57 protein-coding genes (2 of these 57 only partly in view) are annotated in these 57,064 nt (G+C 51.8%); 22 read left to right on the top strand and 35 right to left on the bottom strand.

All coding sequences use genetic code 11. The annotated features are described in order from the left end of the window. Positions 1-380 carry the 5' end (the start) of a citrate synthase gene (gene citZ / locus HPT30_RS26425; RefSeq protein ID WP_175374265.1) on the bottom strand. It extends 733 nt beyond the left edge of the window, so 380 of the gene's 1,113 nt are visible here — the first part of the coding sequence; the start codon lies at positions 378-380; its stop codon lies beyond the left edge, outside the window. A 399-nt stretch (positions 381-779) separates the two neighbouring features. Between citZ and ytvI the strand changes: the two genes are divergently transcribed. Further along, a complete protein-coding gene (ytvI, locus tag HPT30_RS26420) occupies positions 780-1,895 on the top strand; it encodes a sporulation integral membrane protein YtvI (protein WP_175374264.1) in 1,116 nt (371 codons plus the stop codon). Positions 1,896-2,098: 203 nt separating this feature from the next. Further along, complete coding sequence (locus HPT30_RS26415) at positions 2,099-2,296, top strand: hypothetical protein (protein WP_175374263.1); 198 nt, start codon at positions 2,099-2,101, stop codon at positions 2,294-2,296. Positions 2,297-3,255: 959 nt separating this feature from the next. On the opposite strand, the gene HPT30_RS26410 is transcribed toward HPT30_RS26415, so the two are convergent. Genes HPT30_RS26410 through HPT30_RS26400 form a run of 3 tightly spaced genes read right to left on the bottom strand, consistent with a single transcriptional unit; the run spans position 3,256 to position 5,405 of the window. After that, a complete protein-coding gene (locus HPT30_RS26410) occupies positions 3,256-3,654 on the bottom strand; it encodes an FxsA family protein (protein WP_175374262.1) in 399 nt (132 codons plus the stop codon). After that, positions 3,651-4,187, bottom strand: a complete 537-nt coding sequence (locus tag HPT30_RS26405; protein WP_175374261.1) for an acyl-CoA thioesterase — start codon at positions 4,185-4,187, stop codon at positions 3,651-3,653. The genes HPT30_RS26410 and HPT30_RS26405 overlap by 4 nt, the downstream gene beginning before the upstream one ends. Before the next feature lie 42 nt (positions 4,188-4,229). Next, complete coding sequence (locus HPT30_RS26400) at positions 4,230-5,405, bottom strand: MFS transporter (protein WP_175374260.1); 1,176 nt, start codon at positions 5,403-5,405, stop codon at positions 4,230-4,232. Positions 5,406-5,506: 101 nt separating this feature from the next. Between HPT30_RS26400 and HPT30_RS26395 the strand changes: the two genes are divergently transcribed. Further along, complete coding sequence (locus HPT30_RS26395; RefSeq protein ID WP_175374259.1) at positions 5,507-6,271, top strand: G1 family glutamic endopeptidase; 765 nt, start codon at positions 5,507-5,509, stop codon at positions 6,269-6,271. Positions 6,272-6,413: 142 nt separating this feature from the next. On the opposite strand, the gene pyk is transcribed toward HPT30_RS26395, so the two are convergent. The 6 genes from pyk to HPT30_RS26365 all read right to left on the bottom strand — a co-directional run bounded on the left by pyk (position 6,414) and on the right by HPT30_RS26365 (position 14,719). Beyond that, entirely contained in the window at positions 6,414-7,835 is a 1,422-nt protein-coding gene (gene pyk / locus HPT30_RS26390; RefSeq protein WP_175374258.1) for a pyruvate kinase, read from the bottom strand. 330 nt (positions 7,836-8,165) lie between these two features. After that, the gene (locus tag HPT30_RS26385) at positions 8,166-9,167 is read right to left on the bottom strand and encodes an acetyl-CoA carboxylase carboxyltransferase subunit alpha (RefSeq protein ID WP_175374257.1); all 1,002 of its coding nucleotides are present in this window, start codon (positions 9,165-9,167) and stop codon (positions 8,166-8,168) included. Further along, positions 9,168-10,061 (bottom strand): acetyl-CoA carboxylase, carboxyltransferase subunit beta, encoded by an 894-nt coding sequence (gene accD / locus HPT30_RS26380; protein WP_175374256.1) that lies wholly within the window; start codon positions 10,059-10,061, stop codon positions 9,168-9,170. It lies immediately after the preceding gene. Positions 10,062-10,134: 73 nt separating this feature from the next. Then, positions 10,135-10,323: a glutamate decarboxylase gene (locus HPT30_RS26375; protein WP_175374313.1), complete on the bottom strand. Its 189-nt coding sequence runs from the start codon at positions 10,321-10,323 to the stop codon at positions 10,135-10,137. Between the two features lie 146 nt (positions 10,324-10,469). Then, entirely contained in the window at positions 10,470-10,976 is a 507-nt protein-coding gene (locus HPT30_RS26370; protein ID WP_175374255.1) for a phosphatidylglycerophosphatase A family protein, read from the bottom strand. A gap of 74 nt (positions 10,977-11,050) precedes the next feature. Further along, the gene (locus HPT30_RS26365) at positions 11,051-14,719 is read right to left on the bottom strand and encodes a DNA polymerase III subunit alpha (protein ID WP_175374254.1); all 3,669 of its coding nucleotides are present in this window, start codon (positions 14,717-14,719) and stop codon (positions 11,051-11,053) included. Positions 14,720-14,862: 143 nt separating this feature from the next. Here HPT30_RS26365 and HPT30_RS26360 point away from each other — a divergent pair, with 143 nt between their 5' ends. From HPT30_RS26360 to HPT30_RS26350, 3 genes are all read left to right on the top strand, one after another. After that, positions 14,863-15,189, top strand: a complete 327-nt coding sequence (locus tag HPT30_RS26360) for a YtrH family sporulation protein (RefSeq protein ID WP_066374406.1) — start codon at positions 14,863-14,865, stop codon at positions 15,187-15,189. A gap of 1 nt (position 15,190) precedes the next feature. Further along, on the top strand, positions 15,191-15,694 hold the full coding sequence (locus HPT30_RS26355) for a sporulation membrane protein YtrI (protein WP_175374253.1): 504 nt from the start codon (positions 15,191-15,193) through the stop codon (positions 15,692-15,694). A gap of 93 nt (positions 15,695-15,787) precedes the next feature. Then, positions 15,788-16,129 carry a YtpI family protein gene (locus tag HPT30_RS26350; RefSeq protein WP_175374252.1) on the top strand — a complete coding sequence of 114 codons (342 nt, stop codon included), beginning with the start codon at positions 15,788-15,790 and terminating at the stop codon, positions 16,127-16,129. A gap of 700 nt (positions 16,130-16,829) precedes the next feature. Here HPT30_RS26350 and HPT30_RS26345 read toward each other — a convergent pair. Next, positions 16,830-18,164 carry a DRTGG domain-containing protein gene (locus tag HPT30_RS26345; protein WP_175374251.1) on the bottom strand — a complete coding sequence of 445 codons (1,335 nt, stop codon included), beginning with the start codon at positions 18,162-18,164 and terminating at the stop codon, positions 16,830-16,832. Positions 18,165-18,343: 179 nt separating this feature from the next. Then, on the bottom strand, positions 18,344-18,622 hold the full coding sequence (locus HPT30_RS26340) for a hypothetical protein (RefSeq protein WP_175374250.1): 279 nt from the start codon (positions 18,620-18,622) through the stop codon (positions 18,344-18,346). 210 nt (positions 18,623-18,832) lie between these two features. Between HPT30_RS26340 and HPT30_RS26335 the strand changes: the two genes are divergently transcribed. After that, the gene (locus HPT30_RS26335) at positions 18,833-19,408 is read left to right on the top strand and encodes an LURP-one-related family protein (RefSeq protein ID WP_175374249.1); all 576 of its coding nucleotides are present in this window, start codon (positions 18,833-18,835) and stop codon (positions 19,406-19,408) included. A gap of 657 nt (positions 19,409-20,065) precedes the next feature. On the opposite strand, the gene HPT30_RS26330 is transcribed toward HPT30_RS26335, so the two are convergent. Next, on the bottom strand, positions 20,066-20,410 hold the full coding sequence (locus tag HPT30_RS26330) for a YlbF/YmcA family competence regulator (protein WP_175374248.1): 345 nt from the start codon (positions 20,408-20,410) through the stop codon (positions 20,066-20,068). A 132-nt stretch (positions 20,411-20,542) separates the two neighbouring features. Between HPT30_RS26330 and HPT30_RS26325 the strand changes: the two genes are divergently transcribed. From HPT30_RS26325 to HPT30_RS26300, 6 genes are read left to right on the top strand one after another with little or no spacing between them, the layout of a single operon-like run. Continuing rightward, positions 20,543-21,910, top strand: coding sequence for a YheC/YheD family endospore coat-associated protein (locus HPT30_RS26325; RefSeq protein ID WP_175374247.1), 1,368 nt, complete (start codon positions 20,543-20,545; stop codon positions 21,908-21,910). Between the two features lie 10 nt (positions 21,911-21,920). After that, a complete protein-coding gene (locus HPT30_RS26320) occupies positions 21,921-23,093 on the top strand; it encodes a YheC/YheD family endospore coat-associated protein (RefSeq protein WP_175374246.1) in 1,173 nt (390 codons plus the stop codon). Next, a complete protein-coding gene (locus HPT30_RS26315) occupies positions 23,094-24,467 on the top strand; it encodes a YheC/YheD family endospore coat-associated protein (protein ID WP_175374245.1) in 1,374 nt (457 codons plus the stop codon). It abuts the gene before it with no gap. Continuing rightward, a complete protein-coding gene (locus HPT30_RS26310; RefSeq protein ID WP_175374244.1) occupies positions 24,464-25,576 on the top strand; it encodes a YheC/YheD family endospore coat-associated protein in 1,113 nt (370 codons plus the stop codon). The genes HPT30_RS26315 and HPT30_RS26310 overlap by 4 nt, the downstream gene beginning before the upstream one ends. A 26-nt stretch (positions 25,577-25,602) precedes the next feature. Further along, the gene (locus HPT30_RS26305) at positions 25,603-26,121 is read left to right on the top strand and encodes a GNAT family N-acetyltransferase (protein ID WP_175374243.1); all 519 of its coding nucleotides are present in this window, start codon (positions 25,603-25,605) and stop codon (positions 26,119-26,121) included. After that, positions 26,103-27,233: a YheC/YheD family endospore coat-associated protein gene (locus tag HPT30_RS26300; protein ID WP_175374242.1), complete on the top strand. Its 1,131-nt coding sequence runs from the start codon at positions 26,103-26,105 to the stop codon at positions 27,231-27,233. Before HPT30_RS26305 ends, HPT30_RS26300 begins: the two co-directional genes overlap by 19 nt. Positions 27,234-27,516: 283 nt before the next feature. Here the strand turns inward: HPT30_RS26300 and HPT30_RS26295 are convergent, their stop codons facing one another. From HPT30_RS26295 to HPT30_RS26285, 3 genes are all read right to left on the bottom strand, one after another. Beyond that, positions 27,517-28,233: an HAD family hydrolase gene (locus HPT30_RS26295; RefSeq protein WP_175374241.1), complete on the bottom strand. Its 717-nt coding sequence runs from the start codon at positions 28,231-28,233 to the stop codon at positions 27,517-27,519. Between the two features lie 307 nt (positions 28,234-28,540). Further along, a complete protein-coding gene (locus tag HPT30_RS26290) occupies positions 28,541-28,753 on the bottom strand; it encodes a hypothetical protein (protein ID WP_175374240.1) in 213 nt (70 codons plus the stop codon). 146 nt (positions 28,754-28,899) lie between these two features. Beyond that, positions 28,900-29,154 (bottom strand): AbrB/MazE/SpoVT family DNA-binding domain-containing protein, encoded by a 255-nt coding sequence (locus HPT30_RS26285; protein ID WP_066374154.1) that lies wholly within the window; start codon positions 29,152-29,154, stop codon positions 28,900-28,902. A 439-nt stretch (positions 29,155-29,593) separates the two neighbouring features. Here HPT30_RS26285 and HPT30_RS26280 point away from each other — a divergent pair, with 439 nt between their 5' ends. Then, the gene (locus HPT30_RS26280; protein WP_175374239.1) at positions 29,594-30,157 is read left to right on the top strand and encodes a nitroreductase family protein; all 564 of its coding nucleotides are present in this window, start codon (positions 29,594-29,596) and stop codon (positions 30,155-30,157) included. Positions 30,158-30,277: 120 nt separating this feature from the next. Here HPT30_RS26280 and HPT30_RS26275 read toward each other — a convergent pair whose 3' ends face one another. The 4 genes from HPT30_RS26275 to HPT30_RS26260 form a co-directional block, all read right to left on the bottom strand. After that, positions 30,278-31,282, bottom strand: coding sequence for a CapA family protein (locus HPT30_RS26275; RefSeq protein ID WP_175374312.1), 1,005 nt, complete (start codon positions 31,280-31,282; stop codon positions 30,278-30,280). Positions 31,283-31,446: 164 nt separating this feature from the next. After that, positions 31,447-32,106, bottom strand: a complete 660-nt coding sequence (locus HPT30_RS26270) for a class I SAM-dependent methyltransferase (protein ID WP_175374238.1) — start codon at positions 32,104-32,106, stop codon at positions 31,447-31,449. Positions 32,107-32,342: 236 nt separating this feature from the next. After that, a complete protein-coding gene (locus HPT30_RS26265; RefSeq protein ID WP_175374237.1) occupies positions 32,343-33,365 on the bottom strand; it encodes an SDR family oxidoreductase in 1,023 nt (340 codons plus the stop codon). An 84-nt stretch (positions 33,366-33,449) separates the two neighbouring features. After that, positions 33,450-34,472, bottom strand: a complete 1,023-nt coding sequence (locus HPT30_RS26260; protein ID WP_175374236.1) for a S66 family peptidase — start codon at positions 34,470-34,472, stop codon at positions 33,450-33,452. Between the two features lie 146 nt (positions 34,473-34,618). On the opposite strand from HPT30_RS26260, the gene HPT30_RS26255 reads away from it, so the two are divergent. After that, on the top strand, positions 34,619-35,503 hold the full coding sequence (locus HPT30_RS26255) for a glycosyltransferase family 2 protein (protein WP_175374235.1): 885 nt from the start codon (positions 34,619-34,621) through the stop codon (positions 35,501-35,503). A 120-nt stretch (positions 35,504-35,623) separates the two neighbouring features. Here HPT30_RS26255 and HPT30_RS26250 read toward each other — a convergent pair whose 3' ends face one another. The 3 genes from HPT30_RS26250 to HPT30_RS26240 form a co-directional block, all read right to left on the bottom strand. Next, positions 35,624-35,812, bottom strand: a complete 189-nt coding sequence (locus tag HPT30_RS26250; protein ID WP_175374234.1) for a hypothetical protein — start codon at positions 35,810-35,812, stop codon at positions 35,624-35,626. Continuing rightward, on the bottom strand, positions 35,809-36,294 hold the full coding sequence (locus HPT30_RS26245) for a hypothetical protein (RefSeq protein ID WP_175374233.1): 486 nt from the start codon (positions 36,292-36,294) through the stop codon (positions 35,809-35,811). The genes HPT30_RS26250 and HPT30_RS26245 overlap by 4 nt, the downstream gene beginning before the upstream one ends. Positions 36,295-36,432: 138 nt before the next feature. Next, a complete protein-coding gene (locus tag HPT30_RS26240) occupies positions 36,433-36,912 on the bottom strand; it encodes a hypothetical protein (RefSeq protein ID WP_175374232.1) in 480 nt (159 codons plus the stop codon). A 206-nt stretch (positions 36,913-37,118) separates the two neighbouring features. Here HPT30_RS26240 and rfbG point away from each other — a divergent pair, with 206 nt between their 5' ends. From rfbG to HPT30_RS26215, 5 genes are read left to right on the top strand one after another with little or no spacing between them, the layout of a single operon-like run. After that, positions 37,119-38,225 (top strand): CDP-glucose 4,6-dehydratase, encoded by a 1,107-nt coding sequence (gene rfbG / locus HPT30_RS26235; protein ID WP_246317458.1) that lies wholly within the window; start codon positions 37,119-37,121, stop codon positions 38,223-38,225. Further along, entirely contained in the window at positions 38,222-38,776 is a 555-nt protein-coding gene (gene rfbC, locus HPT30_RS26230; RefSeq protein WP_175374231.1) for a dTDP-4-dehydrorhamnose 3,5-epimerase, read from the top strand. The genes rfbG and rfbC overlap by 4 nt, the downstream gene beginning before the upstream one ends. A gap of 16 nt (positions 38,777-38,792) precedes the next feature. Continuing rightward, positions 38,793-39,563, top strand: coding sequence for a glycosyltransferase family 2 protein (locus HPT30_RS26225; RefSeq protein ID WP_175374230.1), 771 nt, complete (start codon positions 38,793-38,795; stop codon positions 39,561-39,563). Between the two features lie 21 nt (positions 39,564-39,584). Beyond that, positions 39,585-40,265 (top strand): GNAT family N-acetyltransferase, encoded by a 681-nt coding sequence (locus tag HPT30_RS26220; protein WP_175374229.1) that lies wholly within the window; start codon positions 39,585-39,587, stop codon positions 40,263-40,265. A 12-nt stretch (positions 40,266-40,277) separates the two neighbouring features. Then, a complete protein-coding gene (locus tag HPT30_RS26215) occupies positions 40,278-41,405 on the top strand; it encodes a DegT/DnrJ/EryC1/StrS family aminotransferase (protein ID WP_175374228.1) in 1,128 nt (375 codons plus the stop codon). Between the two features lie 224 nt (positions 41,406-41,629). On the opposite strand, the gene HPT30_RS26210 is transcribed toward HPT30_RS26215, so the two are convergent. The 3 genes from HPT30_RS26210 to HPT30_RS26200 form a co-directional block, all read right to left on the bottom strand. Further along, positions 41,630-42,610 (bottom strand): glycosyltransferase family 2 protein, encoded by a 981-nt coding sequence (locus HPT30_RS26210; protein WP_175374227.1) that lies wholly within the window; start codon positions 42,608-42,610, stop codon positions 41,630-41,632. A 5-nt stretch (positions 42,611-42,615) separates the two neighbouring features. Then, positions 42,616-43,386: a glucose-1-phosphate cytidylyltransferase gene (gene rfbF, locus HPT30_RS26205; RefSeq protein WP_175374226.1), complete on the bottom strand. Its 771-nt coding sequence runs from the start codon at positions 43,384-43,386 to the stop codon at positions 42,616-42,618. 531 nt (positions 43,387-43,917) lie between these two features. After that, positions 43,918-44,433 (bottom strand): MFS transporter, encoded by a 516-nt coding sequence (locus HPT30_RS26200; RefSeq protein WP_175374225.1) that lies wholly within the window; start codon positions 44,431-44,433, stop codon positions 43,918-43,920. Positions 44,434-44,495: 62 nt separating this feature from the next. On the opposite strand from HPT30_RS26200, the gene HPT30_RS26195 reads away from it, so the two are divergent. Together HPT30_RS26195 and HPT30_RS26190 are read left to right on the top strand one after the other, a co-directional pair. Beyond that, complete coding sequence (locus HPT30_RS26195) at positions 44,496-44,831, top strand: TetR family transcriptional regulator C-terminal domain-containing protein (protein ID WP_175374224.1); 336 nt, start codon at positions 44,496-44,498, stop codon at positions 44,829-44,831. 161 nt (positions 44,832-44,992) lie between these two features. Then, positions 44,993-45,328, top strand: coding sequence for a potassium channel family protein (locus tag HPT30_RS26190; RefSeq protein ID WP_066374119.1), 336 nt, complete (start codon positions 44,993-44,995; stop codon positions 45,326-45,328). Between the two features lie 154 nt (positions 45,329-45,482). Here HPT30_RS26190 and HPT30_RS26185 read toward each other — a convergent pair whose 3' ends face one another. From HPT30_RS26185 to HPT30_RS26145, 9 genes are all read right to left on the bottom strand, one after another. Then, entirely contained in the window at positions 45,483-47,222 is a 1,740-nt protein-coding gene (locus HPT30_RS26185) for a hydantoinase B/oxoprolinase family protein (protein WP_175374223.1), read from the bottom strand. Next, on the bottom strand, positions 47,219-49,270 hold the full coding sequence (locus HPT30_RS26180; protein WP_175374222.1) for a hydantoinase/oxoprolinase family protein: 2,052 nt from the start codon (positions 49,268-49,270) through the stop codon (positions 47,219-47,221). The genes HPT30_RS26185 and HPT30_RS26180 overlap by 4 nt, the downstream gene beginning before the upstream one ends. A gap of 166 nt (positions 49,271-49,436) precedes the next feature. After that, positions 49,437-50,396: an ABC transporter ATP-binding protein gene (locus HPT30_RS26175; protein ID WP_175374221.1), complete on the bottom strand. Its 960-nt coding sequence runs from the start codon at positions 50,394-50,396 to the stop codon at positions 49,437-49,439. A gap of 7 nt (positions 50,397-50,403) precedes the next feature. After that, a complete protein-coding gene (locus HPT30_RS26170) occupies positions 50,404-51,384 on the bottom strand; it encodes an ABC transporter ATP-binding protein (RefSeq protein WP_175374220.1) in 981 nt (326 codons plus the stop codon). A gap of 15 nt (positions 51,385-51,399) precedes the next feature. Continuing rightward, the gene (locus HPT30_RS26165; RefSeq protein ID WP_066374110.1) at positions 51,400-52,314 is read right to left on the bottom strand and encodes an ABC transporter permease; all 915 of its coding nucleotides are present in this window, start codon (positions 52,312-52,314) and stop codon (positions 51,400-51,402) included. Positions 52,315-52,355: 41 nt separating this feature from the next. Next, entirely contained in the window at positions 52,356-53,381 is a 1,026-nt protein-coding gene (locus tag HPT30_RS26160; RefSeq protein WP_066374109.1) for an ABC transporter permease, read from the bottom strand. 4 nt (positions 53,382-53,385) lie between these two features. Further along, positions 53,386-55,017 (bottom strand): ABC transporter substrate-binding protein, encoded by a 1,632-nt coding sequence (locus HPT30_RS26155; protein WP_175374219.1) that lies wholly within the window; start codon positions 55,015-55,017, stop codon positions 53,386-53,388. Positions 55,018-55,059: 42 nt separating this feature from the next. Further along, the gene (locus HPT30_RS26150) at positions 55,060-56,616 is read right to left on the bottom strand and encodes a hydantoinase/oxoprolinase N-terminal domain-containing protein (RefSeq protein ID WP_175374218.1); all 1,557 of its coding nucleotides are present in this window, start codon (positions 56,614-56,616) and stop codon (positions 55,060-55,062) included. Beyond that, positions 56,613-57,064: the 3' end of an S-methyl thiohydantoin desulfurase family protein gene (locus HPT30_RS26145; RefSeq protein WP_175374217.1), read on the bottom strand. The gene runs 646 nt beyond the window's last position; the window shows 452 of its 1,098 coding nt (coding positions 647-1,098); the start codon falls outside the window, past its right edge — the gene reads right to left on this strand; it ends in the stop codon at positions 56,613-56,615. The genes HPT30_RS26150 and HPT30_RS26145 overlap by 4 nt, the downstream gene beginning before the upstream one ends.

The following is a 57,064-nucleotide window of genomic DNA, read 5'->3' as shown; positions in this document are numbered from 1 at the left end:
GGAATTTGTGCCTGCAGCTTCACCGCCTTGATTCGGTTAGCTTCACGGCTCATATCGTCTGCCGACTCATCATAAAGGGCGAGGCTTGAGACCGCAGAACGCAGTGCAGCCATTGTGCTGGCATCTTTGGGATACAGCTTCATTTGGGCAATAACCTGCTCCGGAACCGGTGCGAATGCACTAAGATCACGCTGCAACACCTGCAGCTCAGCGGCTGTCGGTAGCTTGCCAAACCATAGCAAAAAAGCGGTTTCTTCAAAAGTAGCATGTTCCGCAAGATCGTCAATATCGTACCCGCGGTACGTGAGCACACCATCCACAATCGAGCTGATGGAAGAAGTGGTTGCGACGATGCCTTCCAGGCCTTTGATAGCTGTCATAGTACATCTCTCCTTTGCCAACAAGGGTATAAACGCCATTAGGGTTCATGAAAACATTTACAATTTGAAGGATTAAAACATTAGGTAATAAAGGCATTAAAAACGGTCGTATGCGGAGAAAGAAACGCCTCGAAGTACATCATATAATCATCATAACGGATTTTGACGGTTATGTGAACAACGTGGAAGCTTACCCGCGCATCAAATGATTTTATCGGAGAGATAGAAAAATAAATATGAAACACTGTTTCATGATTACGCTTTCAGTGTATAGGGGCGATTTTTTCATCCTTTTCATCTGCTGTTTTTAGTCTTTATCGTTGCTCCATGAATATACATAGTACGAGCATTCCCATCCTGCAAGGTTACCCTTGCGCCAGAGAAAAGGAGGTACCACATATGGACCGACTGGTGCTAAAAAGAGTCCTGCGCGGCCTGTGGGTAGTTCTGGCTGCCGTCATCTTGGTGCTGGCCACCTATGTATTGCTCCCCCTCCTCTACCCTCTGCTGCTGGCCTGGCTGCTCGCCTATATCATGCACCCGCTGGTACTTCTGCTTAAGGATCTAAAGCTTCCCGGGTGGCTCGCCGTCTCGCTGTCGCTGCTATTTTATATTGGAGGTACCGCTCTGGTACTGACCGCACTGATTACACGGCTCGTCAAGGAGCTGATCGTGCTGCTGCAGACCTTCAATTTACATACTGACCAGTGGCGGGAACTGTTACTATCCTGGAGCCGCAACGCCAGTATTCAGAATATTATCAACCAAATCAACCAGTTCTATCAGGACAATCCCGGCTATCACGCCACCATCGACAGCAATATTAGCCGTACCACCGAAACGGTCGGTTACGCTGTGACCCAACTCGTGACAGGGTTCTTCAACATCATTCTGAAACTGATCTCCGCCCTGCCCAGCGTCGGCACCATTACCGTTGTGGTCGTCCTGGCTGCATTCTTCCTCAGCACCAGTTGGGAGCGTCATAACGGTCGAATAACCAAATGGTTGCCTGCGCCGCTGCTCAAGCCCGTCTCGGATATTTGGCAGGATCTGCGCAAGGCATTGTTCGGTTACATCCGGGCACAGTTTATCCTGATCTCTATCACCGCAGTCATTGTCATTGCCGGTTTAGTGGTGCTGGGTGTGAAGTCAGCGTTTGCTATCGGGCTCATGATCGGTATTGTCGATCTGCTTCCCTATCTTGGGGTGGGCATCGTTATGATTCCCTGGTTAGTCTATTCCTACATGACCGGCAATCTGGCACTTGGTATCGGCCTGTCGGTGCTCTACGGGATCATTCTCATTACCCGCCAGGTACTGGAGCCGAAGGTCCTCGCCAGCAGCGTCGGGCTTGATCCGCTCGCCATGCTGATCGGCATGTTCGCCGGCCTTCAACTGTTTGGGATGCTGGGACTGATACTCGGCCCTGTCCTCCTTGTGATGTTAAATGCTTTCAATCGGGCCGGTGTTTTCCACGTGTTGCACAACTACATTGTCAGCGGTCGGCTCCGATAAATACCAGTTGTTGCAGGCTGATGCCCAGCACATGTGAACCATAGTCATGGGCTCGCTCCGGTGAACGCAAATTGTTGCAGGCTAATGCCCAGCACATGCGAACCATGGTCACGGACTGGTTCCAATGAAGGTAAGCAGTCTCAGAGCGTGCAAAGTAAATGATAGGATGAAAATGAAGATGGGAGTATGGATGGAAAGAAACGATGAGAAAAGTGTGGGATGCTCAGGAGTGCGGGGTAGCTCAGAAACGCGGGGTAGCTCAGAAACGCGGAGTAGCTCAGAAACGCGGAGTAGCTCAGATACGCGGGGTAGCTCAGATACGCGGGGTAGCTCAGATACGCGGGGTAGCTCAGAAACGCGGGGTAGCTCAGATACGCGGGGTAGCTCAAAACGCGGGGTAGCTCAGATACGCGGGGTAGCTCAGATACGCGGGGTAGCTAAAACGCGGGGTAGCTCAGATACGCGGGGTATGCTCAGGAGTGCGGGGTATGCCCAGGAACGTGGGGTATGCCCCGGAACGTGGGGTATGCTGCGGTAAGCGGGAATACTGCGGAAAGATGGATGATGCATAGATCGGGGGTGAAGATCGGAGATTGAGAATAGTAATCGGAAACTGTGTGAGCGAAAGCGTTCGCCTGAAAGCTTTCTATAGGGAATCCAGCCGCAAACATAGTTTTCTCTAGATTTAAACCACTACAAGCAGTAAAATATAAGAAATCTAAAGGCAAGTGCAACCAAAAGTGCTATCCTCACCGGAGCGACATCGATTCTTAGGCTAGGCGAAGAATTATAATGTTACCGAAATGTAATTAAGGACATTTTTGCACCTTAAATCTTTTGCAGCTATGGGTTAGGTGGAGATTAAAGGCAATATTGTACCTTAATTCTTCCACAATAGCCCCTTTCAGCATGATTTTTCGTAAATAAGATACAATAATGCCCTTATTTCCCTCATTTACTTATTTTTTCGAAAAATAAGGTACAAAAATGCTCTTATTTGGGAGGATAGACCATTTTTCGCTGTTAAAAATAGAGGTGCAGGTACTAGGAAGCTTGCATCCTAAATCCTAACTTCACCAAAAAAACACGCGGTCTTCTGTTTGAATATTAATTTCACTTTAATTATCTCGTAATCTGCTCTTAGCAAGAGCACGGACTCTGAACAAAAGGCCCCTGTTCTTCCACAATTCTGGAGGATGGGGGCCTTTTGCACGCGCGAAAATTCATTTTATGAGTGGTACAAAATTACAACTAATCCCTATTGCTTCTATCGTTTCTTCTTCTCCTGCTTCATTCACAACGAATGATCAGACTTACGGACTATGCGTTCTTCTCCGCACAGCCCGTCAGGCCAAGCCGATTATCGGCGGTAATACGTGAAGGTGCCGTTCTTCATTTTTTTCTCAATCCATCGCAGGAGAAAGGTCCGATATAACGGCCGTGTCAATGGAAACACCAGTGTAAATCCAATGATATCGGTGATGAAGCCCGGCAGAATCAACATCAGCCCGCCGAAAAAAATACATAAGCCGTCCAGCATGGTGCGGCCGGGGACACGCCCCTCCTCCACATGCCGTTTGCTGTCCTGCAGCACTTTCTTTCCTTCAAATCGCATCATCACAAGGCCGATCACTGAGGTTGTCAGCATCAGCAGCAATGTTTTGGGTGCGCCGAGAAAATCTGCAACATAGATAAACCCGAATAATTCCACGGCCGGGATAATAAATAATGCAGCCCACAGCCATTTGTTCCTCATCATACTGATCCCCCCTTTTCCCGCAGCGTCCCTGTAATCGCGTGAAACAGCTCCGGAAGGGCTCTGTCCAGCCTTGTAGGCTTCCATTCCCGGTTCAGCCAGACATGGCTTGTAGAGCCTGTAACCAGCAGTTCACCGGGGTGATTACCCGCATAAAGCGGCGCCTTCATCCCTACATAAAAGTCAGGATCACCGACAGAATTACTCCCTTCCTTAGGCAGCCGCCGAATTTCATATTCGTAAACGACTCTCAGCTGTGAAAAGGTCGTCAGGCGTGCGCACACGAGAATAAGATCATCATAGCGCGCCGGACTTTTAAATTGCAAATCTGCAGAGGTGACAGGAAGAAGTACCCCTCTATCTTCAAGATCCCGGTACGTAAAGCCAAGCTGGCGAAACATCTCCGTACGGCCGGTCTCGAACCAGTTCAAGTAATTGGCATGGTAGACCACGCGCATTTGATCAGTTTCCTGATAACGGACACGGAAAACTGTTCCGTACCAAGGGCTGGATGTTCCCAGATCACGTGAAGCCATAAGGAAATGCTCCTCTCTCTATTTAATAAAAATACGCTGACGTCAGGCACTAAGCCCTTTTGCGGGTATATTGATTTTCCGCCGCGCACTCCTTGATACATAAATAAGCAAAACTGCGCCTGCCGCTGAGCTTACCATGCACGCTACATTCATCGCCATAACCCCACCCTGATTCAACAGAAATCCGTTCAGCAGGTTGCCGACGATCCCGGCAAATCCGGAGAAAACCATACTGAACACACTTTGCCCTGTAGCCTGCATGTCTGCCGAAGTAATCTGTGATACATATTCCACCGCTGAAATATAGAACAGACCAAACGACAACCCATGCAGCACCTGTACCCCGATCATAACTGACGGATACGGAAATGCCACTTGAATGCCCCAGCGCAGCACATATATTAGCGCCCCGATCAGCAGTGTGCGTTCCCGGCCCAATCTGCGGATCACCTTGGAGGCGTACAGCATGGATGGCACATTAGTGACAGAGGCAATAAACAAAGCAATACCGGCAGAGCTGGTGGAGCCGCCGACTGTTTTGAAAGCAAGCACGAAATAGGTTCCGAACGCAGCCATCGTCTGATTGACAAGAAAACTGCCGCCAAGAAAGGCTAGAAACACCCGGTTGCCGAGCAACTTGCGCACTCCTTGGGAGAAGGACTGGCTCATCATATGATTTTCATCAGCTTGCTTAGGCAACGTCAAGGCAATCAGGACCGCAACCAGATTGAACAGCATAAACGGCAGCCAAATCGTCGACACAGAGAACGCAGTGATGTATCTGCCACCCAGATACCCGCCTACAGCTGCTCCTATACTCAACATGAGGCGAATGCTGCCATAGCTTGATCCCACCCTATTCGCTGCCGCAATGGCGTAAGAATCGGCGATAGGGGCCTGTGTGGAGGAGAATATCGTGGCAATGGTATATACCAGGAGCAGTACGAAGAAGTATTCGGACTGATAAAAAACAGCCAACACAGCCGGTACAGCTACACTTAGGATAAGCACAAGCCGTGTCTGGTTATACCGGTCGGAAATAATGCCCCACATCGGCTGGATCACAATAGCGATCAAGGTGCCAGTGGCCATCAGCATGCCAATCTGGCTGCTGTCAAGCCCGTTGTGGACGAGCAGCAGCGTGAGATACGAGCCGAATGAGCCGCCAGCCAGCCCCAGAAAGAGATAGAAGCTGCGCAGCTTCAGAAGTTTTTCCATGTATGCCAAAAGTCCTCTCCATCCTATTTTTAACGGAACACCCATGCCTCGTATTTCTTTGGTGCATTAGATACAACAGAACCAATGAAGGTGGTGAATCTATGAATCATAGCATTTCTGTCAAGCGCCATCAGCCCTGTATTAAAGATAAAAAATATATATCACAGGCTCGCAACAAAGGGTTCGGCTGGTCCTCCAGTAACTGGAGCGGATATGCGATCAGGGGTAAAAAAGGAGCCTATCATCGAATTTCCGGCGAATGGCATGTTCCCTTCGTCAAGCCCTCCGCCCGTGCAGCCTATTCGTCTGCCTGGATTGGCATTGACGGCTTCGGGAACAGCAACCTGATTCAGACGGGGACAGGTCATACCTTCGAGAACGGAAAAGCGCATTATTATGCCTGGTGGGAAATCCTACCGGCATTTGAGACTATTATTCCACTACCGGTATCACCCGGTGATTCCATGCAGGCCAGCATCATCAAGATCAGCCGTACTAAATGGTGCATCACGCTCCGTAATCTGACCCGGAAATGGATCTTTCGAACTCACCAGTGCTACACCGGACCGCAAAGCTCCGCCGAATGGATTTTGGAAGCCCCAAAGGTTAGCGGACGAATTACGGCGCTCGCCCGTGTAAGCCAAGTTCCCTTCAATCGGTGCCGGATCAACGGCAAACGAGTGAAGCTCACACCGGCACAGGGCGGAATTATGCTCCAGAACAAGATCACGATTGCTATACCTTCTTGTCCCAGCGCCTGTGGCGATGCTTTTACCGTCAGAAGAATCTACCGGCACAAAAGACCGTCCCCCTGTATGGGTAGCTCCGTTCGATCTCGCTCCATTCCTAGACATCGGCCCCACTAGGATACCACAAATCATAGCAATCCGGACGTGAAAATAACCCCATGCATATGGGGCTATACTTTGAAAAAAAAGCAATGGTGCATGCACCATTGCTTTTTGACATGGATCAACCTGCGGTAGGGGCAAGCCCCATACAGCCTTATTAGTTAGGAATTTGGCTCACTTTAACCAGGTTTGTGGAACCGGAACGGCCCAGTGGAATACCTGCAGTAATCACGACGAGATCGCCGCCTTGTACCAGACCGGAATCTTTACCACCTTTAAGTGCCGTTTCAAGCAGCTCGTCCGTAGAGGTTGCTACTTGTCCGTAAACCGGTGTTACGCCCCATACCAGAGACAATTGACGCATAGTTCTCTCTTGTGTTGTCACGGCAATGATAGGTGCTTTTGGACGGTATTTGGAAACTACACGTGCAGTATGACCAGTTACCGTGGAAGAAATGATTGCCTTAGCGTTCAAGTCCAGTGCGGAGATCGCAACGGATTGGCTGATCGCTTCAGTTACAGTTGTTTCTTGTGCAAATTGCTGTTTATTGAAGATTTCACGGTAATCCAGAGCGGATTCCGCTTTCTCAGCAATACGGGACATAGTCAGTACAGATTCAACTGGATATTTCCCTGCAGCAGTTTCGCCGGAGAGCATGATTGCATCCGTTCCGTCGAAGATTGCGTTCGCTACGTCACTTGCTTCAGCGCGGGTAGGACGCGGGTTACGTTGCATGGAATCCAGCATTTGAGTAGCTGTGATAACTGGTTTGCCAGCCACGTTGCATTTTTTGATCATCAGCTTTTGAGCCAATGGCACATCTTCAGCAGGGATTTCCACACCAAGGTCACCACGGGCAACCATCAGGCCGTCGGAAACTGCCAAAATTTCATCAAGGTTGTCAACACCTTGTTGGTTTTCGATTTTGGAAATGATTTGAATGTGGGAAGCGTTGTGCTTCTCAAGCAACTCGCGGATTTCCAGAACGTCGCTAGCTTTGCGAACGAAGGAAGCGGCGATAAAATCAATGTCCTGCTCGATCCCAAAAATGATATCGTTGGTGTCTTTTTCCGTAATACCAGGCAACGAGATAGCAACTCCAGGCACGTTAACACCTTTCTTGCTCTTAATCGTTCCGCCGTTGACAATACGGGTCTTGATTTCTGTGCCTTGAATGTCGACAACAGTCAAGCCGATCAGGCCGTCGTCGATCAGAATTGTGGAACCCACTTGAACATCGTTAGGAAGTTCGCTGTATGTGATAGAGATACGGTTTTGGTTACCCAAAATTTCTTCCGTAGTCAGTGTCAGATACTCGTCTTGTACCAGTTCAATTGGTTCTACTTCCAGCTTGCCTGTGCGAATCTCCGGTCCTTTGGTATCGAGCAGGATTGCAACCGTCTTGTTCAGTTCCGCAGATGCCTGACGGATGGTTTTAATCCGGTTTCCGTGCTCTTCGAAATCGCCGTGGGAGAAGTTCAGACGGGCTACATTCATACCAGCCAAAATCAATTTTTTGATATTCTCCAACGATTCACTAGCAGGACCGATCGTACATACAATTTTACTTTTCCGCATTAGGTTATCCTCCGTTTTTTCGTTCTCTCTGTCTCACTTTTTCCAACTACAGAATCTACTATAAGGCTTGTGGTTTGAATAGGAACTTTATCACATGTACCTTTTACTTCGCCCTTATGAATATTACTGCAACTCAGACACAAAATCAATGTTCCAGCGTCTTTTTGCTGTAATTTCACGTCGAATTTTCAGAAAATGCCCTCAAAATAAAAATAATCCCGGCATGACACCAGGATTATTTCAATGGTATAAAATGGTTAATGGAAACTTCCAGCAACGTGGCGCTCCAAAATTATAATATGTCAGAAAGTGCAAATAAAAAGCAGGGTATTACTCCTTGCTAAGCACTTCTTCTTCCAGTACCAATTGCTCCTGCTGGGCTTCGGAAAACTCGCCGATTTTGCGGAACTTAAGATAACGATCCTCTTTCAGTTCGCCGCAATCCAGATCCGACAGCTCCTGCAAATGACGCCACAGCGCATCCTTGATCGCTACTGCCGTCGCCTCGTAATCACGATGTGCGCCGCCTTTCGGCTCCGGCACGATCTCCTCGATAACCTCCATGGCGAGCAAATCGTCCGCTGTAATCTTCATCGCTTCAGCTGCCACATCTGCCTTGGAGGCATCTTTCCACAGGATGGACGCCGCACCATTCGGGGAAATCGCTGAATAGATGGCATGCTCCAGCATCAGTACGCGATTCCCGACAGCCAGCGCGAGTGCACCTCCGCTGCCGCCTTCACCAATCACCACACAGATTACAGGAACACTAAGTTGGGACATCTCCAGCAAATTGCGGGCAATCGCTTCGGACTGACCTCTTTCCTCAGCGGTATTGCCGGGATAGGCGCCTTTGGTATCCACAAATGTGATGATTGGACGCTTGAACTTATCCGCCTGCTTCATCAGCCGCAGCGCCTTGCGGAAGCCCTCCGGGTGGGCACTGCCGAAGAAGCGCTGGATATTATCCTTCGTGTCCTTCCCCCGCTGCTGCCCCACTACGGTCACTGGCAGGCCATTCAGCTTGGCGATCCCGCCTACGACAGCCAGATCATCACCGAACATCCGGTCACCGTGCAGCTCGATGAAATCAGTAAAGATCAGATTGATCAGATCCAGCGAAGTCGGCCGGCCTTGATGCCGGGCCAGGTGCATTTTTTGGGATGGAGAAATATTGGAGTACACCTCGTTCTCCAGCACCCGGTAACGATCTTCCAGACGTGCAACCTCATCGCTGAAATCGATACCCTTCTCTTCACCAAATTGCTTCAACTCAGCGATTTTTTTACGCATTTCAACCAGGGGCAATTCAAAAGGCAACTCTCCTGCCACCTAAACTCCCCCTTTCACATTATGCAGCTCCAGCAGCTTGGAGAGTGTGGCACGCATTTCCTTGCGGTGTACCACCAGATCCAGCTGGCCGTGCTGCAGGTTAAACTCTGCCGTCTGGAAATCATCCGGCAGCTTCTGGCGGATCGTCTGCTCAATTACAATCCGTCCGGCAAAGCCGAAGACAGCTCCCGGCTCCGCTATAATAATATCGCCAAGGCTGGCAAAACTTGCGGATACACCGCCGGTTGTCGGGTCGGTGATAATGGAAATGTACAGCCCTCCGACTTCGCTAAAGCGAGCCAGTGCAGCACTGGTCTTCGCCATCTGCATCAGACTGAGAATGCTCTCCTGCATCCGCGCACCGCCAGAGGTCGAGAAGATCAAGAGCGGTAGTCTTCTCTCCGTCGCCTCTTCAATAGCGCGGGTAATTTTCTCTCCGACAACCGAACCCATACTTCCGGTGAAGAACTCGAAATTCATCACCGCTACAATGACTGGCTGGCCTTCAATGGATCCCTGCCCGGTAATGACGGCATCGGGTTGTCCTGTCTTCAGCTGTTGTTGCTCCAGCTTGGTAGCGTAACCTGGAAACTCCAGTGGATCAACAGAAGTCATCTCGCTGTCAAACTCAATAAACCCTTCCGGGTCAAGTGTAATTGCTACACGCTCAGAAGCGTTCAGTCGCATATGGTACCCGCAGGACGGGCAGACCTTGAGGTTCTTCTCCAGTTCCTTGCTGTACTGGATCGTGCCGCACTTGCTGCACTTGCTCATCAGTCCTTCAGGAATCTCCCGTTTGGGGCGTTCGCCTTCCACCGGGCCGCCGCTTCGCTCCAGACGCTCTGAAGGAATCGTCGCGTACTTCCGTTTTTTCTGAAATAAATCTTTGAACAAGGGTCGCACCTCTTCAGCCGTTTATTTGAGTTATGCAGCTTGCCGCTGTCATATCTGCTTTATAAATAATCATTCAGGGATGCAAAATCAGATTAAGGACTTCCTGCACTTCTTCAAGTTCCCCTGAAGGCACCAGAATCTCAAACTGCTGCTTGGACATATTTACCGGACGGCATTTCACCAGAAATCCTTCTTCCGTAAGCTTGCTCTGAATCATATCCGCCACTCTGGCGGTTGGCGCGATATAGATTACCGTCCACATGCCCTGCAAGGCCTCCCCAATCTTAATTCCCACCCGTATCCCGTATAATGGAATCATGATAACACAGTTCTCTTTTTCCCCGCAACAGGACACCCGCCAGGAATGGAAGACCAGGGCAGACCGGTAAGCTCTGAATCATCCGTTGTTTATTGGTCGCTGCCAGTAGGGCCAGGATAGACTTTTGCCCCTTCGTGACGGTGTGCAATCCGCGCAGAGGCCGCCGCGGCAATGCCCGCCACGAGGTCATCCATGAACACATGAATCCTGCCTTTATCATCGTTCAGTTGGCCGATAATGCCAAGCTTTATTTTATCCAGGTACCCAAATCCGGTGAGACCGATCATCCCGTACACGCTGGTAATGCCAAGCGCTAGCGTCTCGTCCACCCCGTACAGCGATTCATCGGCTTCCAGCACAGCTTGCAGCGGCTGCGGCAATTGTTTCTGCTCCGCCAGCTCATCCAGTGCAATTCCTGTCATCAGCGTATACTGTACCTCCCGCTTGCCAAGGACCGCTCTCACACTTGAAAGGCACTCTTCCTCCGTTAAGGCGGGATAGTATGCAGACTGCAAGGTATATACAATTTTGGCGATGGACGACAAGGTTACGCCTCGGCTCTCCAGTAAATCTATTGCAAACTCCTGATATGACATGATGATGTTCCCCTTTCCGCACAGGATATGCCATGTGGTTTCCTAAATGTATGCGAAAAAGGAGTGAAATGTTCTTATTTTATTCTCACTGTACCTGCACCCAGCATGCTTTCAATGGCTGTGAGCAGGGCCGGAGAGGGATCGATCCGGTAGCTGTCACTGAGCGCGAGCAGCTTCTGCGAGCGCTCGTAGAACAGCACGGTTGCCACAGGCCCCGGATGGGCCTGAAGCAGCCCGTTCAGGCGCGGCAGCAAGCCTGACTCCTCGGTATGCGGCGTGATCTTGATGAACACGCGCTGACCGTTCTCTGTGGCCGGCGGACGGCTCTGTCCGGAGGCCACAGGCCCCCCCGGCGCTGGCGCAGGCGCCGACGGCGGGGGGGCTGGAGGCGCTCCGGCCGGTCCACCGGCGGCGCCGACGGCACTTGCGGCCGCAGGGCCGCGGGACGGCGCGGAACCTGCCGTCCGCCCCGCAGCTGCGGAGCGGCCCCCGCCCTGCGTGCGGGCCGCGGCAGCATTGCGGCGCTGCAGCAGACCGCGCAGCGCATCACCCGAGAGCGGCGCGACCTCCTCGGCGAGCAGCTTGAAGCCTTCGTCTTCCTGCTGCACCTTGGCCCGGAGGGCAAGCAGCGCGCCTTTATCGATCAGGCTGCGACTTCGCTTCCACACCTCGGGGAACAATACGACCTCGCAGCGCTCGATCTGATCTTCCCACTCGATGAAGGCCATGGCCTTGCCCGCCTTCGTCGTAATTTCCTTAACAGACACGACCATTCCGGCCGTGACAGTCTGACTCTCGTCCGGGACTTCGCTGAGGTCCATCAGCCGCTGGATGCCCTGCTCTTCCAGCAAGCCTGCACTGTCGTCCAGCGGGTGGCCGGACAGGTACAAGCCCAGCAGCTCGCGCTCCAGCTCCAGCTGCTGTCCTACTGAGAACCGAGGGATATCAGGGTAGCGAATCTCCCAATTGGGAGTCTCGACCAGATCATCGAACAACTGGATCTGCAGTTCGTCCCGCTCCTTGCGCCATTTTACTGCCGCATCCACTGTCTCATCCAACATAGCCAAAAGCTGAGCCCGATGCCCAGGAAGACGATCGAAAGCACCGGCCTGCACCAGCGATTCCACCACCCGCTTGTTGCAGACCCGCAGATCCACACGTCGACAAAAATCGAGCAAACTGTCGAACGGACGCTCCTTGCGGGTCTCCATAATATTCTCCACGGCCAGTGTGCCGACATTCTTCACAGCGGCAAGGCCGAAGCGGATATGCCCCGCGTCCTCACCAGACACCGGAGTGAACAGCACGCCGCTCTCGTTGACATCCGGCGGCGTAACACCGATTCCCATCCGGCGGCATTCCAGCACGTATTCCGCCACCTTCCGGTGGGTTCCCATCACTGCAGTCAGCATGGATGCCATGAACTGCACCGGATAATGGTGCTTCAGATAAGCTGTCTGGAAAGCCAGTACACCATAAGCGGCTGCGTGAGCGCGCGGGAAGCCGTAATCCGCAAAGCGCACGATCATGTCATATACGGCGTTGGCATCCTCTTCGGTGTAACCCTGCTTCAGACTGCCCTGCACAAAGTGACTGCGTTCCTTGTCCAGCGTCTCCCGCTTCTTCTTCGACACCGCACGGCGCAGCAGATCTGCCTCTCCAAGCGAGAAGCCTGCCATCAGGGAGGCAATCTGCATAATCTGTTCCTGATAGACAATGATGCCGTACGTATCCGACAAAATCGGCGCCAGATCAGCATGCGGGAATTCCACCTCTATATGACCATGCTTGCCGGCGATAAACTTCGGAATGAACTCCATTGGACCCGGACGGTACAGCGCGAGAACTGAAATTACATCCTCAAAACCGCTTGGTCTCAGATCCTTCAGCACCCGTCTGACACCAGCCGATTCCAGTTGAAAGACCCCTGTGGTCTCCCCGGCTCCCAGCATTTCATAAGTCCCGGGATCATTGTCTGGAATCAACCGGAAATCAGGTGGACTGCCAGTCATTTCCTTGATCCAGTTCATCGTCCGCTCAATAATCGACAAGGTCCGCAGGCCCAGAAAGTCCATTTTCAACAAACCAACGCTCTCCAAATGCTCCATGGAATACTGCGTCAAGGCTGTACTTTCATTGCCCTCTTGTAGCGGTACTGCATCCGTCAGCGGTCCCTTGGAGATCACAACCCCTGCAGCATGGGTCGAAGCGTGGCGTGGCATACCCTCGACCTTCATCGCCATATCCAGCAGTTCCCGTGTTCTCAGGTTAGTCTCATACATCGCCTTCAGATCCGGGGATGTCTCCAGCGCCCGGGCAATGCTGATGCCGAGTTGACCCGGAATAAGCTTCGCAGCCTTATCCACCTCGCCGTAAGGCAGGTTGAGCACCCGGCCCACGTCGCGCACTGCCGCCCGTGCAGCCATCGTACCGAACGTAATGATCTGCGCCACATGCTCACTGCCGTATTTATCCACGACATAGCTGATAACCTCGTCACGCCGTTCGTCGCTAAAATCGATATCGATATCCGGCATGGTGATCCGTTCAGGATTCAGAAAGCGCTCAAAGAGCAAATTATATTTAAGCGGGTCAACATCGGTAATCCGCAGCACATAGGCTGTCAGGCTGCCTGCGGAGGAACCCCGGCCCGGCCCGGTGGCAATACCCTTCTGGTGACAATAAGCGATAAAGTCCCACACAATTAGGAAATAATCGCTAAAGCCCATGTTCCCGATGACACCCAGTTCATAGGCCAGTCTCTCTTCGGCTTGCTTTCTTTGTTCCGGCGATTCCCACAATGGCGTATCTCCGTACCGTTCCTCAAGTCCCTTTCCGCAGAGCTGCTGCAAATAGGAAGCAGTATCCATCCCTTCCGGCAATGGCGAGTATGCTGGCAAAATGTGATTGCCAAAGACCAGCTCCAGATTGCACTTGTCTGCAATCACAGCCGTGTTGGCAATAGCCTGCGGCACATGCGGGAACAAGGCCGCCATCTCTTCTCCGCTCTTCAGATACAGCTGATTGGAGCCAATCTTCAGCCGCTCCTCGTCATCCACGGTCTTGCCAGTGCCGATACAGATCAGTACATCCTGCACCTCAGCATCCGCTTTGGTCAGATAATGGGCATCATTGGTTGCCACAAGGGGAATGTCGCATTCCGCAGCAAGCGCAATCAGCTTCGGATTCACGCGCTTCTGCTCCGCAATGCCATGATCCTGCAGCTCTAGATAAAAGTCTTCGCCAAAAATCTCTTTATACCGCAGCGCCGCCCGGCGCGCTTCTTCATCCCTGCCATGCAGCAGATGCTGCGGTACTTCACCACCCAGACAAGCACTGAGACAAATAATGCCCTCCGCATGTGCGGCAAGGGCATCCATATCTATCCGCGGTTTATAGTGATGGCCCTCCAGATGTCCGATAGAGACCAGCTTCATCAAGTTTCGGTACCCGATCTCGTTCTTAACGAGCAGGATCAAATGATAAATGGGCTGGTCCTTGCGGCTACCCCGCTCCCGGCGTGAACCAGCCGTCAAATAGGCTTCGCAGCCGATGATAGGTTTGATGCCTTTCGCTAGGCAAGCTTTATAAAAGGGAATGGCCCCGTACATCACTCCATGATCCGTAAGCGCCAGCGATGTCATGCCGTATTCGCTGGCCCGGCGCACAAGATCGGTAATCCGCGCCGCTCCGTCCAGTAAACTGTATTCGCTGTGCACATGCAAATGCACGAAAGAGCTCATGATCCCACTTCCTTCCACTCCAAAAATCAAACATAATTATGAAACTATTTTATCATATTAGAGGGGGACACGCCCATAGAATGGAGAGAGAGCATAGGGACAGGCCGAGTCAGAGGATGGCTGCGTTCCAGAAAGGGGCTAATATGAGCATTTTTTTGAGCAAGGCCATCCTTGATTTCTTTATTGCCTGCGGCATTGTCCTGGGCGGGGCGATGCTCGGGGGCATCGGTGCTGTCGTCTCCCTCCAGCCGCCAACACTGACAATGCTGGAGGTTGCTGACCGGATCAAAATCTGGGCGCTTGCCGCCGCAGTGGGTGGAACGATCGATCCCATGCGGGTCATCGAGAGCAACATGCTGGGCGGTAACCTATCCCCCGCCATCAAGCAGGTCCTGTATCTGGGATTCGCTTTCCTCGGCGCTCATATGGGAAGTGAACTGGTCAAATGGGTCTGCGGCAGGGGGCAGTGAGGTGAGGATTCCGCCCTTTCACCGCTACCGCCGCTTCTCCCAGATTACCGCCGTGTTTGTGGTTGGGATGGTCGTAGGGGGTGTTGTATACAACGCGATTTTTCATATGACCTATAATGTGTTGTGGCTGCAGAATCAGGATCTGCTACTCCAGATTGATCAATACCGCAAAGATATTCAGACTCTCAAGAAATACAACAATAGCTCTACGGTTATCCGGGAGATCAAGCTGCGCGCTGAGGAAGGCAAGATCAAAGAAGGCGAACCCGTGATGGATCCGGCCATCGTGAAGGAGATCATCAGTAAAATGAGCAAGGACCTCGCACCGATGCGTGGCCGCAGCATGTTCGAAATTGATACTGATGGCAAGCTGGCCCGCCTTCTGCTGGACGGAAAGATCTACATTGTGCGGGAGAAGGAATATGCCGTACGCATCCGCACAATGCTCGTCATGGAAGGCGTGCTGCAAATCTGGGTGGAAATTAATCCTTACAAGCGCAGCTGAGGACAATCATGATACAATAAAAGGCAGCGGCAGGCGTTCATCCTCGAACCCTGCAAACCGACTCTCGTAGACCTGAAAAGGAGCTGCCTGACCATGATTATGTTCGTCAAGTACACACTATTCATTCTGCTGGTCGCCTTCGTTATAGGCGCGGCCTACTACAGCTTCGCCTCCCGCCGCAGCACGGACCCCGTGGATCGCGGACTCAAAAAATCCTTCATGAATATGCTGCTGGGCGCGATGCTCTTAACCTTGGCCATGATGTCCATGTTCCTCTACCGCGGCTCCACCGTCGGCATCATTGTCGAGGCTGCCTTCCTGATCATCGGCATCTTCAATCTGTTCTCGGGACTGCGCAGCTTCGGGCATTACAGCCGTCTCAAGATAGCGGCCGAAGACAAGGCCACAGCGCACTCTGCGAGCTCTAAACGCTGATTAAGAGCAGAATGCATACGTTAAATGGGGCTGTCCCAAACTAGGTATATTCCTTGGTGAGATGTCCATCAGCTTAAAAAATAATGCGAAAAATAGAACATGGCGGTGCTCAGGAGAATTCCTGAACCCGCCATGTTCTATTTTTGGTCGACGCTCCCCTGTTGTGGTCGACGCCCTCCCCTGTTGCGGTCGGCGCCCCCTGTTCTGGTTGACGCCCTCCCATGTTCTGGTCGGCGCCCTCCCCTGCTTGAGCAAATGATGAGTAAGCCAGAACCATTCGGCCTTCAGCCGTGCAGATCCGGTAAAGTAGAAATGGATGTCATTCAGCGCTTAAATAACTGGATATTCTCCCGTTAATTTTCCGAAAATAGAGGGTTTCCAAAAAATAACGGAAATACTCCTGTTAATCTCAATGATCCCTCTGGATTTTCTTATACAAGGGAAAAATAGCTGGAGAATTTCCCTTTAATTCGAGCAAAACCCTTGAAAGGGGCAGCATTAACGGTATAATTTCCAGATAAATCAGAGGTAAGCTCAGGGCCTACTTTGAGCCAAGCTTTAAAGGTAGGACGTGAGGACGCGCCTTGCTCTGACTCTGACTAGCCCACCCACCATGCTGCGCTACATTTGTACGGAGGTGCACGGTCCCCTTTTATTTATAATTCATCTCCGGAACCTGTACCTTCAGAGCCAGTCGCCCTTATCCGTGGTCGATCGATTGCAGCATCAGCACAGCCTTGGCTACAAGCGTGTCCTGGTGGCTGATCTCAATCTCGATCTTGCAGGTCCGGCGGCTGCTCTCCAGCAGCTTCGGCATAACAATTACAGAATGCTCAATTTGTACCGGCCGGATGAAGTAGGTCGACATATTGTCCAGCACATAGTCATTGCCGGTGATGTCCTTGGCCGCCTTGAACGCAGACAGGGTCATCAGCGTAGACAGCACTCCCTCCGATATCGTCCCAAGATCCGTTGCCATCTGCGGGGTGATGAAGCCGTGAAAGAACAAATGCCCCTCCTCGTCCCGCTCTTCCGCGAATCCGTTCCAGATGAGATGGTCGAAGGTCTCGCCAAGCTGCGGCTGATTGCGGACATCCCGCAAGCTCTGCAGCACTTCCTTACGAGTCAGTGAGCCGACCAGCTTGCGGTTGCGGTCCACAATCGGCAGGAAGTCGATCCCTTCCCACATCATGATCTGAGCCGCTGAGGCCAGGGAGGTTTGCAGCCCGGCAGTGACGGGATTACGAATCATCGCCTTCTCAATATTTTGCCCTGCCGTCAGGGTCTCCACATCGCGGCGGCCGATGATGCCAATGACGCGGTTCCATTCATCAGTTACCGGGAACCGCTGCTCCCCGCTGTCCTGGGACAGCTGAAGCAGTTCACCGGCTGTACTGGATATTTTCAGCGTATGCAGCCTGGGCCTGCTATCCAGAATATCCTCCACAAGCATGATTTTCTTCTTAATCAGCCTGTCGAAAATCGCCCGGTTAATCATTGATGCGACTGTAAAGGTATCATGTCTGGACGAAATCACCGGCAGATCCAACTGGTCAGCCAGTGCTTTAACCTCCCGGCTTGTTCCAAAGCCCCCCGTGACCAGCACCCCGGCCCCTTGTTCCAGCGCCAGCGAGTGGACATCATCACGGTTCCCGACAATCAGCAGGCTGTCTGCATCGATATAACGAATCATCGCGTCGACCTTCATCGCCCCGATGACATACTTATGCAAATGCTTGTTCAAGCCGCCCGCGCCGCCCAGCACATGGCCCTCGACAATATCCACAACGTCTCCGAAGGTGAGCTGCTCGGAAATATTACGCGGCTTCTTCTCCACCCGAACGGTGCCGATCCGCTCCTTGGTAATTACAATGCCGAGGTTCTCAGCTTCCTTGACGGCCCGGTACGCCGTACCCTCGCTGACGGCCAATTCTTTTGCCAGTTTGCGGACCGATATCTTGGTACCGACCTTTAGACTTTCAATGTGCTGCAGCAGCTGTTCATGTTTGGTAATTGCATCGCCTTGACCTTCCAACTGTTACACCCCCATGACCCGATCTGTACTATACTGTTCTATTATACACGGGGAGAAAGCCCTAGTTCAACAGGGTTTCAGGGCTCGTTCAGAGAGAAATCCGGGATACTCCATCAACCTCAAAAACCCCCTGCGCTCACCATTATGGTGAATTCAGGGGGTTGTCCTGCGGCAATCTATCATTTTTGCACGACTCTCTTCTCCTCATACCAACGGCCCCAGGCTGCAATCTTCTCCTTACGTACAGCCTCCAGCCGCTTCTGCTTCTCCTCATCCACCCCAATAATAAAGTGCAGATGAGCAGCAATGACCAGAAAAGCAAAGACCGACCAAACAACCCCAAATCCGAACACCCAGCTCGGCCCACCAGCCAGCGACAGCTTCGGAATAGCGTACAGCAGCATAGCCAGCGCCATGATCAGGTAAAGACTGTGCTTGAACTTATTTCTTTTTTTCATGGAAAACAGCTCCTTGTTCAAAGTTTATTCACAGTGGCCGTGTGAATCTATATCTCTACTCTATGAACACAAAGCCGGAAATATGAGACAAGTCTACAAAAAACTTATCTTTGACTTTCAGGACTGGTATAATCTGTTACTGAAGAAGGTATAGCTCTATAGTACATAACGACAGCTGCACTTCATCCAATCAGAGAGGCGTGGAATGCCATGAACAGAGCCTTTACCCATACCGAATACGTTATTCGTAAAAAAGTATTTTCCGTCCTGGGGGCCAAACTCCATATCTATGACAGTGCAGGAGAGCTGGTCTTGTACTCCCATCTTAAAGCGTTCAAACTCAAGGAAGACATCTCCATCTATACGGATGAGAGTATGTACAAAGAACTTCTGCGCATCAAAGCCCGCAGCATCATCGACTTCGGGGCCACCTATGATGTTCATGACACGGAAACCGGAGAACATCTCGGTGCATTGCGGCGCAAGGGATTCAAATCGATTTTAAAGGACGAATGGACCATCCTCGACAGCCATGACCTGGAGATCGGAAAAATCAAGGAGGAGAGCATCGCTATGGCGCTGCTGTGTCGAATCTTCCCTATCATTCCCCAGAATTACAATGTCGTGATAGACGGGATATCCATTCCAGTGTTCCGCCGGAACTTCAATCCGTTCGTGTCCAAAGTGACCGCCGATTTCGCGGACGACAGAAAAACCATGATCGACCGAAGGCTCGGCATAGCTGCGGGCATTCTGCTCTGTGCTATTGAGAACAAGCAGGAATAAACGAGTGAACTTCTTTGATTACGGTTTGTTGTCAGAGTTGTCTATGAGCACACTAAACTATGTTGGGTCCATCTCAAAGTGGAATCTATCTCAAAATTAGTGCCTGCTTCTTCCGATAACGGACTCCAAAGACTTTATTGACTAGAGATTCCCCCCTTCAAGAAGCTAACGGACCCCAGAGACCCTATGCGTAGAAATGCTGTTCAAAATCCGCTGTTGGGGACGAAATAACGTCACCTGTGTCCATTACATTTTTCAGGAGTAGTTTTATGAGCAAATAACGACTCTACGGTCCGTTAGCCCACACGTGCAGTCTCCAACCTACAGTGGTTAGTCCGCATATGTGGTCTTCAACCTACAGTCGTTAGTCCACATATGCAGTCTTCGACCTCCAGTGGTTAGCCCACATATGCAGTCTTCAACCTACATAACGTTTGCTTACACGTACAGCCTTAAACCTACTGTTCGTTAGCTCCCACAGGCAACTTTAACCTTCTGAACGAATTGTTTGGTCAGGTTATTTTAGCAAGCAGGAATAATGACGTGAACCTCTTTGCTGTGTATTCTCATGTATTTTCTCACTAAAAAAGGGTACTACCCAGGCTTTCGCCGAGGGGAGTACCCTTTTTTACATATGACACGTAGAACGCTAAGGAATTAGCCCAGTTCTCCGTAAAGCTCCTGCAAGCTCTCCGTAATAATCTTGTTCACGTCCTCGATTACTACGCTCAGGCGACGTTCTGCATCAAACAGGCGACGGATGCCGAGATTCAGGTTCAGCACCTCAAACAGCTTCTCCATCTTCTCCATTTCTTCTTGTGCCGGCATCTCTCCACTCATCATACGCTGCTGCATTTCTGCCTGGTTCTGGCGGAAGCTCTCCAGCATCGCTTTACCTTCAGGGTCAGCATCAACCAGCTTCATCGCTGCAGAAATATCTGCCACCTCGCTGCTATCTTTGATGGCCCGTGCCAATTCATGTGCTTTGTCATAAACGTTCATTACTTCATTCCTCCTAGATTGTTATTAAAAAAATAGGTCAATCACCAAGGGTCAGATGTCTCCATATGATGAATGATATGCAACCCTTAGCTATCAATTTGCCGGCATCATGCTACCGGAAGGAGATCCAAGATGTCTAAGCTCAAGATCCCTGTCCAAACGGTCCAATCGAGCATCCTGCAGGAAAATGCCCTCATGCTTGGAGACCGATCCATGAAAAGATTGAAAATTCCGGCACACGGTACGCTTCAGCTCGCCTTCGGCTCATTCCGGCAGGACGTAACCGTCATTCCGGTTCCAAAGTCCGACGGTTTGCGCATAAGTGAGGGGCTGGCGGGGCGGGCCGGATTTAAATTCCGGCATAAACTTAACGTCTCCTACAGCACGGGCAGCCGCACCCTCCGGCTTGGACCATTGATCGGCGTTCTTGTCAGCCGCCACTATCCCGATCAGCCCGATCGGCTGTTTGGAGCCATCACGATGTTCTGCCGGGAATTGACCAATGCCTGCCATGCACAGGGAGCCTATGTATATTTCATTACCCCTGAAGCGCTGGAGACACCCAGTTCTTCCATTCAGGGCTGGGTATACGAAGAGGGCTGGCGTAAGCGAAGTCTGCCCATTGCCGATGTCATCAACAACCGACTCACCACGCGCAAGGTAGAGAACAAACCTAGCGTACAGCATTTCCTGGCCGATGTAAAATCACGCTACGGCACACATTTCTTCAACGAAAAATTCCTTGACAAAACAGAGGTGTTCGAAGCATTGAAACAGGATACCTCCTTGCAGCGGTACTTGCCTGAATCTCATATGCTGACCGGTTCTGCCGTTCTGAAGAGAATGTGCAGTCATTACCAGAGCGTCTTCCTGAAACCTGTACGCGGAAGTCTAGGCAAGGGTATCCTCCGCATTTCCAGGGAAGAAGGCGGCGGATACCGGCTGCAGTCCACCACACCTATGGGTACCCGCAAGCAGTCCTATCCCAGTCTTACGAAACTATTTCAGGCCATCGCCCCCAAAATGAAAAGCACCCGTTACCAAATCCAGCAGGGCCTTCCGCTGATGGAACTGGGTCGGAGGCCTGTCGATTTCCGGGCTCTGGTGCAGAAGAATGGCACTGGCAAATGGGGTGTTACTTCCATCGTCGCCCGTACGGCTGGCAACAATCATTTCGTGTCGAATCTGGCGCGGGGCGGTACTCTCAGCACCGTCCGGGAAGCGGTGAACAAAAGCAGCCTTCCTTCCGGTGTGAAGGACAGTGTGCAGCTCGGATTGCCCCGAGCCGCCCTTGCTATAGCCCGCGGGATAGAGAGTTATATCCCCGCTCACTTCGGTGAACTCGGAATCGATCTGGCTCTCGACCAATCCGGCCGGATCTGGCTTTTGGAAGTGAACTCCAAGCCATCCAAGAACGACAACACACCGCTGAACGATCAAAAAATAAGACCGTCCGTCAAACAAATGGTTCTGTACTGCCGTTACCTGGCCGGGTTATAAGGAGGACCTCATGGAGACATCGGCACTAGGGTTTCTTGGCGTCATGACAGGCCGCCACAGCGGCAGCCCTCCCATCGCAGAGCCCGCCTTTTGTAGTCAGCTGTGCCAGGCCGCCCCACTGTTCAATCTGGGTGTCCTCGTCTTCCAGCCTGAAGGAGTAGCAGCAGACGGATCAAGTATTACCGGGTATGTCTGGCAAGACGGCAGCTGGCGGAACGTTACGGCCGCACCCCCAGATGTTGTCTACAACCGCTGCTTCTACAGCAGCCGGGAGGAACGGCAGGAAGCATCGGCAGCACTAGCTGCCCTTCCCCGCTCATTGCCTTGGTCCCGCGGACTGCCCGACAAATGGAGCGTCTACAAGATTTTGAAGTCTATTCGCAGCACGGCCCCGCTACTGCCCGAGACCCGGATCTATACTGGCCGGGACAGACTAGGCACCATGCTCGCAGAGAGAGAATACGGCGTATTCCTGAAGCCCAGGGCCGGTTCGCATGGCAAGCGCACATTACATGCCAGGTTGATTCACGGAGGCACAGGGGGGCTTCGCGTGAGTGGCCGGGACGGTGCCAACACACCGTTCCATCTTGTTTTTGCCAGCGGGCAGAAAGGTATCGACTGGATACACGACTTCATCGATTCACGCCGCTATATTATACAGCCTTATCTGCACCTCACTGGCAGCACAGGTCAGCCGTTCGACGTTCGTGTTCTTATGCAGAAAGACGGCAGTGGCGTGTGGGGACTCACCGGTATGGCCGTCCGGCTCGGCAGCAAGGGGACACTTACCTCGAACCTGCACGGCGGAGGAACTGCCGTTTCTCCATTGCCCTTCCTGACAGCAGAATACGGCTCGGCAGGCAAAGAAATCGTGGAAGAGCTGGCCAGTTATGCAGCTTTCCTGCCGCCTGTGCTGGAGAATGCCTGCGGCAGACTTGGTGAGCTCGGCCTCGACTTCGGGATTGACGAAGGCGGACGAATCTGGCTGCTCGAAGCCAATTCCAAGCCGGGGCGATCCGTGTTCCGTCTGACAGGCGACCGCCGGGCGGTCAGACTTTCTGCTGAAAACCCGCTGCGTTACGCCCGCCATCTGCTACTTTCAAGGCGTGGGCAGCCGACATGGCCACCACTGCGACTTCATTCACACGGGAATAAATCAATGATTCCTAAGGAGGATTCATAAATGGGTCTCACTTTTTGCAACGTCCATTTCACCAAACAGCCCCAGAGAGTCGTATATGTATCGGGCTCGCTGATGAAAAGCCTGAAGCTATCTGGCAAGAAAAACATCCGCCTACGGCTGGGTAAGGATACGATTCCGGCGATCATCAAACCCATCAAGCGAGCCGGCAAGCATATGTTCCTCGCCTCTGGTGTGAAGAGCGCCATCAAGGTTCCGAAGTCGGGCGGCATTTACCTGCGCAATTTGGAGAACGATGAGGTGCAGCTCGGGCCGCTGGTCGGTATATTGTCCGACGGACCGACTTCCTCTTCCCAGCCCTTCGGTTCCCGCACAGGATTCATCAAACAACTGCTGCGAGAAGGAAGCAATAAATGCTATATTTTTGCCTTCACCCCACGCGATATCAATTGGCAGCAGGAACAGGTATACGGTTATTTCCTAACCTCAAGCGGAAAATTCGAACGCAAAATGGTGCCGCTGCCTGATGTCGTCTATAACCGACTTCCCAGCAGAAGAGCAGAAACCTCACCCTACATCAACCAACTGCGGGAACGGTTCATGCGCAAGAAGATCCCCTACTTCAACTGGAGCTTCTTCAATAAATCCGATATTTATAGGCTGCTGGAGAACGATTCCGCGGCGAACCGCTACGTGCCGGAGACCCACACCTATCCCGACGTAGATAAAATGCGTGACATGCTGGACCGTCATCATTTCGTATATTACAAACCGTCGGCAGGCAGTCTGGGGCACGGCATATACCGGCTTACCTATTTACCGAAAAAGGGCTATTTTGCCCGTTACCGTAAGAACGGCAAGAACGTGCTGCTGCGCTTCTCAAGCTTCGAGAGCCTGATGCGTATGCTGCGGGGCCGCCACGGTCAGCAGCTTCAGAATTATATCGTGCAGCAGGGCATTCGCCTCATTGAAATTGACGGCTGCCCTATCGATTTCCGGTTTCATATGCACAAGAATGGCAGTAACCAGTGGGTTGTCGTAGGCATCGGCGCCAAGAAAGCCGGACGCGGTAGCGTCACTACCCACCTCAAGAATGGCGGTGCACTGCTCACGCCACAGCAGGCGCTTGGCCGTGTATTTGGAAGCAAGGCCGATGAGGTGCTTCAGCGTGCCAAGGGTACTGCTATCAAACTGGCAGAGTCGCTGGAAATCCAGCACCGGCATCTGCTGGGCGAGATCGGCTTCGATCTCGGGATCGACCAGGACGAGGAAATCTGGATGTTCGAGGCGAATGCCAAGCCCGGACGCTCTATCTTCCGCCACCCTTCCCTGCGCGCTGAGGGCAGAGCTTCCATCGAGCATATTTTGGAACATTGCCTGTATCTCAGCAAATTCCGCAGGAGGGATGAGCCTTGAACACCCGCATTCCCGATGAGAGCAAGCCCATTATCGCCATTCTCACCACCAGTGACAAGCGACTGAAATTTTGTGGAAATCGCAGTAATTTCCGCGATATTATCCGTACGGGCAAAGAACTGGGCTACCTTGTATACGTAGTTACGGTCCGTGATCTCAAGTTGGAGGAACGGTTCATCAACGGTTTCATTCCTTCTCCCAGTGGCAAGCAGTGGTACAGCATCCCTGTACCCCTGCCACAGGTCATCTATAATCGGGTGGCAAACAGGGAAAAGGAAGAGCTAAAGCCGGTGGCCCGCAAAATTGCCCAATGTCTGGAGCATCCAGACATCCATCTGTACAATCCGTATTTTTTCAACAAATGGAATCTGTTCGAATGGCTGCACAGCTCCCGCTTCACCTCTAAGCATGTGCCCACGACCCGCCGACTGCGCAGCCCAGGCACCTTGACCGCCATGCTGAAAAATCATGATAGTCTCTACCTGAAGCCCGAGAGCGGCAAAGCTGGTAAAGGCATCATGCGGCTGAAATATCTTGCGGATACTGCACTGCCCTACAGGCTGCAAATCCAGACCGGCAGAAAAAATGTCACCTACAAAACAGCTTCCATGGAACGCCTCTGGAGTCGCATTAGTAAAGAGAAGGGATCGGCTCGCTATATCGTCCAGCAGGCTATTGACCTGGCCACACACCGCGGACGTCCCTTCGATCTCCGCGTGCTGCTGCAAAAGAACAGCCGGGGTAACTGGGGCGTAACAGGCATCGGCGCAAGGCTGGCTGGTGCCCGGAGCATCACCACACATGTACCGCGCGGCGGCACCATCGAAGAACCCTCCAGCATGCTGGAGGGTACCTTCAGTACCGAACGGGCTGCGGCCATTCTCAAGAGTGTGCCCACGACAGCTCTGTTAATGGCCCGCCAGATCGAGCGAGCCTCCGAGTATAGACTGGGGGAAATGTCCATGGATCTTGGAGTAGACCATAACGGGGGCCTCTGGTTCTTCGAGGCTAATTCGCGACCGATGAAATTCGATGAGCCGGCGATTCGCAAGCTATCGTTGGAACGGATCTTCCAGTACTGCCAGCATCTGTCCCAGCTCCCCAAATAAACTTGCCTGAAGGAAGTGACAAAGACATGCAAATCTCTTCCATTTATGACACATCCCCTGCACAGTGGACTGCTCGGCTGGACGGCCTGCTGCATTTTATCCGGCAGCACGGTGATCGGAGGATCACGCTCCAGGGTTACCGGGCACTGGCTACATTAACACCCGAGCAGCTTGCCCTACCTGGTGTCTCGCTGCTGATCGCTACCGTGCGCGGCCAGCATGGCCGCCAGCTCGCAGGCCTGAGCTTCGTGTCCGGCTTCGGCAAGGAAGCATGCCTTGTCGCTGTCCATCCACTCTACCGGGGAAAGCATACCGGCTCTTCGCTTCTAACGGCTCAGCTGCAACGCCTCGGCAGACTGGAATGCAGTGTCGCTAGTGACAATACCCCCAGCCTGAAGATGTGCTTCCGTGCCGGCTTGGCTGCCGTGGCTCTTACCACAGGGCCGACCGGCAAGCCTACGCTTGAGCTGCGTTCGCCCGAACATACGGGAAGTACTACCATCTCTACACAAGAAGGTGAACTACTGTGTCGCAACCCGTCTTAGGCATTCTTACGCTATATCTGAACGATGCCAAGCAGCTCGAAGAAAAAAGTGTGTATCGGAGGATGATTATTGAAGGCGGCAAGCTCGGATTGGATGTGTTTGTCTTTACGCCTATGGATGTACACGCCTCGAAAGAGCAAGTTTACGCGATGGTCTATGACCCCAAAACCGGAAAATGGTCCCGCAAGTGGCGGGCCTTGCCGGCTATGATCTTTGATCGCTGCCGTATTCAGAAAAGTGCCCGCTTTCAGCAGCTTCTTCGCTTCCGCACCCGCTACAATCATCTGACTTTTCTAAACCGGCCATTGCGTAACAAATGGACCATTCACCAAACCTTTTCGCAAAAGCAGCGTTTCCGGCAGCATCTCCCGGAGACGCTACTCTATCAGTCTTCCACTGATCTCAAACGGATGCTGAGAAGCCATCCCGTCGTCTATATCAAGCCAATTAACGGCACCGGCGGACGCGGCATTCTTCGTATCGAGAAGAAGGCCGGTGCACAAGGCATCTTCAATATTCAAGGCCGCCGGCAGAACCGCCGCATTATCTCCCCCCGCAAGGTCTCACTCTCCCAGCTTGACAGTGTAGTCCGCAAGTGGTGTATTGGAACTACCTTTCTCGCACAGCAGGGCATTCCTCTGCGTCTACCGAGCGGACGCTTCCATGATTACCGCATGCTGGTTCAGAAGAACGGGCATGGTGTATGGGAACTGACGGGGATGGCAGGGCGTGTCGGCGCGGCGCGAAGCGTGACCTCCAACCTGCATGGCGGCGGCCATGCCGTTCGGGCCGAGAAGCTGCTCAGGGGATGGCTAGGCAGTCAGGAGAGAGCTGTGAAGGTGATGAAAACGGCCGAAAAGCTAGGGATCGAAGCTGCTGCCTATCTGGAAGACTGCTTCAGCTCCCTCTGTGAGCTAGCCCTGGATCTTGCCATTGATCGTGAAGGGAAAATCTATATCCTGGAGGTCAATCCCAAACCCGCTCGTGAGGTCTTTCTCCGGTCCGGCGACATCGAAACCTACCGTAAATCGCTGGTACGACCGCTGGAATATGCGCTATGGATTCACAGGAACAAGGAAGCTCCGGCGTCTTCCAAAGTCACCGAAGAATAAGGAGGTATACTCCCTCCATTCTCCCTTCCCACTTCCTTCCTATATCACCGAAAAAGCCTCAGCCCGAAATACACGGACTGAGGCTTTTTCACCTGCATAGCTACTGTCGCTATCTTGAGTGGCCAGTACGGACAACTTCCAACTCGCGGGCTTTTCTTTCACAATCTTCGTTTTTCACAAGTAACATCCGTCTCTACACTGGTAATGCGAGAATCCGGGCGGAAGCTACTGTCGTATTTTGCAGAAAATATAGTTACAGCAGCATTAAAGCAGTCAAACTGCTTTATTCCGCATTGTCATAAAGCTCCAGCAGCTCCGCAATAGACTGGATAATCACATCGGAGCCCTTCAGCTCATCGTGACGTCCGAAGCCTGCATAGGCGCAGCCAATCACGGTCTGCCCGTTTCCTTTTCCCGCCTCTACATCGGAAGAACGGTCTCCCACCATCCATGCGCTACCAATTCCATGGTTGTCCAGCAGAATGCGCACCAGGTCAGTCTTGGTTGCTGTTCCTTGCCCCCCTGCACTGTACAAGCCCTCGAACAGGTCCTTTAATTCATGCACCACTACAATGCTGTGGATGTAGTCCTGTAGGCCGTTGCTGGCAACGAACAGACGCACCCCACGCTTTTTTAACGCCACAAGCGTCTCTGCCACCTGCGAATAAAGTAGCGTATTCCCGGCCTCAAGACCTTCAATCTCCAACTGCAGCAGCAGTTCATCCGCGCGGCGATGTACGTTCTCTCCGGCCTCCGGCATTACAATCTTCCAGATTTGATCCAGCAACATGCCGAGACTTCCAAGGATACGCTCCTCCGGTGGTGTTGGTCCTGTATATAACCCCTCCTCGCGCAATATGTCGAACATTTTGTGATAGGCCGGCAGCAGCAGACTTTCCGTCTGGAACAAGGTCCCATCCATATCGAAGATGATCGCTTCCGGCTTCTTCAGCTGTGGGATCTGAGTGTTCTGTTCAAAACTGGTCCCTTCCTGACTCATGAAGTAACTCCCTTCCAATGCTGTATTTATGCATTCTATGATATAGGAAAGTCACCGAGATAGCGAAGGATAAATCCAGCTCGCTCCTTGTTTATATCAATATAAGGTGGATCTATTATATACAGATGAATATATATTACATTTATAGATTTTATAGCTTTTATAGCTTTTATATCTTCTAGGTAGCTTCGCCAAAGCACCTGGTTTAAAAATGTTGGAGTTCACACACGGGAGGAAGCTAACGGACCGTACTGCCGTTATGTGCAAATAAAGTTGCTTGTGGAGCTTGTAACGGACTCAGAGGGCGCTATTTCCTCCCAAACAGCTGATTTGGAGCAGGATTTCTGCCCATAGCGTCTCTGGAGTCCGTTACATTCCTGAACGCTTGGCTGGATAGGCAATAAAGGCTCATGAGTCCGTTACGAGACAAAGCAACTGTTGGTGTTGGTGTTGGTGTTGGTGTTGGTGTTGGTGTTGGTGTTGGTGTTGGTGTTGGTGTTGGTGTTGGTGTTGACGCCAAATGCTGAGGTTCATGTTGAGGTAATCCACCAAAGGAGCACTCTAAGATCCCTTTTAAAGCATGACAAAAGGCCGGTCTGCAAGCACAAAACTGTGCTGCGGATCGGCCTCTTTAGGCTGAACATTTCCGGACTGACCGGAAAATGATTAGATTCTGTCGAAACTTGAAATCAGCTCATCGAGAACATCTTTGCTGACCATTTTACCTTTGAAGTTGATCAGGTTTTCCGCGCTGCCGGAGAAGATGCAGGTAGGCTCATATTTTCTAAGAATGATCTTTTCGCCATCAACGAAGATTTCGAGCGGGTCTTTTATGTCAATTCCCATTGTTCTACGCAGTTCAATTGGAATCACGATACGTCCCAGTTCATCTACTTTTCTTACAATTCCTGTTGCTTTCATATTAAGTATCCTCCCTTGAAATAACACCTAAATAATCACTAGAGTTAAAAGCTATCAAAGCTTCTATAAAGTAGTAATGATTACGCCATATCTGCATTGTAAGGTGCTATTTCTTTCCTGTCAATTTTATTTCTACATTTTTTGATATTTATCGACAACATTTTCGACAAAGATACGCGTTTATTCGACAAAGTTAAGATTTCGTAACTTATTTTATATGAAAATAGCTTTCATTGAAAGCTATTTATGGAAAATATATAAATTGAACATAAAATCTTTACATTTTAATAGGATTCAGAACCAAAATCAGCGGTTGACGCTACATTGGACCGCTACGGATTCGGAGAGTTCTTCGGGACTTTAGATCTCAGCCTAATTCCTATAGTATAATTGACAGAGTCACACCCATAACACAGGCAGGCTACAGGAGGCATAGAAAATGAATAACTCCCCCGCTTCTCCCGTTGCACAAGCGATCCGGGAACGTCGGAGTATCCGGCAATACAAGAGCACGCCTGTTCCACAGGAGCTGCTGCTCTCACTAATGAACACCGCCAACTGGGCGCCTAATCACGCGCTACGGGAGCCTTGGCGATTTATCCAATACAAGGGCGCTGCCCGGGAGACCTTTACGGAAGCCGTGCTAGGCGCCATGTCGAAAGAAGAACGGCAGAAATACGAGATTCAGCGGCGGAAGGAGTATATGACGATCCCGGTTCACCTCATTGTCGTCATGCCCGAAGACCCGCGGGACAAGCAGTGGACAGAGGACTTCGGCGCCGTGTGCAGCTGGATTCAGAGCTTCCAGCTCGCCGCATGGGAGCAGGGGCTAGGCGTCGTCTGGAAGACCAACCCCTACATGTTCGCCCCTTTCTTCCGGGAAGCCGTCGGCGTTGCTCCTGGCGAGAAAATCGTAGGCGTGCTGCATATCGGTTACCCTGAAGTGATCCCCCCAGCCAAACCACGTACTCCGGCAGAAGCTCGGCTCACGGTGCACGAATAGGCACTCCAGCCGTAGAGCTGCTTGTACCGAGCAAAAGGGTGTCTCATCACCATCGATCATGGTAAATGAGGCACCCTGTTTGTTATTGCCGCTATAGTCCAAATTCCAGAGCAAAAAGCCTTACTTCTCCCTCACCTCGCCTGACGAATCAATCTTCGCATTGTAAGAAAGCTTGTTGAGGCGCTGTATCGTCTGAGCATTGTAATCCGGCCCCATAAAATTGGGCTGACCCGCGATTATCTTCACGGGAGTGATCCTCCCCGTCATATCCGAGCCCTTGAGCTCAATGTTCAGCAGCATGGAATGAAGCGTCTTATCCCCTCCACGGGTGGAACGGTTAAACACAAAGTTGCCTAACGAATAATAGATGGGCTTGTGCTTGTAATACTCAATGCCCATCAGACAATGACTATGCGCGCCTACAATCATGTCCGCTCCACTGTCAATGATCTGCTTGGCCAGGGTGCGGGCATATTTCTCCGGATAATCCTTAAACTCTTCGTTCCAGTGGATATACACAACCGTGAAATCATTGACCTTGGATGAGGCCCTGATCTCGCTCAGCAGGGGCTCTAGCGTATACGCCGATGCCGCACCGGGGGTTGAAGGCCCCGCATACCAGGAAGGGCTGGGGAGCACACGGCTGACACCGAGCACAGCGATCCTCTTCCCTTTCACCGTCTTCACAAAGGGCTTGAATGCTTGCTTGATGTCGGCGCCTGCACCGGTATGTCCAATTCCGTATCTGTCCAGATGAACCAACGTGTCCAACATTGCCGTCCTGCCGTAATCCAGAATATGATTGTTGGCTAGAGTTACACCGTCAATGCCAGAAAAGGTCAGCCCGCTCAAAGCTGAGGGATTGGAACGAAAAACAAAACTTTTCTGTGAAGGCGTCCCCCGGACAGATACCGGTGTCTCCAGATTGGCGAAAGCCATATCTGCCTTTCGAAGGACCGGCGCGACCTTCGCAAATGGATAGTTCACCCCGTAGCGGGCAATTTGCTCGCCCACGAAGCCGTCCAGCAGGATATCGCCTGCAAAGGCCAGCTGAATACGCTGTGGTTCCGCCCCCTCTCCGTTAGCAGGAGATGCGGCCGTAACAAGTAGTAGCATAATAATCATAAGGATTGCTGATCTGCGCAACAGTTTAACCCCTCTATCTTATTGTTTCATTGCAGTTTGATGCTATTCTACTATACAAGGCACAAACTTCCAGATAAAGGGTATAAAGTCCAGTAGTCAACCTTAAACGGCCTAGGCATATGGACCTGAATAATTCATGTCTGTCAGACCTGCTGTTTTTTCAGCACAGCCCGAAAGCAATTCAAGCCACCCCAGGCTTCCGTCCGTACGGCATCCGCAGGCAGTTCAAAGTCCGTTTCGCCCCAGTACTGGAATCCCACCTCCAGCAGCAAGCCGTTCATGAGCTGGAGATTTACTGTTGGGTATTCAAAGGTCAGGATTAAGAGACCCTCATCGTTCAAAATCCGGTGGAACTCTCCCAGCGCGCGATACAGTTCCACCAGCGGCAGATGCTCCAAGACAGAGATACAGAATACTATGTCAAAATATTCATTCTCATAAGGCAGCGCTGTTAGATCAGCTTGGGCCAGATGCAGACGTGTAGTCCGTCTAGCCTGTACCTGCCATGCGGCCTCCTCCCCAATATCGCAGGAAATCTCCGCCATTATAGCATCCTTGCTGACAATTCGTGCATCCATATCACAGGCATGAACCTCCTCACAGACGCCGGTGAGGTAGAACTTAAGCGGATGGGAAATACCGCAGGCTGCATCCAGCACCACATCATGAGCGGAGACAAAGTGCGTACACCATTCATATTCATAAGGGCGACTCCACCAGGACTCCGGCAAATCATAAATCAACTTGTCGCGCCTTGCATCGGAGTTGACAAAGAAACGGGAGACATAGGGATGTTTTGGCATGGCCAGGACTCCTTTAACGGGAATTTCGGTAGTGAGAGTATATTCAAGATTCCCTGATTCATGCCTGAACCTCACATAGAGGGAGGGGACGCAGCACAAAAAGACGCTGATCCGCAAGGGTTCAGTCGTCTTTGGAAAGGGGCAGGGCCGGCATCACCTCAGGATCAGGTCCCAGCACAGCCCTGCTTTATCACACCCTACCGGGTAGTGGCTTACGTCATTAGGCTTGTTCCGCTCTAGGTATAGTACGAAATAGGCTTCGGCGCCGTACCATGTCTTTGGATCAGGTCATCCACGAGCGCCGACCATTCCGGGTCCACTGTGCAAAGCTCCGGGTGATTCTCAAACCAGGACAGTGAACGTTTGACGCCTTCGGTAAACGGAACTGTGCAGACAAAATCCGGTACCAGCGCCTTGATCTTGCTATTGTCGAATACGCTGCTCACCGCCTGGTCGCCAATCAAACCATCTGCGGTGCCGGGAGGCGTAAAAGCGGCAATGAAGTCTGTCGAGATATGCACCACCTGTGGCTCTGCGCCTGCCGCGGCGCCGAGCCCTGCATAAATCTGATTCCAGTTCAGAACCTCATCCGAGGTAATATGAATCGCTTCTCCCAGCGCTTCAGGATGTCCCAGCAGACCTACGAATCCTTTGGCAAAATCGGTGTTGTGCGTCAATGTCCACAGTGAGGTGCCATCCCCATGCACGATGATCGGCTGGCCTTTGCGGATACGGTCCACGAGCGTCCATGGATGCTCCCAGCTCGTCAGTGCTGCCGGAATCGCCGTTTCCCCGTAGGTATGGGACGGTCTTACGATGGTTACCGGGAAGCCGCTATTCCGGTATGCTTCCATTAACAACTGCTCACAGGCAATCTTGTCCCGGGAATACTGCCAGTAAGGATTCTCCATTGGCGTTTCTTCCGTCACCAGATAACTGCGCTGCGGCTTCTGGTAAGCAGAAGCGGAACTGATAAAGATATACTGCTTGGTCTTGCCGGTAAACAGCTCAATGTCGGTCTGAACATGTTCCGGTGTAAAGGCGATCCAGTCCACCACCACATCGAATTCATGGTCCTTCAGCACAGCCGCGGCCTCAGCCTTCTGGCGAATATCTCCCGTAATTACCTTCGCGCCTTCCGGCACGAATTCATCCCGTTGTCCTCTATTGAACAGATATAGCTCTATTCCTCGCTCTACAGCCAGCTTGGATACAGCCTGACTGATCTGACCCGTTCCTCCGATAAACAATACTTTCATCTGACACAGCTCCTTTTTGTAGGAAATAAGTAACAGAAATAATCATTGGAAAGTCCCTTGTCCAGATCTATAACGCGTTATCTCTTAGGGAAGAAAGTGCTGCCGTACGCTGCCTTTACCCTCGAATACCTCTATCTCGGCATAAGCTCCGTTAATAAGTGTCAGCTGCGGCGGGACATGCCCGAAATCCACCTCATAAATCACGGGTACGCCCAATTCTTCGGCAAGCTCTCTATACATGTCCTCGGCTGTATATCCATCAAACGGAGTATTAGCCGCACTTCTGCCGAACAATAGTCCCGAGCTGTTACGGAACCAGCCTGCCAGCTTCATCTGTACGAGGGAACGACGCAAGTCTGCAGCGTTCAGCTCGCAATTTTCCAGATACCACAGAATAGGCTCGTCATGGATGACCCCCTTCTGAAATGATTCCACATCGCCATATGGTGTGCCGATCAGATGACGGATAACATCCACACAGCCACCAAGCAATCTTCCTTTGACCGTTTCCGGTGATCCTGAGACTGTCTTCCATTTCACGGGTTCCGTCAGATTGAAGACACTTGACGAGGGTTCACTCTGCTTCTTCTCTTTATGATAACGGGGAGCAGAGTGCTGAATATTGGAGCCCTCTGCCTTCGTTGACAGCACGGACAGCCATTGCCCGGTAGTCTCATCGCTAAACTCTCCCCGTAAATCATAGAAGCATGCCCCATGGGCTGTAGCCAGACCTGTCTTCAGGGTCACCGCCAGCAGCAACGTGCTTATATCCGAATAACCCATAATCCATTTGCTTTGGCGTTCAATCTCTTCGAAATCGACAAACTCCAGCATCTCAATCAGCAGCTCGCCGCCCCAAGGCGGAAAAATCATCCCAATGGCTTCATCTCCCATCATGGCATTGAACTCTTTGCCACGCACCGGAGCTGGGGCTGACTTAGCCTTATGCTGTGTCCATACGGTATCTCCACAGACGACCTTAAAACCTTTCTCTTCCATACGCTCACAAGCTAACTTGAACAGATCATGACCTTTTGCACTCACGCCTGATGAAGGCGCTGTCACTCCTACTGTTGCGTTCTTCTCTAAAAATGGATATCTGATCATTTGTCTTCCTCCCGGGTCCATAAATCGGCCCTTTTCCCACTGTGATTGTCTTTCGTCTAAGCAAAGCTGCGGAAATAGAATAAAATAAACTTAATTATACGACCTTTTGCAGAGGTTTGAAAATCGGTTGAGGGGGAGAACGCCGAATGCCCAAGATAACAGTATTAATGTCGGCTTATAACACCAGGCCTTATATTAAAAATGCGGTGGATAGTATACTGAATCAGACTTGCCGCGACTTTGAATTTCTGATCATCGACGACTGCTCCACCGACGGTACACTGGAATATCTCCGGAGCCTGGAAGATCCGCGAATTCGTCTCATTACCCACGATTCCAACAAAGGGCTGGTTTATTGTCTTAATGAAGGACTGGACTTGTCCACAGGTGAATATATTGCGAGAATGGACAGCGACGATATCAGCGCGCCCCATCGTTTTGAGAGACAGCTACGGTATATGGAAGACCACCCCGAGGTCGGCGTGCTCGGCACCTTCATCACCCTTTTTCACAATGGAGAGCTCGTCTCCAAACCTACAAGTCATGAAGATATTCGCTGCTGGCAGCTTTTCTATTGCTGTGTTGGACATCCTACCGTATTTATGCGGAGCAGCGTACTGAAGGAGCATGACATCCACTACAATCCAGGCTTTACACATGCCGAGGACTATGAATTCTGGAGCCGGCTGTCGGAACTCACACGGATCGAGAACCTGCCCGAATACCTTTTCTCCTATCGTGTGCATGAGGGGCAAATCTCTACCCAGCAGCAGCAGGCCCAGCGTCTGACGGCAGACCGGGTGCGCAGGATGCTACTGTATAACCTGGGTGTCTTTCCTACCGAGGAAGAATTCGACATTCACATGCAATTCTATCGGCGTACCATTCCTGTTCATGATTATGAGGGCTATTCACGAGCGCTCGCCTGGGCGCATAAGCTGCTAGATCGAAACCAGGCGACCGGAATCTATGATCAAGAGACCCTTAACCGTATTCTGTCCACCTGCTTTACCTGGTCGGAAATCGCATGAATAACGCTTTAAAGAGGCTGTCCTGCGCTTTCTAGACTACCATAGGATGTAAAAAGAGGGGGTGCCCCGGCACCCCCTCTTTTATATGATTGCGGCTATCCCGCCGCCCTAGTTTGCATGCTATAGGCTTTTTCGTACATAAGAAATTGCGTCAGTAAGAATGGTCACCCGAGTGTCTTCCGCACCGTCTCTCTTAATTACGGTAAAGGTATCATCCGCGGATACAAGCTCACCGGTAAAGGTTTCCACTGCCGTTTCTACCTGAATGCTTTGCCCTACATATGCTGCGATCTTCTTGGAAAAACTCATTCTGCTTCCACCTCCGCTGGAATGCTAGGCTGAAACGCCAGTGTATTCCGGAAATTGACGATTACACTCGCGCCTCCCTCTTCGGTAAGCGCTGCATATCCGCTTCCAACTTCAGTTACAATCCCTTCAACGATTTCCCGGTTTGTTGTGATCAGCACATTGTTACCAATGTTCTCACGGGCCAGCTCTACGAACGGGACAACGCTGATTCGGCCCAAAACGCCCAGGATGCCACCGATTACATTGCTGCGTGCGGATGGCGTTCCAGCAGATGAAGCCTTGGCAGATGACGTACCGGACGCCGAATCGGCCGATGCAGGCTCACTAGCGGTTTGAGCCGGCTGGTCGGAGCCTGTCTTCAGAAAGTCTGCGATGCTTTTAGGAACAACATTATCCTTACCCAGAAGCTGGGACAGCAGGCCCGGCCGGGCCACTTTCTCGATCAGCCCTGTCAAATCCTCCAATTTAAACTGTGCCGCCATTCGTTCAAACCTCCATTTATATAGAAGATATGAAGCTTTCATTTCCCCTGCCAATTCAACCAGTTAATGCATAGAAGAGGCTGCCCCGCAGTCAGATACGACCTTGTGGGACAGCCCCTCGTCAGCCTATAGACGGCGTTAGCGTAACTGGCTGCCTATCAACTTTTGTACAGCAGCAAGCACATTATTTCCGTTCAGATTTAACGAACCCAAGAACGGCTGAACCTGAGTCTTTGCTTGCTCAAGGGTGCGGCTAAGCTCCCCAACTACTGCGTTCACATCCACATTAGAACCTGTAAACGAAGATTGCAGGTTGCGGAGTCTGCCGAAGACATCGTCCACAAATTGACCAGCGGAAACACTGCTTACTCCGCCATCTACTTTACCAATTGCACTCAACAGCTCGGATTTTGTAGCTTCATCCAAGTTCAGAGCGGCCATTTCGTCTTGCAATTGATTGAAGCTGGCTTGATCAATGTTGTCGCTCGCTGCCGTATCCACTTTGGATTGAACGGAACCCAGCTTTCTAAGCAATTGCCCCACCACATTGTCATCTTTCAAGACCAGCCCCTGTGCTTTCTCCAGCAACTGCGCCAGTTTGGCTTCCACATCACTCATCCTTATCCCTCCTTTCCTGCTGCTATATTATGCAAGAATCAGAGGTGTGCTTGGATGGATACATATTTCCTGAAATTAATAGGTCTATGGATTATTGCCAGTTTCAGGACCCTACCTTTTACCATATGCTGTCACAAACTTGTTTCTTCTATTAGCAATGAGAGGAAGAGTTTTATGAATACAGGCGAAGGAGGAAAGGAAAATCAATGATGCCCGCGCAGCAACAGGCAGATACCGCATTCTGGAGGAACAAGAAAGTATTCATCACCGGACACACAGGCTTTAAGGGAACCTGGTTGTCTCTGTGGCTACATTCCCTTGGCGCCTCAGTAACCGGGTATGCTCTGAAGCCTCCCACCAATCCGAACCTGTACCATATTTGCCGCATGGATGAACTGGTTACTTCTTATTTGGATGATATCCGGAATTCTGCTTCCTTATCCAATGCCCTTGCGCAGACTGCCCCCGATGTTGTGATTCATATGGCGGCCCAACCGCTCGTCCGTGAATCCTACATCCATCCTGCCGCTACCTTCGAGATTAATATGATGGGAACTGTGAATGTGCTTGAGGCGGTCCGCAAAGCCGTAACGCAGGGGAGCCCGATCCGGGCTGTTCTGAACGTAACCACAGACAAGTGTTATGACAACCGGAACTGGAGCTGGGGATACAGGGAGAGCGACCGCCTCGGCGGCAGTGATCCCTACTCCGGCAGCAAAGCCTGCTCGGAACTGATTACAGATAGCTACCGCAGAGCCTTCTTCCTGCCGGGGAGCGGTGCCGCTCAGGTCGCTGTCGCATCAGCCAGAGCCGGCAATGTCATTGGGGGTGGAGACTGGAGTAAGGAACGCCTGATTCCCGATGTTGTCCGGGCCGTCCTGAGCCAGAAAGCTGTCCAGATCCGCTATCCGCAGGCAGTCCGGCCCTGGCAGCATGTGCTTGAGCCGCTACACGGATATTTGCTGTTAGCGCAAAAACTGGTCGAGTCCGGTCCCCCTTATGATCAGGGATGGAACTTCGGCCCCGATGACGCCCACTCCGTGGAGCAACTGGTTCGCCAGTTATGCAACCTATGGGGAGAAGGGGCTAACTATGTTGTCGACCAGGAGACCACCCATCCGCCTGAGGCTCATTATTTACGACTGGACTCGTCAATGGCGAAGCAGGAGCTTGGGTGGACTCCGCGCTGGAATCTGGAGACGGCGCTGGCCCGGACCGTGGAATGGTACAAAGCGGACCAGCACCAGGAAGACATGCGTCAGGTCAGCCTGCAACAGATCCGCGATTATATGAAAGGAGTACAAGGCGGATGATCATCAAGCCAGGCAGACTGCAGGGAATTTATGAAATCAGCCTTAGTCCGAGGAGCGACCACCGCGGCCATTTCACGCGGATTTATGATCAACAGTTATTCAAGGAGCATGGGTTGGACTGGAACTGGGTTCAGGAGAACCGCTCATTTTCAGCCAAGAAAGGAACGATCAGGGGAATGCATCTGCAGTATGGCGAGCATGCGGAAACGAAGCTCATCCGGGTAACCCAAGGTGCCATCTTCGATGTCTTTGTAGATCTCAGGCCTGATTCCCCTTCATTTGGCTGCTGGGACTCTATACTGCTGACGGAAAGCAACAACAAGATGGTATATATCGGCAAAGGATTCGGTCATGGATTCTGCACGCTTCAGGACGATTGTGAAGTTGTGTACAAAGTAGACCGCTGCTATGCCCCACAGCATGAAGGCGGCGTACGCTGGAACGACGAGACGCTGCGAATTACCTGGCCGATTCTGAGGCCGGTTATGTCAGACAGGGATATGCTGCTTCCCACCTTGGAGGAATTCAAGCGTCGTTTAGACCAAAATTAAAGGAGCGATCAGGCATATGCAACCACTCGTTAGTATTTTGATTCCCACGTACAACCGGCCCGACTATTTTGAACAGGCCCTAAGAAGTGCTCTTGCCCAAACCTATTCCAACTTTGAAATCGTCATTAGTGATAACAGTGACAACACGGAGACTGAACAGGTCGTGGCACGCTACCTGGCACATCCGAATGGCTCCAAAATACGCTACCACCGAAACCCCAAGAACATCGGCCCTATTGCCAACCAGCAGCAATGTCTCAATCTTGCGAACGGTGAGTACATCAATTATTTAAATGATGATGATCTGTTCCATCCGCAAAAAATCGAAAAAATGATAAATTTCATCCTGGGACACGCTGGTGTAGTCCTTGTCAGTTCCCAGCGGAGAGTCATTGATGCCAACGGCAAGCAAATTTATGTCCCGCCGGTCTTAACCTTCAGGAAATTCTCTACCCGGGATACCGTAATCAACGGCCGGGTGCTGACAGAGAAGATGCTGCGCAACCAGACCAATTATCTCGGCGAGCCTACCACTGTACTGTTCAAGCGCAGTGCGCTGACAGAGCCTTTCGGTGTGCTTGCGGGTAAACAGGTCTTCTTCGCCGTGGATATGGCCAGCTGGGTCAATCTGATGACACAAGGCAATGCAGCGATTCTGGTTCAACCGCTTAGCTATCTCCGCTATCATTCCACACAGTTGTCACAGCATAAATACGCTAGAAAGGTCGGGGAGTTGGATATCAAGACCTTTGAACGATTCGCCAAAATCCATGGATATATCCAATAACAAACGAAGGGATTGTTCTGTATGAAGGAGATCCTGCGGACCTACAAGCACGCAGATGCTAGGCAAACTTCCTCTTACTGTATCCCTATTGTAGTCAATGGTACCGTGCGCGGCAGATTACGTCCCATCACTGCAGAGGTTATTCACAACTCTGAGGAGATCACTCAACTCACGGAATGGAGAAGTTCTTCCTCCTCCTGGTTCACTACCCAATTCCCGGGGTCCGAAGATGGAACCCGGCGCTGGCTGGAGCATCAGGTGCTTGGCGCAGACGACCGGATTCTTTTCTTTGTCGAGGATGAAGAACACGCTCCTGTAGGACAGGTAGGCTTACTGAATTACAATGAAGCTGCCAAAAGCTGTGAGTTCGACAATCTCCTGCGGGGACGCAAAGGCGCATTCGGGAATATTATGATCCACGCCCTCATTGCACTCGGAGAATGGAGTATTGAGGTACTGGGCGTCGAGACCGCTTGTATTCACGTGCTAGGAGACAATTACCGGGCGATGCGTATCTACAAGGGGCTGGGGGCGGTGGAATCGGAACGGGTACCTCTGCTCAAAGTGGAGGAAGAAGGCGTCATTCGCTGGGTTCCAGCCTCCCTTCCTCTGACCGAAGCGCCGGAGCGGGAACTGGTGACCATGACCATTACACGCGAGGCCTTCAGACAAATAATGAGTGCCGCATTCCATAAAAGATAAGGTGGGTATCACATGAAAATCAGACTGTTCAAGCCTTCTGTCGGTGAGGAGGAGTTGGCAAGCATCAAAGACTCGTTTGACAGCGCATGGCTTGGTCTGGGACCCAAGGTTGCCGAATTTGAGCGGCAATGGAGCCGCTATGTCGGCTCACAAGAATCTGTGGGCGTCAATTCCTGTACAGCTGCGCTTCATCTGGCGCTGTCTGCTTATCGATTCCCGGAGGGAAAAAAGGTGCTTGTGCCTGCACTAACCTTCGCCGCCACTGCCATGGCTGCACTATATAACCGCCTTATTCCCGTATTCGTAGATATCGACGAACACACACTGGGCCTGGATCTTGCAGATCTGGAACGAAAATATGACAAGGACTGCGTGGCTGTCATGCCGGTGCATTTCGGTGGACATCCTGTGCCTATGGACAATCTGGTGTCTTGGGCCAAGGCACGCGGCCTGAAGGTGATTGAGGACTGCGCGCACTCCGCTGGCGGCAAGTATAAAGGCAAGACGCTCGGTACCTGGGGAGATATCGGATGCTACAGCTTTGAGGAGAAAAAATGCATGACCACCGGCGACGGCGGGATGATCTCCTCAGACGATGCCGAGCTACTGAAGCCGCTCCGTCATTCGCGCTGGATTGGCATCAACAAAGATACCTGGGAGCGTTATGAGGAGTATCAGCTAGGTCAGCCTGATGTGAACAGCTGGTATTACGAGATCTCGGATATCGGCTACAAATATAATATGAATGATCTTATGGCCTCTATCGGCCTTGTTCAGCTCGGCAAGCTCGATCGTATGAACCGTAGAAGAGAAGAGATTATAGGACAGTACACTGCGGGGATTCAAGGCTTGACGAAGGTAACATCCGCCATTCCTTATGATCTTCACGACTCCTCATACTGGGCCTTTGTTGTACGGGTTCAGGAGCGGGAGCGGTTTATCGCCGCCATGCAGGCCCGCGGCATCGCTACTGGTGTTCACTATATGCCACTGCCGATGCAGCCTCTGTTCATGAAATACGCTTCGGAGAATCCGGTGGCCACCAGGATCTGGCGTGAACTTGTGACTCTTCCGCTGTTCCCTGACCTGACACCGGAAGAGGTCGAATATGTGATCTCAGCCGTTCAGGCGTACCAATAAGCGTAACCGGCACGACCATGTTCTGAAAAAGGATTGACCACCTTCTACGCCCGTCCCCCGGGACGGCAAAGCAGGGGTCAATCCTTTTTTGGCTGGAGGCGGGATCATTCCACCGCCTCCTATGTGCCAGCCTGACCGCTTCCTGCGGCCAGGCACAAAATAACCCGAACCTGAATCCCTTAGAAGAGGGGATCAAGTCCGGGCTATTTTCATAATAACGTGTGTCATATTCTTCTCAGCAGCTCCCTGAACTCCTGGCCTGCTGCATGCAGATTAGCATTTACCGCACAAATCTCCGCCAATTGTGTGATTCTTGAGACAAACTCGTGGTTAAACAACCGATTGGTCTGCGCATTCCACATTGGAAACTGGTTCACGGCCACCCCCTTGAGCGCCAATATTGTCCGCACCCATTCTTCGTCTTGAGGTAGTATTCCCGTATGAGTGGCAAGCAGGATATGATCTACCCAGTCGCAGATCTCGCCCATTTGGGACAACGGACTGACCGATATTTGTGTTGAATGCCTGCGAAAAGAACTTAAAGGATCTGTAATATACACCAAATCGCCGCGGGACAGCAGGGTCAGCCAGGTCGCTACATCGACATTATTGAAAGCTTTGCGGCCATAGAAGACACCGAAGGGCTCTGCCAGATCAGCTTTCCGGAACAATCCGGTCGTCGGTTCCCCGATATAATTGATCCGATCGCGCAGCATGGTGGCCATCGCAGCCCTTCCACTAACAAACGTTTCATAACCATTGAAATTAGCAAAAGGCACCGTGTCCGGCGAAAGCTGGGTCACACGGTTGGCCCTGTCGATAATGCTTTTCCGTGATGATACTAGCGTGACTCCGGGAAATCTTTTTAGATAGGTTGCCATTCTCTCAATCTTGACAGGATCAAACAGATCATCATCCATTAAATAGTTGACGTATTCGCCACTAGCCAGCCTCATGCATTGCAGTTGGTTGGCCACTGGACCGATGTTGCGTTTGTTCTTTACATAACGGATGCTCGAAATACCAAGCTCTGACTGGAAATGGTGAACCAAGTGCTGGGTATGGTCATTGTCACTGTTGTCGCTGATGATAATCTCGATGTTCGGGTACGTCTGGGCTAAGGCACTTCTTAATGCCTGCTCCAGATAATGAGGCCGGTTGTAAGTTGGAATCAGAATGCTTACAAGCGGAGTTATCGCACTCATGCTCATCACCACAGCTTCCAGGGGGCTTGACCGGAATCCCAAAGCGCTTGCAGATGATTCTTGTCTCTGAGCGTATCCATCGCATACCAGAAGCCATCATGCCGGAATGCATGCAGCTCCCCTCCGCTCGCCAAGCTGATCAAAGGCTCCTGTTCGAAGATCGTATGGTCCCCTTCTATATAATCAAAGACTTCCGGCTGCAGAACCATGAATCCCCCGTTGACCCACTTGCCGTCCCCTTTCAATTTTTCATGAAAATCATTGACCCTGTCCCCCGCGCCAAGACCCAGCGCACCAAATCTCCCAGCCGGCTGTACAGCGGTGACCGTAGCCAGCTTGCCATGCGCCTTATGGAACTTCAGCAACTCCTGAAAATTCACATCACACAGCCCGTCGCCGTAGGTGAGCATAAAAGGTTCATTGCCAATATAACGCTGAATGCGCTTGACTCTCCCGCCCGTCATAGAATCCTTACCTGTGTTCACCAGTGTAATCTGCCAGGGCTCGGCTCCCTGCGAATGGTACTGGGAATCACCGCTTCTGTAGTCCAACGTCAAATCCGACTCGTCCCGGATGTAGTTGGCGAAATACTCCTTAACCATATGCCCCTTATACCCCAGACAAATCACAAATTCATTAAAGCCATAATGGCTGTAAGTCTTCATAATATGCCACAGAATCGGTCTCTCACCAATCGGGATCATTGGCTTGGGTCTCGAATGTGTCTCTTCACTGATTCTTGTCCCGTACCCGCCCGCCAGAATTACGACCTTCATCCTCATTCTCCGTTCTATATATAGAATTAATAAGCTATAAGATAGTATATGTGAAGGATGTGGGGATGACAGGTACAGGTACTGCTACGGGTGGAAGTATAGGTGTTAATTGCCTGCTACACGGGTTCAAAATAGAGGAGTTAAGTCTCCTATTTATTATTTTCGATAGTCGTAGGAATAGCATGCTTCTATGGTTTATTAACCATTGCGTTCAGTACTGGCGACGGGTTGTTATCACATAAAGATCCTGCTCTTGCCACTTGGACTGGAATAGCAGTCGTGCTGGGTGTTGGTGGTTATTTGTTTTTGGGGATAAAGCTCGACAGAAGGCTATTGCCTTCAGCGTTGGCTCTCATGATATTCGGTTTGTTTGCCGGCTTGCCTGCCTTGCAACTGTTCGATAGCCTGAGGGATTTGTGGAAGTAAAACTATGCTTCCGGGCATGAAGACACTTAGATGAACGGCGGCATCAGTAGGAGTGCTGTGCCAGCAAACGACAACCAGCCCACGCTAAGCGGGGCTGGTTGTCGTTCATTTTTTAAATGGAGGGAAAGCATGTTTTTTGCCACCCCAAGCCACAAGAAGTGCGATGAATATGAGAATGAACAATGCCCATGAAAAAGATTTGGCACCAAAGGTATCAAGCAACAGACCCCCTGCCACCCCTCCGCCAGCGATAGCGAGATTCCATACTGTAGTGTTAATTGGCATGACCATATCCACTCTGCTCTCTCCCGCAGCGTCAGCAAGAGCCGTTTGCAGTAGTGTTGCTGCCCCGCCAAAGGTTAATCCCCAGACCGTAACAATGATATAGATCAAAAGGCCACTAGAGTTGCTAAAGCTCATGGCAATAGAGATTAAGAGAAAAGCACTCAGACTAATCAGAACAAGCTTCCGCAGGGAGCGGTCGATGAATACACCAGTTATCCATATGCCTACCAGTGCCGCAACGCCGAAGAAAGCCAGCGCCAGACCCACTCTCTCACTCATGCTATTAGCTGCAAGAAACGGAGCAATATAAGTGTACAGAATATTATGGGCTGTCATCCAAGTCAGTACAACCAACAGGATGGGCCTAATTCCCGGTGTAAGGAAAACAGCAGTGATCGATGACTGCTTCCCGGTGGATTGTCCTGCAAACTGAACAGACCCATCCTTTGGGTTGTTTAGTCATATTGTCTGCAAATACTTGTTCACCGGAAAACAATCATATTCGTGAAATATTAACCCTTGAAAGGGCCACAACAAGGAGAAAATTCTATACTTGTATTGAAAGAGCGATTCAGACCGGAGAAATTCGAGAAGGTACAAATGTTGCAATGTTAACCACATTATTTGTTACCTTTTTAGAAGGAATATCTACGGAAGCCAGAGATGGTGTGCCCCTCGACAGCATTAATGCAGCAATTACGAAATTGATGGAACTATGGGATTCTTGTGCCTGAAGCTCCAGTCTCTATTAACACTGCGCAACCACAACCACCATCCCATATGATTGACGGTGATTTGCTATGTATGCTCTAATACTAAAGGGTGTATTGGACTTAGGATGGGATTTTCTCAGCTCACTGCCGGGACCACCACTATTTGTGAAGGGTGGAGCTACATGCTTTCATTGTTACTAACATTAAAACGATTATTTTCAGGTTTATGGAGAGCATTCAAGCGTAAAAATTTTCAGGTATTATTTCTTCTGGTTATGATGACGCTGTTGTCCGGAACCATTTTCTATGTCAAACAGGAAGGCCTGTCTGTCATTGATGCTGTTTATTTTTGCGTTGCCACGCTGAGTACATTAGGACATCCAACGTTCGTTCCCCAGACAGATCTCGGAAAAATATTTACGATCGTCTACATTATTGCGGGTACAGGATTGTTCTTGGGAATGATTGGGTATATTGCCTATGAGTTGATCAAGCAAACAGGGAAAAATGGAGATTAATACGAAAAGGCCTTGTTTAGTAAAGCTAACAAGGCCTTTCTTTGTTGAATATGAAACGATAATAATCATCAAATTGCGGCAAGCTATCCTCTCCATCTTGCTCGCAATTCCTGTCCTACGCCCGCCACTTGGTCGTCAGCGATTCCCCCGCTTCTCAGCCCAGCGCAGCGCGGGCAGCAGTAATCTGCTCCAGATGTCCCGTAGCAGGATCAATCACAAGCCCATATAGATCACGTGCTTGCTCCAAGCTGATATAGCCGTCCTTCCAATCGGCCAGCACCTTGTCAGCGGGACGCAGCAGCGGGTTACCGTAGCCGCCGCCCGTAGCCGTGATCAAGCGTACCACGTCTCCTTGATCAAGGGGAACTCTGGCGCAGATGCCCAGTTGCTGCACTTGCCGGCCATCCGCCTTCCGGATTTCAATGACGTTGCCTGATCCTGCAAGTCCGCCATTTAAACCCCATGGGACAATCTCATGCCGCCCAAAGGTACCCGAGAAGGAGTGCCCGTCACTTAAAGTACGATAGGTACGGATCACTCCGCTCCCCCCACGGAACTCCCCGGCTCCCGCACCGTCAGCAGTCAGACTGTATTCATCAACCCTGATCCCATAGCGCGCTTCCGCCACCTCAACCGGAACGTTATAGGTTTCCCCATCCCCGATACAGAATTGACCGGCCAGCCCATCCATGTCACTGCCTGCTCCCCAGCCGCCTACGGAAGGCTCAACGATCAGATAAGGCTCCTGTGTAACGGGATGGACGCCGCTTAGTATAATCCCGCAGACCGAGAGCAGATGCCCCGCGTTCAAACGGTCCGGAATGACCGGGGCCAGCGCCTTCCAAACCAGCTCCGCCCCGAACTGCATGCTCTCCCAATAGGTTGATACCGCCGCTGGCCGCTCCGCCGACAAAATCGATTTCCGGTCGGTAATGACACGCAGCGGACGGAACACCCCGTCATTCACATCCTGCGAAGGATTGGTCACTGCCAGAAAAATCGTCCGTACCGAGGAGACAAGCGCAGTATAGGAAGCATTCATCGGCCCTTTCACCTGCGGATGACTGCCCCGGAAATCGCAGATGAACTCATCGGCGGTAATCGTCACCTTGACCCTTACCGGAAACGGCCCGTTGCCGAAGCCATCATCCTCTACCTCATCTTCCGCTTCATAGACCCCTGCCGGCAGCAAGCTCAGTTGTTGTCTGGACACTTGTTCCCCATGATCCAACAGAAAGTCTATCGATGCTTGCACCGTCTGCTTGCCGTATTTACTACAGAGCTCGCCGAATCTTCGCTCCCCCGTCCGCAATCCGGCAATTTGGGCCCACATATCTCCAAGCGACAAGTTCGGAAAACGTACATTAGCTTCGATCAGATCAATGAGCGCCTGATTAATCTCCCCTTTGTTGAACAGCTTGATTGTAGGGAATTGCAGACCTTCCTGATAAATTTCAGTGGAATCGGTCGTCCATGAGCCAGGATCTTTACCGCCTACCTCTGTCCAGTGCGCTTTATTGGCCGCAAAGGCCACCAGCTCCCCTTCATGGAAAATAGGCATGACCAGTCCGACATCCGAAAGATGCGAACCGCCGCCGCCATAGGGATCATTCAGAATAATGACATCTCCGGGATGAAGTCCCTCCGGACCAAATTTGTCCAAGGTATTCTTCACCATAAAGGTAAGCATGCCGATGAAGCCTGTAACCCCGTTCCCCTGGGTCAGCAATTGACCTTTGGCATCGGTTAGTCCACTGGCGAAATCCAGCACCTCATAGATGATCGGGCTCATGGAAGTGCGGGCCAGCGAATAGAACATCTCCTCGCCAATGGCGACGAGCGAATCTTTGACAATCTCTCGGGTAAAAGGATCAATCATGCTGCCAGTCGTCATCTGCTATGCACCTCCGTCTCAATGATCAAATTTCCGTAGCCGTCCATAGCGAGCCGCTGCCCCGGGTACACGACAACCGATGAAGAAGGCTCCTCCACAATGGCAGGCCCTTCGATCTCATTCCCCGGCTGAAGTTTATTTCGGTTATAGACCGGAGTATTCAGCCAATTAGCCTCATCGAAAAGCACTGGGCGGGTTCCTGTATGCGCATCAGAAGCATCAGAGCCATGTCCCGCCAGCGGCTTCGGTGCAGGCTTGCGCACAGAACCAATGATACTGACATGCAGATTCACTATCTCAACAGGTACCCCCTCCAGGCGGAAAGTATACTCCCGCTCATGGATCTCGTGGAATTGGCTGCTCAGCTCCGCCAGCAGTGCTGCGGTCAAATCTTCTTCAGGCATGATTACCTTCACGGTATGTTCCTGACCCAGATAACGCATATCTGCATAACGTACCCAGGCAATGTCCTCGCGGCGCAAGCCTTCATCAAGATAAGCCTGGAGACCCGATTCCTGAATTTGCGCCAATATCCCGTTCAATTCCGCAAGATCCAGACGCTCAATGCGCCGAATATACGTCTGGATATGGTCCTTCCGCAGGTCGGTCATGAGCATTCCCCAAGCCGAAAATACGGACGAGGCAAAAGGCACGACCACCTTGCGCACACCGAGCTCCCTGGCCAGCGCCGCCGCATGCAGCGGTCCGCCGCCACCGAAGGCGATCAGGGTGAAATCACGCGGATCATAGCCTCTGCGTACCGATACTAGCTTGAGTGCATTCAGCATATTCGAATTGGCAATCCGAAGAATCCCCAGCGCAGCCTCATCAGCAGAGAGGCCGAAGGGTGTGGCAATCTGTTCTTCGATTGCTTGCCGCACTGTCTCCATACTGGCAGGAGAAGCGAAGTTGTCCAGCGATAAGCGCCCGGTCAACAGGTTGGCATCCGTCGTGGTCGGCGCTTGACCCCCACGGCCGTAAGCTACCGGACCTGGCAACGCCCCAGCCGACTTAGGTCCTACGCGCAGCGAGCCCCCTTCATCGATCCAGGCAATCGAGCCTCCGCCAGTCCCGATCTCTACAATATCGACCACAGGAACCTTGACCGGGTAGCCGGCATTGCGCTCGTTCTGCTCAATTTTATAATCCGTAGTCACCTTCACTTCACCCTTGTCGATCAGCGAGCACTTCGCAGTCGTTCCTCCGATGTCAAAAGCGATAATGTTCTCCTCGCCAATCCATTTCCCCAGGATCGCTGCACCAAAAATCCCCGCTACCGGACCTGACTCAACCATCTGGATCGGAGTCAGCTTCGCCTGTCTGAACGAGGTCATTCCCGCATTGGACTGCATCACATACCTGCGCCCATTCACACCCTCCGCCGTTAGCCGCTGCTCCATATGGTCAATGTAAGCGGCTGCGGTTGGCTTTACATAGGAGTTCAGCACAGCAGTGTTGGTGCGCTCATATTCGCGCCACTCCTGAGAAATCTCATGCGAAGCCGTAATTTGGACCTCAGGCCACCATTCGGCAATCAACTGGAGCGCCTCCTGCTCGTGGGCAGGATTGGTGTAGGCATGCAGGAAAGAAATCGCTACAGCCTCTACTCCCTCAGCCTTTAGCCGCTGCACAGCAGCCTTCAATTCCGCTGAAGCCAGCGGAGATACGACAACACCTGTATAATCCAGACGCTCGCTCACCTCCAGCCGAAGATGTCTCGGCACGAACGGAGCGGGCTTCAAGTAGCGCACGTTGAACAGATCAGGACGGTTGCCGCGGGCGATCTCCAGCACATCGCGGAAGCCTTTGGTTGTAATCAGTCCGGTCTTCGCCCCTTTGCGCTCGGTCAGCGCATTAATGATTACGGTAGTACCATGAATAAAATCGTCAATATGATATGGGTTCACACCGCTCCGCCGAATGACGTCGAGCACCCCCTGCTCAAATTGGCCGGGGGTGGTGTCACTCTTCGCGACACCGATCTCACCAGCATCATTCACATAGACCAGATCGGTAAAGGTACCTCCGATATCTGTGGCAATACGCATCGTTTCCCCTCCTCGAATCATAAGATTTCTGAACACAAACAATAAGCACCCTGCAGGGCCTACTTGACGGCAATGACCTGCAGGGTGCTCTCTCACTTGCGGGACTGCCTTTTCACTGCCACGGATGCCTATTCTATCTAGTGCCCGCAGAATTGGACGTGCACGTCTACATGGCCAGATGGCAGCGGACGGATCGGTCTCCGTCCAATTCCCGCAGGCTCTGATTCTCCTGGGTACATTTCTCAGTTACATGCGGACAGCGCGAGGCGAAGCGACAGCCGACCGGAGGATCGATCGCTTTAGGCATCTCTCCGTCATAGAATGTCAGCTCCGCATTCCCCTCAATATCAGGGACTGCTTGCATTAGCATACGTGTATAGGGATGGAGCGGATGGGCAAAAATCTGCTCGGTTGTCCCGGTCTCCACGATCTGTCCTAAATACATAACCGCCATACGGGTGCACATATGCCGCACCACGCTGAGGTCATGCGACACGAACAGATACGTGAGCTGCTGCTCCTCCTGCAAATCCTTGAGCAGATTCAGAATCTGCGCCTGAACGGACATATCCAGCGCGGAGGTCGGCTCATCCAGGATGAGCAGCTCCGGCTGCAAGGCAATGGCTCTGGCAATTCCGATGCGCTGCCGCTGCCCTCCACTGAGCTGGCTCGGGAACCGGCGGGCAAAGTCGGCGGGCAGACCCACCTGCTCCAGCAGAATAGCAACTTTCCGGTTACGCTCGGCAGCCGACAGCTTCGTATGTGTCCGCAGCGGCTCGCCCACGACATCCCCGACCCGCAGCTTCGGATTCATCGACCAATAGGAATCCTGAAACACCATCTGTACGTTCCGGGTATTCCGGCGCCGCACCCGCCGCGTGACGGACGAGATATCCGAGCCTGCAATCCGGACTGTTCCCGAGGTGGGCGCATACAGTTGGAGCAGCGTCCGTGACAGCGTGCTCTTGCCGCAGCCGGATTCCCCAACGAGACCAAAGCACTCCCCCTTATGCAGGCTAAGACTGACGTTGTCCACGGCATGCAGTGTCTTACTGGCACCGAACCAGCCGGAGCGTACAGTGAAATATTTACTTAGGTTATCGATTTCGACTAGAACTTCTGTCATTGTCTCTTCACCGCTCCTCTTCCCAAGGATGAAAGCAAGCTATCTCATGGCTGGAGACCACAGCCCTAAGCTGGGGCTTCTCCGCCGTGCAGCGCTTAGTCGCCCGTGGGCAGCGTCCAGCAAAGCTGCAGCCTTGTCCGCCTGCCGCCTCCTTCAGCACCGCAGTGCCAGCGATTACGGGCAGCCGGTCCCGGCGCTCCCGGAGTCTCGGTATGGCGTCAAGCAGTAGCCGGGTATACGGATGACGGGGAAACCGGAAAACTTCATCCGTCCGCCCTGTCTCCACGATACTTCCGGCATACATCACAGCGATGCGGTCAGCCATCTGCGAGACAATCCCCAAGTTGTGGGTAATGAAGAGCACCGACATGCCTTCTTCTTCCTTCAATTTGTTGATCAGGTACAGGATTTGCGATTGGATGGTCACATCCAGTGCTGTGGTTGGCTCATCGGCAATTAACAGCTTAGGCTTACAGACCATCGCCATAGCTATGGCCACCCGCTGACGCTGTCCGCCGCTAAGCTCGTGCGGATAGCGGCGCATGATGCCGGATGGGTCCGGCAGCCCTACGAACTTCAGCGACTCTTCCGCCAGTTGCTTAGCCTGTTTTTTTCCAGCACCCGTGTACCTGCGGATAATTTCTAGCATCACCTTACCGATGCGGAAAACCGGATTCAGCGAGCTCATCGGGTCCTGAAAAATCATCGAGATTTCTTTCCCGCGAATGCCATTCATCACGCTGGGTGATGCTTCCAACAGGTTGGTACCATTAAACAGCACCCGGCCTCCAGTAATCCGGGCTGCCGCTGTTGGGAAAAGCTGCAAGATCGACGATGCCGTCAGGGATTTACCCGATCCCGTCTCCCCCACCAGTGCGAGCATCTCACCCTTTTGCAAAGAAATATGGTCCAGATCCAGCGCGGTAACTTGACGCTCCCGGGTCTCGATACGGACTCGAAGCTGCTCCACTCTCAGCAGTTCATTCATGGATACACCTCTTTTCTAGCTGTTTCTGGTCTTCGGATCGAGATAATCCCGTAGCCCGTCGCCCAGAAAATTAAAAGCCATGACCGTCAGCAGAATGAACACGCCCGGAAACGTAACATACCACCAATTGGTCAAGAAGTAAGCTCGGCCTGTACTTATGATCAGTCCCCACTCCGGTGTCGGCGGCTGCGCGCCAAGCCCAAGAAAGCTGAGCGATGCTGCCGTCAGGATGACCGAGCCGAAGGCCATCGAAATCTGCACGATAATGACAGAAAGTGAATTGGGCCAAATATGCCGAAAAATAATGACGAGCGGATGAACGCCCATCGACTTGGCCGCTTCCACAAAGCCCCGTTCTTTGATCGCTACCGCCTCACTGCGCATTAACCGCGCGAACCAAGGCCACCACGACAGGGCAATGGAGAGCATCATATTATTAAGCGATGGCCCGAGCAGGGCTACAATCGAAATAGATAGCAGCATCGACGGAAAGCTCAGAAACACTTCACAGACCCGCATCATCACATTGTCCACCCAGCCGCCGAAATAGCCGGAGATCAGACCATAAGGAATCCCGATCAGGATGGACAATAAAATAACCGAAATGCCGATTTGAAAAGACAATCTGGTGCCGTAAATGGTCCGTGTCAACAGGTCTCGTCCCAATTCATCCGTCCCGAATAAATGCGCCCAGGAAGGGGGCAGCAGCTTGTTCTCCAGATGAACTGCTTTGTAAGCATCATCAGGATAAGGAGAGATCAGGGGACCAATCACGGCAATAATAAGCAGAATCACAATAATAGATAGGCCTATAGCCGCTAGCTTGTGAACCCGCAGAAACAGGATAAACTCCTTGAGCTTATAAGCCCGTCCTGCAGATGTCTCTTCGATCACCGGAGGAAGCGGCGCCGGCAGCGAGTTTGAATTCATCAGTCGTTTTCCTCCTAATCATGTAATGGAGCATAGCTGCTCTAAGCGTTCTGATACAGCTTAATCCGGGGATCGAGCATAGCAACTACAACATCAACAAGCAGATTAATCAGAATATAAGTCACGGTAACGAGAAATGTAATCGCCATCGTCACCGGATAATCATTAGCCAAAATCGCCTGTGAAGCATACATGCCGAGACCTGGCCAGCTGAACACCGCTTCGATCAGAAACGTGGAGGTCAGCGCGTAGGCAAAGGTCAGACCCAGCGAGGTCGCCGTAGGACCCAGGGCGTTTTTAAGTCCATAGACAAAGACTCTGCGCCAAGCCGGGATACCATAGGCCTTCAGCACACGGATATGCTCCTCGCCAAGCACGTCAATCATCGACGAACGGATCATGCGTATAACCAGTCCCAAGGGATACGCCGCCATGGTCAGCGCGGGCAGTACGAGATGCAGCGCTGCATCCTTGAAGAAATCAAAGTTGCCCTGGAGCAGGGAATCCAGCAAATAGAATCCAGTCCAGTTATCAATAGGATACAACAGCGAAGTATTTGTGCTTACCCGTTCTCCAAGCGGAAAAAGACTTAGCTGACGGAAAAATACCAACTGTAAGATCAGACCCAGCCAAAAGGTAGGAATGGATACACCCCCAACACTGAAAGTGCGGGTTAGCTGGTCAATCCAAGAATCCTTTTTAACCGCTGATATCACTCCTAATGGAATGCCGATGACTACTGCTATTAGCATCCCCGCCAGAATCAGCTCCAAGCTGGACGGAAGAAAGGACAATAACTCTCTCAGCACCGGCTGGTGGGTACGGATCGAGGTTCCCCAGTCTCCTGTGAACAAGCCCTTCATATAAGTGATGTATTGCTGCGGCAGCGGCTTGTCGAGACCAAGCTCGATGCGTGCCGCCGCAATCTGCTCCGCATTCGCGCGCGGCCCCACCCAACGTGCAGCGGGGTCAGACGGAACCACACGCGCAACTGTAAATGTAATCACGGAGACTCCTGCCAGGACAAAGAGTCCCAGCAAGAGTCTTTTAATGATAAAGCGGATCATCAGCCTATTCCCGGTAAGTGTCGTAGAAGAACACTACGTTGGCATAATAAGGGTTGCTGCTGAAGCCCTTGAAGTTATCACGCAAAGCATAACCGTACTTCAGATCAAAAATAGAAATACCCGGAGCATCATTGATCAGAATTTCTTGGGCTTGCTTGTACAAGGCAGTTGCTCCGTCGCGGTTGGAACCGGCGCTTTTCCGCGCTTGGTCAATCAAGCTGTCAAACTTGGGATTGCTGTAATAGCCTAGGTTATAGACAATTGGATTTTCAGTTTTGTAGGCAATGCTGAGGTAGCCATAAGGATCCGAATAACCCGACCAGTAGTAGAGCAGGAACAAGTCCTGACGCTGGCTGGCATCCGGAGACTTGGCCAGATCCCATTGAGCATCCCAGGTCATTCCTTTAATCTCAAGATCCAATCCGACTTTGGCCAGCTCAACCTTCAGCAGTTCAGCCACTTGACGCTCAGCCTCGTCACCGGACAAATACGTGATTGACAGTTTCCCTCCGGATACACCTGCTTCTTTCAGTAGCTCTTTCGCTTTGTCCGGATTGTAGGAGTATTTGAACAGACTCGAATCTTGGCCCCATAGACCCTTCGGCAGGTAACCAGTCGACTGCTCTGCCATGCCGCCCATAATATCTTTGACAATGCTGTCGTAGTTGAGAGCATAGGCCAGCGCCTGACGCGCCTTCGGATTGTTGAATGGTGCTTTCAGCGTATTCATCTGCAGCGTCAGGTTCTGGAACGCCTCTGTCTTCAGAACTTGAACTCCAGGTTTGCCGTCCAGAGATTTCAACATTTCAGGGGTAAGCTGGTTAGTGATATCGACTTCGCCTGCTTCCAACTGCTGCTGGCGGGTATTGGCTTCCGGCGTCGTTTTGAACACTACCTTTTCAAAATTTTTAGGCGTCCAGCCTTTCCAATATTCAGGATAGCTGGTCAGGACTAGATCGCTGCCCTTGGTCCACTTCTGAACAGTGTAGGGACCGGAACCTACGTCATGACCTTCGTTGATCCAATCTTCACCGTTCTTATCCAGCGCGTCAGCATCAAAGATAAAGGCGGAGTAGCCCGCAGAAACCACGTTATCCAGTGCTTCGGCATATTTCAGCTTAAACTCTACCGTGTATTGATCGACTACGTTGATTTCCTTAACGGATTCCCAGATGTAGGAAGCGCCCTTACCTCTCTTGATGGTTCGCTCAATGGACTTCTTAACCAGATCTGCACTCAGTTCTGCTCCCGTATGGAATTTAATACCTTTGCGCAGCTTGAAAGTCCAAGTCAGGCCATCCGCCGATTTGCTATAATCTTCAGCCAGCACCTTGTCGAAGGTCTTCGTTTGCGCATTGTAGCGCAAAAGCGTTTCGTACATATTGTGCATCGCGATAATCTCATTACTGAAGCTGTCACTCGGGTCCCAGAAGGTCATCACATCGCTGTTCACGCTGTAAACGGCAATTCCGCCTTTCGGCGCATTTCCGCTCGAAGTGTTGCTCCCTGTATTGCTTCCAGTATTGCTGCCTGTGTTAGCTGCCGTTGTATTACCCTTGCTGCCGCAGGCTGATAACACCAACATTACACTTAGCATCAGCAACAGCAGCGTATTTCTTGATCTCTTCTTCATCATTCTCTTCTCCCCGCTTTCTAATCTCCTATTGGCAGTCCTAATCTATATTGTGAGCTGACCGACAGCCTTCACCCGGATACGTACAGCATTCCCTGGCAAGTAAGCCAATGGCACCTCTTCAATATCAACAATCTCGACGGAATCAGCACTTGCGCCTGCCGCTTCCGCTTCACCGGCAGCCAAACGTTTGGCTTCCTCCAGCGCCTGGTCTCGTCCCCATTCCTCCAAGGAATAGATTTTCTCTACCTGACCGCTCACTTCAGCAATGGTCACACCAATGGCATTTGCCACCTCGAAGTGGAGCGGGCGAATGACTTCGGACACACCAGTCAACTGATCGGGAAGAATAATGCTGCCTCCACCGACCACGATGGCCGGAATATCATCAGATGTGGTCTTCATCTTGTCGATAGCTTCCTCCACCAGATCAATCATCGTTGCATAAGCCGACTCCACCAGTTGCGGAGACAAGCTGCCCAATTTACCGCGGTCCCCCAGTTCAGTCAACCCCTTTGCGACAGCTATGTCAGTCGCTGTGAGATCCGTGCCGCCGAAGACCAGCCCTTTCTCAGGCAACAGATAACCCACACTGTCCGGTCCGACAGTCAAGGTATCACCCTCTCCGCGAATCCGAGTTCCACCGCCAAGCCCAAAGGACAGCAAATCCGGCATTCGGAAGTTCGTCCGTACGCCGCCAATCTGAGCGACCAAAGACGATTCACGCGGGAAGCCCTGAACTAGCACACCGATATCCGTCGTTGTTCCGCCTACATCTAGCACCAGCGCCCCCTTGGCATCAGTCAGATAGGCTGCACCTCGGATGCTGTTTGTCGGACCGGAAGCAATGGTCAGCACCGGGAAGCGGAGCGCGTAATCCGAGGTCATGAGCGTACCGTCATTCTGACCGAGGAAGATTCTCGCCCCACGAATGCCATTCTCAGCCAGCGACTCCTCGAATCCCCGTACCATCAAGCGCGCCACATGAACCAAAGCCGCATTCAAGATCGTGGCATTCTCACGCTCGATCAGTCCGATGCTGCCAATTTCGCTTGACAGCGAGTAATGGATGTCATCGCCGAGAATCTCCCGGAAGATCTCTTGTGCGCGCTGCTCATCGCCGGAGTCTACCGGTGAGAAAATAGAGGTTATAGCTACCGCCGCCACCTTGCCCTTCCATTCAGCGGCCATCTCACGTAGTGCAGCCTCATCCAACGGAGCGATTCTACGTCCGTCGAACTCATGGCCCCCACTGATAATATGGCTGCCGACGAATACCTTATCGAGCAGTTCCTTCGGCCAGTTCAGGAACGGGGGAATCGCCAGGCTCGCTGGCGCGCCAATTCTCACGACTCCAATTTTGGCCAGATTCCGGCGTTCGACGATAGCGTTGGTACAATGTGTTGTTCCCAGCATAGCGAACTGAATTTCGCGCGGGTCTAACTCGCTCTGTGTAAGCAGGCCGGCGATGGCGCGCTTAATACCTGACCCGATGTCTTCGGTTGTGGGCACCTTTATTTTGCTGACCAACTGCCTGTTGTTATCCATAATGACCGCATCAGTATGCGTACCACCAACATCAATTCCGATTCTGTAGCTCATTGAAGCACCCTTCTTTCCTTGCTTTCTTCACCCAACGGGATGTAATCTACGTTGTATCCGAAATAACGCGGACCCGCCGTTTCAATCCCCTTCACCGTTCTCCATTTTTCGTTGCAGGGAATAGCAATTACCGCTAGCCGGTTGCCGTAACGCAGGGATTCGGTAGTCACCGGAACCCCTGTCTCTACATCCACAACGGTCAGCAGATCCGGTGTGGTTGCCACCACTTCTCCGTCAGCCTCTGCCACCAAAAATTCATTCTGGAAGTACAGGGTGAACGTCCGGCCTTGATCCTGCCCCAGACCGCTTAGACTCACTTCGCCTTTGGTGAACCCTCCGCTGTTCCGGCGCAACAAGTTGTTGACCTTGCCGGTGAACAGCAGCGTTCCCGCTACTTCTTCTACCAGCGCCTCGACCGGGCTTTGGTTCCGATGCTTCAGACTCCGAA

The sequence above is a fragment of the Paenibacillus agri genome (assembly GCF_013359945.1).
Classification (GTDB): Bacteria; Bacillota; Bacilli; order Paenibacillales; family Paenibacillaceae; genus Paenibacillus_AQ; species Paenibacillus_AQ agri.
This window is presented reverse-complemented; position numbering and strand designations above follow the sequence as displayed.

What these genes read in the sequence shown, in the direction of transcription:
- ytvI (WP_175374264.1), top strand. Translation starts at nt 780, where the DNA reads ATGGACCGACTGGTGCTAAAAAGAGTCCTGCGCGGCCTGTGGGTAGTT.
- HPT30_RS26415 (WP_175374263.1), top strand. Translation starts at nt 2,099, where the DNA reads ATGAGAAAAGTGTGGGATGCTCAGGAGTGCGGGGTAGCTCAGAAACGC.
- HPT30_RS26410 (WP_175374262.1), bottom strand. Translation starts at nt 3,654, where the DNA reads ATGATGAGGAACAAATGGCTGTGGGCTGCATTATTTATTATCCCGGCC.
- HPT30_RS26405 (WP_175374261.1), bottom strand. Translation starts at nt 4,187, where the DNA reads ATGGCTTCACGTGATCTGGGAACATCCAGCCCTTGGTACGGAACAGTT.
- HPT30_RS26400 (WP_175374260.1), bottom strand. Translation starts at nt 5,405, where the DNA reads ATGGAAAAACTTCTGAAGCTGCGCAGCTTCTATCTCTTTCTGGGGCTG.
- HPT30_RS26395 (WP_175374259.1), top strand. Translation starts at nt 5,507, where the DNA reads ATGAATCATAGCATTTCTGTCAAGCGCCATCAGCCCTGTATTAAAGAT.
- pyk (WP_175374258.1), bottom strand. Translation starts at nt 7,835, where the DNA reads ATGCGGAAAAGTAAAATTGTATGTACGATCGGTCCTGCTAGTGAATCG.
- HPT30_RS26375 (WP_175374313.1), bottom strand. Translation starts at nt 10,323, where the DNA reads ATGTGGACGGTAATCTATATCGCGCCAACCGCCAGAGTGGCGGATATG.
- HPT30_RS26370 (WP_175374255.1), bottom strand. Translation starts at nt 10,976, where the DNA reads ATGTCATATCAGGAGTTTGCAATAGATTTACTGGAGAGCCGAGGCGTA.
- HPT30_RS26365 (WP_175374254.1), bottom strand. Translation starts at nt 14,719, where the DNA reads ATGAGCTCTTTCGTGCATTTGCATGTGCACAGCGAATACAGTTTACTG.
- HPT30_RS26360 (WP_066374406.1), top strand. Translation starts at nt 14,863, where the DNA reads ATGAGCATTTTTTTGAGCAAGGCCATCCTTGATTTCTTTATTGCCTGC.
- HPT30_RS26350 (WP_175374252.1), top strand. Translation starts at nt 15,788, where the DNA reads ATGATTATGTTCGTCAAGTACACACTATTCATTCTGCTGGTCGCCTTC.
- HPT30_RS26340 (WP_175374250.1), bottom strand. Translation starts at nt 18,622, where the DNA reads ATGAAAAAAAGAAATAAGTTCAAGCACAGTCTTTACCTGATCATGGCG.
- HPT30_RS26335 (WP_175374249.1), top strand. Translation starts at nt 18,833, where the DNA reads ATGAACAGAGCCTTTACCCATACCGAATACGTTATTCGTAAAAAAGTA.
- HPT30_RS26330 (WP_175374248.1), bottom strand. Translation starts at nt 20,410, where the DNA reads ATGAACGTTTATGACAAAGCACATGAATTGGCACGGGCCATCAAAGAT.
- HPT30_RS26325 (WP_175374247.1), top strand. Translation starts at nt 20,543, where the DNA reads ATGTCTAAGCTCAAGATCCCTGTCCAAACGGTCCAATCGAGCATCCTG.
- HPT30_RS26320 (WP_175374246.1), top strand. Translation starts at nt 21,921, where the DNA reads ATGGAGACATCGGCACTAGGGTTTCTTGGCGTCATGACAGGCCGCCAC.
- HPT30_RS26315 (WP_175374245.1), top strand. Translation starts at nt 23,094, where the DNA reads ATGGGTCTCACTTTTTGCAACGTCCATTTCACCAAACAGCCCCAGAGA.
- HPT30_RS26305 (WP_175374243.1), top strand. Translation starts at nt 25,603, where the DNA reads ATGCAAATCTCTTCCATTTATGACACATCCCCTGCACAGTGGACTGCT.
- HPT30_RS26295 (WP_175374241.1), bottom strand. Translation starts at nt 28,233, where the DNA reads ATGAGTCAGGAAGGGACCAGTTTTGAACAGAACACTCAGATCCCACAG.
- HPT30_RS26285 (WP_066374154.1), bottom strand. Translation starts at nt 29,154, where the DNA reads ATGAAAGCAACAGGAATTGTAAGAAAAGTAGATGAACTGGGACGTATC.
- HPT30_RS26280 (WP_175374239.1), top strand. Translation starts at nt 29,594, where the DNA reads ATGAATAACTCCCCCGCTTCTCCCGTTGCACAAGCGATCCGGGAACGT.
- HPT30_RS26275 (WP_175374312.1), bottom strand. Translation starts at nt 31,282, where the DNA reads ATGATTATTATGCTACTACTTGTTACGGCCGCATCTCCTGCTAACGGA.
- HPT30_RS26270 (WP_175374238.1), bottom strand. Translation starts at nt 32,106, where the DNA reads ATGCCAAAACATCCCTATGTCTCCCGTTTCTTTGTCAACTCCGATGCA.
- HPT30_RS26265 (WP_175374237.1), bottom strand. Translation starts at nt 33,365, where the DNA reads ATGAAAGTATTGTTTATCGGAGGAACGGGTCAGATCAGTCAGGCTGTA.
- HPT30_RS26260 (WP_175374236.1), bottom strand. Translation starts at nt 34,472, where the DNA reads ATGATCAGATATCCATTTTTAGAGAAGAACGCAACAGTAGGAGTGACA.
- HPT30_RS26255 (WP_175374235.1), top strand. Translation starts at nt 34,619, where the DNA reads ATGCCCAAGATAACAGTATTAATGTCGGCTTATAACACCAGGCCTTAT.
- HPT30_RS26250 (WP_175374234.1), bottom strand. Translation starts at nt 35,812, where the DNA reads ATGAGTTTTTCCAAGAAGATCGCAGCATATGTAGGGCAAAGCATTCAG.
- HPT30_RS26245 (WP_175374233.1), bottom strand. Translation starts at nt 36,294, where the DNA reads ATGGCGGCACAGTTTAAATTGGAGGATTTGACAGGGCTGATCGAGAAA.
- HPT30_RS26240 (WP_175374232.1), bottom strand. Translation starts at nt 36,912, where the DNA reads ATGAGTGATGTGGAAGCCAAACTGGCGCAGTTGCTGGAGAAAGCACAG.
- rfbG (WP_246317458.1), top strand. Translation starts at nt 37,119, where the DNA reads ATGATGCCCGCGCAGCAACAGGCAGATACCGCATTCTGGAGGAACAAG.
- rfbC (WP_175374231.1), top strand. Translation starts at nt 38,222, where the DNA reads ATGATCATCAAGCCAGGCAGACTGCAGGGAATTTATGAAATCAGCCTT.
- HPT30_RS26225 (WP_175374230.1), top strand. Translation starts at nt 38,793, where the DNA reads ATGCAACCACTCGTTAGTATTTTGATTCCCACGTACAACCGGCCCGAC.
- HPT30_RS26220 (WP_175374229.1), top strand. Translation starts at nt 39,585, where the DNA reads ATGAAGGAGATCCTGCGGACCTACAAGCACGCAGATGCTAGGCAAACT.
- HPT30_RS26215 (WP_175374228.1), top strand. Translation starts at nt 40,278, where the DNA reads ATGAAAATCAGACTGTTCAAGCCTTCTGTCGGTGAGGAGGAGTTGGCA.
- HPT30_RS26210 (WP_175374227.1), bottom strand. Translation starts at nt 42,610, where the DNA reads ATGAGTGCGATAACTCCGCTTGTAAGCATTCTGATTCCAACTTACAAC.
- rfbF (WP_175374226.1), bottom strand. Translation starts at nt 43,386, where the DNA reads ATGAAGGTCGTAATTCTGGCGGGCGGGTACGGGACAAGAATCAGTGAA.
- HPT30_RS26200 (WP_175374225.1), bottom strand. Translation starts at nt 44,433, where the DNA reads ATGACAGCCCATAATATTCTGTACACTTATATTGCTCCGTTTCTTGCA.
- HPT30_RS26195 (WP_175374224.1), top strand. Translation starts at nt 44,496, where the DNA reads ATGACTGCTTCCCGGTGGATTGTCCTGCAAACTGAACAGACCCATCCT.
- HPT30_RS26190 (WP_066374119.1), top strand. Translation starts at nt 44,993, where the DNA reads ATGCTTTCATTGTTACTAACATTAAAACGATTATTTTCAGGTTTATGG.
- HPT30_RS26185 (WP_175374223.1), bottom strand. Translation starts at nt 47,222, where the DNA reads ATGACGACTGGCAGCATGATTGATCCTTTTACCCGAGAGATTGTCAAA.
- HPT30_RS26180 (WP_175374222.1), bottom strand. Translation starts at nt 49,270, where the DNA reads ATGCGTATTGCCACAGATATCGGAGGTACCTTTACCGATCTGGTCTAT.
- HPT30_RS26175 (WP_175374221.1), bottom strand. Translation starts at nt 50,396, where the DNA reads ATGACAGAAGTTCTAGTCGAAATCGATAACCTAAGTAAATATTTCACT.
- HPT30_RS26170 (WP_175374220.1), bottom strand. Translation starts at nt 51,384, where the DNA reads ATGAATGAACTGCTGAGAGTGGAGCAGCTTCGAGTCCGTATCGAGACC.
- HPT30_RS26165 (WP_066374110.1), bottom strand. Translation starts at nt 52,314, where the DNA reads ATGAATTCAAACTCGCTGCCGGCGCCGCTTCCTCCGGTGATCGAAGAG.
- HPT30_RS26160 (WP_066374109.1), bottom strand. Translation starts at nt 53,381, where the DNA reads ATGATCCGCTTTATCATTAAAAGACTCTTGCTGGGACTCTTTGTCCTG.
- HPT30_RS26155 (WP_175374219.1), bottom strand. Translation starts at nt 55,017, where the DNA reads ATGATGAAGAAGAGATCAAGAAATACGCTGCTGTTGCTGATGCTAAGT.
- HPT30_RS26150 (WP_175374218.1), bottom strand. Translation starts at nt 56,616, where the DNA reads ATGAGCTACAGAATCGGAATTGATGTTGGTGGTACGCATACTGATGCG.